Raw genomic sequence first — 46,965 nt, 5'->3', positions numbered from 1 at the left:
GAACATCAAACATATCTTCGAGCCGTTCTTCACCACCAAGATGGACGCCACAGGCGTTGGTTTAGGGCTTTATGTCATTAAACAGCTCATAACTCGCATGGACGGTAATATATCGGTGGAGAGTAAAGAGGGGGAAGGGGCGGTGTTCCATCTGAGATTTAATAAAGCTAAATAGCAAAATTAGAGCAACAGCTTCTCTATAGTTTTTGAGATATTGTTACGATCGAAAGGTTTTACTATATAATCGGAGGCGCCTGCGCTAACAGCCTCCATGGCAGTCTCTACGCTTTTATATCCGCTGGTTACTAGGATTTTAAGTGTGGGTTTCAGATCTTTTAGCTTGCGCATGGCTTCGATCCCGTCCATCCGCGGCATCTTAATATCCATTATGACAGCGTCAACGGAATTTTTCTTCAGGACATCTATTGCCTCATTGCCGTTCGTTGCGAAGAGAAGTCTGTAATCTTTCTCCAATATCAACTTCAGCGATTCCCGTATTCCTTCTTCGTCGTCACAGATCAGGATTGTCTTTTTCATCGGTTCTCCTTAAAATTAAAGCGCCGGGGGAGAGACGACAGAGATGAGGCGCGCCTCGGCTGTGCCGGTGTTTTTGAAGTAGTGGGGAGTGGATGCCTCGAAATATAAAGTGTCGCCCTTCACCAGATCGAATTTTTCCTTGCCGATATTCGCTTCCAATTTACCGTCCAGGACATAGATGAATTTTTCGATACCCATCCTGGTCTCCTCGGGATGGGTGCGGCCACCTTTCGATATCTTGATCATCGTCGGCATCATCTTCTTATTCAATGAATTCGCGGTGAGCAGTTCCGATTTAGCCCTCTTATCATGGATGAAGACGTCGGTTCTGGCGCTGCCGGCCTGCAGGTCCACCTTTTGCGCGGGAGCGACGAGGTCCTTATAGATATCGGGGAGAGATACTTCGAGAGCCCGGCAGATACTGATGTGCGAGGCGAGCGTGCCGGTCATCTTGCCGTTTTCCATGCGGCTTAAAGTGGCCAGGGCGACGCCCGACTTCTCGGAAAGCTCCAGGAGTGTCATCTTCTTTTCTTTACGCAGTTTGTGTACTATTTCGCCGACATTCATATTTTCATTATACCACGATTTTGGCTTTTGTCAAGTTCCGTTGATATTTGGCGAAAACGGCAGGCAAAAAAGAGGACGCATTTTCATAAACGCGCCCTTTTTCTTTTGAAATATACTTAGCTTTGTGTTAGAATTTGACTGATTTTACGACCTTACCTGCCTTAAGACACTTGACGCATACGGTTATTCTTTTGGGAGTACCGTTTACTATCGCGCGGACGTTCTTCAGGTTTGGAAGGAACCTGCGGGCCGTGATGCCGGTGATCTTCAAGCCTACTCCGCCCTTCTGCTTGGACATACCGCGACGGACGATGGTTCTGCCCGCAACAGGTTTTTTGCCGCATACTTCGCATATTTTTGACATTATTTTTACTCCATTTTGGAATGGATGATAACATAGGTTAAGGATAGATGCAAGAGAAAAATAGTTTGGATACACCTGTACGGTATTTTAAGGGGGTCGGCCCAAAGAAGAGCGACGACCTTGCCGCATTAGGGATAAAGACCGCGGAAGACATCCTGTATTATCTTCCTGCCAGATATGAAGACCGTTCAAAGATCGTAAAGATCCGGGACCTGAAGATGGGTGAGGCTCAGGCCATAGAGGGCGAGATAATGACTGCGACGAGCCGGCGCACCAAGAGCGGCCGCTCGATGTTCCAGGCATCAGTGACGGATCGGACAGGCATTATTCACGCCGTATGGTTCAATCAGCCATATCTTAAAGATTATCTGATCAAATCCGCGAAGGTGGTGCTGTACGGTAAAGTCGACAGATACGATAGGGTTCAGATAATGAGCCCCGAATACGAGATATTGAAGGAAGGCGAAGCTGAATCGATTCACATGAGGCGGATAGTGCCTGTATATCCGGCTACCGGTTCGCTCTCTGTGAAGTATCTGCGCGGCCTTGCGTTCCAGGCCGTGATGCGCTATTGCAGATCCCTGGCAGAACGACTTCCTACATATATAATCGCGCGCGAACATCTGGTCGACGTAAGGTTTGCATTCAGGAATATCCACTTCCCGGCGACGTTCGATAATCTCGAGAAGGCGTACAGGCGGATAGTCTTCGAGGAGTTCTTTATGCTGCAGCTCGCGCTTGCCATCAAGAAGGCTGGAACAAAAGAGGCCGTGGGGCTCGGGCATAAGGCTGGCGGGGGACTGATGACAGAGTTTAAAAATTCACTTCCGTTCGAGCTCACAGGGGGGCAAAAGAAAGCGATAGCCGATATCGAGGGCGATATGTCATCCGGAAAGATGATGAACAGGCTCCTGGAGGGCGATGTCGGGAGCGGGAAGACGGTAGTTGCGGCTCATTCCCTGGTCATGACCGTGCAGAACGGTTTCCAGGGGTGCCTGATGGCTCCGACCGAGGTTTTGGCGCGGCAGCATTTTATAGGCTTAAGCGAATTGCTGATGCCTCTCGGTATAAATATCGCGCTTCTGGTGGGCGGGATAGATCCCGAGACTAAAAGCCGGCTCTATTCGGATATCAAAGACGGCACGGTAAATATAGTCGTCGGCACTCATGCTATAATCCAGGAAGCTGTCGAATTTAAAAAGCTGGGCCTCGCCGTAGTGGATGAACAGCACAAGTTCGGTGTGGACCAGAGAGCGATATTGCAGAGTAAAGGATATAAGCCCCACATGCTTGTAATGACCGCGACGCCGATACCGAGGACCCTGGCGCTTACGGTTTACGGCGACCTGGATATTTCTGTGATAAAGGAATTGCCTAAAGGCAGGTCACCGATCGTTACATATTGGGTGAATGAATCGAAGAGGGATAAGGCATATGATTTCATAAGGGAGGAGATTGAAAAAGGCCGCCAGGCGTATGTGGTATGCCCCAAGATCGATGAATCGGATACCGGGCCGAATAATTGGGAACTATTGCCGAAGAATAAAGTGCAAAATGTTACCGAGACATTTGACAGGCTTAAAAATGAGGTATTCGCGGGATATGAGATAGGGCTGTTGCATGGCCGGATGATCCCGAAGGAGAAAGAGAAGGTAATGAAGGACTTTAAGAAGGGCAAGATTAAAGTCCTCGTATCTACAGTGGTTATCGAGGTGGGAATAGATGTGCCTAATGCCACGGTAATGCTTATAGAGAACGCCGAGCGTTTCGGCCTGTCACAACTACACCAGCTGCGCGGAAGGGTCGGCCGCGGGGAGCATGAGAGTTATTGCATATTGCTCGCTGATCCTAAGACCGATGAGGCCTCCGGCAGACTGAAAGCGATCGAAGGAACTCTCGACGGATTTCAGATAGCGGAGGCCGACCTTGAGATCCGCGGCCCGGGCGAGTTCTTCGGGACCCGCCAGCATGGGCTGCCGGAGATAAGGTTCGGCAATATACTGAAGGACTTCGGGATAATGGAGCTCGCGCGAAAAGAGGCGTTCGACCTTGTGAAGAAAGACCCGGCATTGAAAGAAGAACATCATCGATTGCTTAAGATCGCGCTTTTTTCCAGATTCAAGGATAAGATATTATGCGAATAATCGGCGGAGAGTTCAAATCCAGGCTTATTTCGATGCCGAAAGGCGTTGATATGAGGCCGACACAGGATAAGGTGAGGGGGGCCGTCTTCAATATACTGGGCGATATTACCGGAAAACGCGTCCTGGAGCTATTTGCCGGAAGCGGGGCCTTCGGCATAGAGGCCATATCGAGAGGCGCCGGCCATGCGGCCTTTGTGGACAATAACTTCAGGTGTATTGAGGCGATAAAGGAGAACCTCGGGTCCCTTAAAATAGACAATAACCGTTACGATCTAATTAAGGCGGATGCCCTTAAAGTCTTCCCGAAACTATTAGGGCAGGGCGAAAAGTTCGATATTATATTCATGGATCCGCCTTATTACCGGGAGTTGGCCAAAAAGTGCTTGATAAATGCGGACGCTTATGATATATTAGCGCCCATTGGTCTAATAGTGGTAGAGCATTTTAAGAAGGATATTCTTCCGACAGGTTTCCGAACCTTTATTCTCAGCCAGGAGAGAAGGTATGGGGATACTGTTATAACTATATTTAGAAGAGAGTATGCCAAAAGCCAAGATAGCGGTTTATCCGGGGACGTTTGACCCCATTACCTACGGACACATTGACCTCATAAAGAGAGCCTCCAGGATATTCGATAAGGTAATAGTCGCGATAGCCCATAATAAACCTAAGGGGACATTGTTCAATGTCCAGGAACGCGTCGCTATGCTCAAGGACGTCGTGAAAGGCATGGAGAATGTGGTGGTCGATGACTTTGACGGCCTGGTAGTGAATTACGTTAAGAAACAGGGTTCCTGCGTCATGATCAGGGGGCTCAGAATGTTGACCGATTTTGAATACGAATTCCAGATGGCGCTTACCAATAGGAAGCTCGCGGGCGATATCGAGACGATATTTATGATGCCGCATGAAGAATATTCATACGTATCGAGCAAGCTGATAAAAGAGGCGGCGATGCTCGGAGCCGACCTGACGAGTTTCATTCCGAAGGCCTGCGCCGTTGCGCTTAAGAAAAAATTAAAACTGTAAGGAGCATGCTTTGAGTATCATTGATGAGATAAGAAGTAAGGCAGCGAAGAACCCTAGGAGGATAGTCCTCCCGGAGAGCGATGACCCGAGAACGCTCGCGGCGCTCAATTACATCCTGGACAAGAAGATAGCGAAGATAGTATTGATCGGGAAAGAGGATATCAGGTCGAAGATAAAGTCAAAGAATCTGAAGGATGTCGAAATAATAGATCCCGTAAAATATGGAAATATCGAGTCGATAGCGAATGAGTATTACGAATTGAGAAAAGCGAAGGGCATGACCCTCGAGGAGGCCGGCCAGGCCGTAAGAGAGGAATGGGTCCTCTTTGGCGCAATGCTAGTCAGGCGCGACCTCGCCGATGGTTTTGTGGCAGGCGCGAATCATACGACCGCGGATACGGTGCGCGCGGGCCTTAGATGTCTCACAGTCGATAAGGAGCTGGCGGTCGTAGCGGGAGCGTTTCTGATGGAAGTGCCCTCTTCTCCATACGGAGAGAAGGGCGTCTTTATATTCGCGGACTGCGGAGTTAATCCGGAGCCGAACGCCAGACAGCTCGCCGGCATAGGAGTCCTGTCAGCAAGATTATTTGAGCAGCTGGTGAAGAAGACGCCGAGGGTGGCTTTCTTGAGTTACTCGTCGAAAGGCAGCGCCGAGGGCCCGCTAGTGGATAAGATAAAAGAGGCCATCGCGAAGGCTAAGCAATCGGCGCCGGACCTGTCGATAGACGGAGAGCTCCAGGTCGACAGCGCGCTTGTCCCGGAGGTCGCGAAGATAAAATGTCCGGCCAGCGACGTAGCAGGTAGGGCCAACGTATTGATATTCCCGGACCTGAATTCAGGAAATATTTCATATAAGCTCACTCAGAGGCTCGCCAATGCCAGAGCGGTCGGGCCGCTCCTTATGGGATTTACCAAGCCCTGCAGCGATCTGTCGAGGGGCTGCAACGTCGATGATATTATTGACGCCGTGGCTGTTACGGCGGTAAGGGCATAATGTTAATTCTAGTCATAAATTGCGGTAGCTCTTCCGCGAAGTATCAGCTCTTTGATGTTAAGAACCTGCGGTGCATCGCGCGCGGAATGGTGGAGAGGATAGGCAGCCCTCTCGCTAACCTGAGATACCAGAATAACGGTAAGCAGCTCCATAAGAAGGTCGCCTGTCCCGATCATTACGTCGCTATACGCATAATCGTCGATTCTCTCACCTCGCCCGGCCACGGCGTTATAAAGTCCAAGGATCTTATCAACGGCATCGGGCATAGGGTCGTGCACGGCGGTGAAGAGTTTAAACGTTCTACGATGATTACGCCCGGCGTAATAAGGTCGATAGAGAAGTACAGCGAGCTTGCGCCGCTGCATAATCCTCCAGCTCTTTTAGGGATAAAGGCCTGTTTGAAGATATTGAGCGGAGTGCGGCAGGTAGCGGTCTTCGATACATCGTTTCACCAGACTATGCCGCCCGAAGCTTTTCTATACGGCCTGCCGTTCAAGTTTTACAAAAAGTACGGCATAAGGAAATACGGTTTTCACGGCACAAGCCATCGTTTCGTAGCCGACGAGGCCGCAAAAATATTAAAACGTCCTTTGAAAGGTCTGAAGCTGGTCACCTGCCACCTCGGGAACGGCTGCAGCATGGCGGCCGTCAAGAACGGCGAATCCATAGATACCACTATGGGTTTTACACCTTTAGAGGGGCTGGTCATGGGGACGCGGTCGGGAGACCTCGATCCGGCGGTGGTATTCTACCTGATGGAGAAAGAGAAGCTTTCGCCGCACCGCATAAGCGATATTCTGAACAAGGAGAGCGGGCTTCTGGGTATATCGGGTGTGAGCAATGACATGCGCGATATAATGAAAGCCGCCAGAGGCGAGAATAAATCGAAGGGCCTGCCGCGCGCCCGGATGGCGCTGGAGATGTTCATATACAGGATCGAGAAGTATATTGGCGCGTATCAGGCGGCGATGAACGGGCTCGACGCGGTGATATTGACCGCCGGAATAGGTGAGAACAATCCGTGGATCATGAAACGGCTGAAGAAAGATCTTAGGAGGGTGGTTTCTAAGAATACGAAATTTCTTATTATCCCGACCAATGAGGAGCTTTTGATAGCCAGGGATACGTACAACATAATAAAAAGGCCGATGTCAGAGACATCGGCACTTAGCCTGTAATGCGGCTGAATAAACTAGGAGCAAATAAACATGCCGAATCCAAAACGTAAACATTCGAAGGCCAGGCGCGATAAGCGCAGGAGCGCGAACAGCAAGATGTACGCTGTTAACCTGTCGATCTGTTCAAATTGCAAAAAGCCCAGAATGTCGCACAGCGTCTGTCCTTATTGCGGATATTATAAAGGGAAGCCTGTGCTGGTAATCGAGACACTCGAAGAGAAGCAGAAATAAAGAAAATATTTTTAAGATCGGAGGTAGAGACCGATGAAGATAGTAGTCGACGCTATGGGCAGCGAGATGGGAACGTCCGTAGAGGTTGAAGGGGCCATACAGGCGGTAAAAGAGTATGGCCATGACGTTATTCTCGTAGGGGATGAGGCTGTTATAAAAAAAGAGCTCGCTAAATTTCCCGGGGCTGATGGCAAGATATCCGTGATACATGCGCCCGAGAGGATCGAGATGAATGAGCCCGCGGCGCTTTCAGTAAGACGTAAGCGTAAATCTTCGATAGTGGTCGGCCTTGAGCTGCTTAAACGGAACGAGGCGGACGGTTTTGTGAGCGCCGGAAACACAGGCGCTGTGGTTTGCGCGGCGACGCTTTCATTGAGGATGCTGCCCGGTATCGAGAGGCCCGGCATAGCTATAGCTATACCCACTATGGCGGGTGTTTCTGTAATCATCGACGTGGGCGCGAATATTGACCCGAAAGCTCTTCATCTTTTTCAATATGGTATTATGGCGGACGCCTACTGCCGTTACATACTACATAAAGATAATCCCAAGATAGGGCTTCTGAATGTCGGTGAAGAGGAGACCAAAGGAACCGAGTTCATCAAAGAAGCGCATACTCTTCTTAGCGAATCGAAGCTTAATTTCCTCGGCAATATAGAAGGCCGCGATATTTATGTAGGAAACGCCGACATAGTAATATGCGACGGATTTGTGGGCAATGTCATACTTAAGGTGTCGGAAAGTGTTATCGATACATTGGTGAAACTCATTAAAAAAGAGATCAAATCTAACCCGATCGCGATGATAGGCGCGGTGCTGGTAAGCACGGCTTTCAAGGGGCTGAAGAAGAAGATGGACTATGCCGAATACGGCGGAGCTCCGCTTCTGGGTATCGACGGCACTTGTATAATAAGCCACGGCTCATCGACACCGAAAGCTATCAAAAACGCGATCCGCGTGGCCGCTGAATTCAAGGAACAGAATGTCAACAAGCATATAATGGAAGCGTTGGAGAGTTACTAATATGTGTGAACCTAAAAAAGTGGGGATACTGGGATTGGGCAAATATCTGCCCAGCAAGATCCTCACGAATAAGGACCTGGAGAAAATAGTCGACACCACCGATGAATGGATAGTGTCAAGGACCGGCATAAGAGAGAGAAGGATAGCCCGCGCGGATGAAGCCACGAGCGATATGGCTACTATGGCCGCCAGGAGAGCCCTTGAGTCGGCTAAATTAAAGCCGGAGGATATAGACCTCATAATAGTCGCGACCATTACGCCCGATATGTTCTTCCCGGCGACCGCGTGCTTGGTCCAGGAGAAGCTCGGCGCAAGGACGGTCCCGGCGTTCGATATCAGCGTCGCGTGTTCCGGATTTATATACGGCTTCGCGATCGCGAGACAGTTTATAGCTTCAGGCGTTTATAAGCACGCCCTCGTGATAGCGTCTGAAAAGCTGTCATCGATAACGGACTGGACCGACCGCAATACATGCGTTCTCTTCGGAGACGGCGCCGGAGCCGCGGTGCTGGGCCCGGTGGAAGAAGGCGGCATACTTTCGACATATCTCGGCGCCGACGGACATCAGGGTGACCTGATAAAGCTTCCTGCGGGAGGATCCAGGATACCTGCCACAAAAAAGAGCATCGAAGATAAGCTTCATTTTATAAAGATGAACGGTTCGGAGCTTTTTAAACACGCCGTAAGGATAATGGCGGACGCGGCGGCCGAGGCCACGAAGCCCCTTGGGCTAAAGGCCGAAGATATCAATCTCGTCATACCTCACCAGGCGAACATCAGAATACTGCACGCCGCCGCAAGGCGCATGGGTCTCAGCACGGACAAGATATATCTCAACATTGAAAAGTATGGGAACATGTCGGCCGCCTCGAGCGCTGTGGCGCTGGTGGAAGCCGTCGAGGAAGGCAGGATAAAGAAGGGCGACAAGATACTGCTCGACGCGTTCGGCGGAGGGCTTACATGGGGAGCGATAGTAATAGAATGGTAGACACGGCTCTCATATTTCCCGGACAGGGCGCTCAATCCGCAGGGATGGGTAAAGACCTGTATGAGAATTTTGTCCAGGCCAGGGAGGTCTTTGATAAAGCGGACGCTATTCTGAAATTTGATTTGAAGAAACTCTGCTTCGAAGGCCCCCAGGAAGAACTTTCCACTACAAAGAATAGCCAGAGCGCCATATTGACTGCCAGTATAGCCGCCCTGCGGGTATTTGAGGCGTCGCCTCTTTACGCGACCTTCGCGCCAAAATTCAGCATGGGGCTGTCTCTGGGCGAATACACGGCCCTGGTCGCCGCTGGAAGCATATCGTTCGAAGACGCGCTTCTCCTGGTGAGAAAGCGCGGAGAGTTTATGGAGGAGGCCTCCAAAAAGAACCCCGGCAAGATGGCATGCGTGATCGGGATGGACATACATATGGTAGAGGAATTATGCAAAGGGTTCGGTTGCGAGATAGCGAACCTAAACTGCCCGGGGCAGATAGTTATATCCGGGAAGACAAATAATGTAGAGCTATTCGCGAGCATGGCCAAGGATAAGGGGGCCAAGCGCGTTATTATGCTCGATGTCAGCGGGCCGTTCCATTCATCGCTAATGACTACAGCGCGCGACAAATTGAAAGAGTATATAGACAACGTCCGAATCGCCCCGCCCGTTATACCGTTCATAAGTAATGTGGACGCGAAGGTCCAGGCCGATCCTGAAAAGATAAAAGAGAACCTTATCTCGCAGGTCAACTCCAGGACCCTCTGGGAAGAGTCTATGAGGCTCGTGATACGTTCCGGGGTGAAGACCTTTCTCGAGATCGGGCCCGGACAGGTCCTGAAAGGCCTCGCGAAAAAGATCGACCCAAAGCTGGAAGTGAAGAATATAGGGACATCGCAGGATATACAGCAGCCGGTTACGTCAGCATAATTTTCTCAAAACCCCCAAACCATGAAAATCACGTCCCGTACCAGGAATTTGGTCCTCATCGTTATTCTGACTCCCATCATTATACTTCTAGCTGTTTACTTTCTATCTCCGGACTTGTTGAACCTCAGCACTCCGGGCTCCTTCGAATATATCCGCAAAGGCGAAGCTCTCATGGATAAGGGCAAGTATGCCGATGCGATCCGGTATTATGAAAAGGCTTATGAGTCATCGCCTGAAAGCGAAGCTATCAGGAACAGCCTTGTTTACGCATATTCGACCTACGCCGTAAAGATGGCGGAGGTAGAAAAGTATGATAGCGGAATAGAGTATCTTTCGAAGGCATATGGCGTCGTGCAGAGCACTTACACCAGGCAGAATCTTGCGCTGATGTATGCCAAGAGGGCGGTATTTATGACAAGGAGGCCCGATTGGGCCAAGGCCCAGGAAGACCTGGATATGGCCCGCGAGATCGCCGATGATTCCGTCAACTGCCAGAGAAGCCTGGGTATAGCTTTATTTAATGACGCTGTAAATGAATTTAAGGCCGTAAGGAATGATGCGGCGATATTGCTGCTTAAAGAAGCTGTGCTGGTGTACGCGGATAGCCGGATATACGAATTTTTGGGCGATATTTACTATAAGAAGACAGAATTAGAGAAGGCTATTTTCTATTTCGATAAGGCGGCTAAACTCGATCCTGATAATAAAACTCTGGCCGAAAAACGCGAAAAAGCAAACAAGGAAGAGGCTGTATTGGTCGATCAGAGGACAAAGGTACTGCCTTACTTCGATATGAGGTATGATAAGGATCTTCCCGTGAACGCGGACATCATGGCGAAGATATTGGAGAGGGCCTATTTTGACGTGGGTAAGGATCTATCGTATCTTCCTAAAGCCAGGACTGTGGTTTTCTTCTATTCGGAAAAAGACTTCAGGGAGATATTTAAGATGCGCGATCTGGTCAGGGCATTTTATGACGGCAATATACGCATTCCCTTGCCTGTATCTGTATCGGAGGAAAAGGAGATGGTCAGCTATTTATACCATGAATATACCCATGCTATAATATCTGCGAAGACCAATAATAATTGTCCGGTCTGGCTCAGTGAAGGCATTGCCGTATACGAGGAGATTAAGCGGACCAGGCCCGGCGCTGTAATCAATATTCCGGCATACGCGAACAGTAAGCCCGATATTTCGATACAGGCGCTCGACCAGGTTTTCAGGAATCCCGGCGCTAATTCCCGCGAACTGGTATTGTCGTATATACTTGCCTATACGGCCGTTGAATATATAATAGATAATTGGGGGATGAAGGGACTGGACGGCATTCTCGAGGCTATATCCTCCGGCCGGCATGCTGTTAACGCTATAGACGACGAATGCCTGCTAAGCGAGAAAGAGTTCGATAAGAGATGGTCGGATTTTGTAATGAGTAAGTATATAAAAAAACAGGGAGGATAGGAAGATAATGAGTAAATCCATTCAGGGGACGGAGACGGAGAAAAATTTACTTGCGGCATTCGCCGGAGAATCGCAGGCGAGAAACAGATATACCTATTTCGCGAGCGCTGCCAGGAAGGAAGGCTATGAGCAGATAGCCAATATATTTATCGAGACCGCGGAGAACGAGAAAGAGCATGCCAAGGTCTTCTTCAAACATCTCGAGGGTGGCGAAGTAATGATAACCGCGGCCTATCCGGCCGGCTCGATAAAAGATACCCAGGCTAACCTGGAGGCCGCCGCGGCGGGTGAGAATATGGAATGGACCACCTTATATTCAGGCTTTGCAAAGACAGCCAGGAGCGAAGGTTTCCCGGAGATATGTAATTCCTTCGATCAGATATCGAAAGTCGAGAAGTACCATGAGGCGAGATATAGAAAGCTGATAGCTAATATCAGTAAGAAGGAAGTCTTCAGGAAAAAAGGAAATGTTAAGTGGCATTGCACTAATTGCGGATATGTCACAGAAGGCGCCCATGCCCCGGCCAAGTGCCCCGCATGCAAGCATCCGCAGGCATTTTTTGAGCTCTACAGCGAGAACTTCTAACGATAGGAATTGTAATGAGTAGAAAAGGTTTTTACCCGGAAGAGGTGCTGTTTTCTCCTACGACGGATTGCAACCTGTCCTGCGGCCATTGCGATATCCCAAAGAGCAGGAAGACGCTCTCCGCGAAGCATGCGGATAGATTCTTAATTGGATGCAGGAGGGTCGGAGTGAAGAGAGTGGGGTTTACCGGCGGCGAGCCTTTTCTGGCGCTCGATTTTTTATGCGCGCTCACTAAAAGGGCGGTTGGGGAAGGATTCTTATTTGATAGGATAATGACCAATGCCGTATGGTGGCACGACGAAAACGAATTGAAATGCTCTCTCGTCAGATTATTCAATGCCGGATACGACGGTTCGATATGCGTCAGTGTCGACGCGTTTCACAGGCAGAGCATCAGGAAAGTGGTGCGTTTCATAGAGCTTGCCGCCTGTATATGGAGAAGGTCTGATATCGTGTCGATCGCTTACACCTCCGGCGCGAAAGACAGAGAGACAAGAGCGAAATTAAATGTGCTGAATGCATTGGTGAAAAGAAGTGATAGCGGGATATTTCTCAGGACATTTAAGGTGGAGATCGCTCCTGTGGGAAGGGCGTTAAAATTTAGAGACCCATGGGGCGGTAAGTGGTTTAAGGAAGATTATTGCCGGGGGCCCGGTAACGTATTTTTTGTGATGCCGGACGGCGCTGTCAAGCCCTGCTGCGGCTATGCCACGGATAGAAAAGAGCTTTCGATAGGGAATATTAAAAAGGACTCTGCCAAAGATATAATGAAACATCTTAAAGAAAACAGATTTGTAGATGCGGTATTTAGCCGGGGCCTGAGTAAAATACGCGCTAGCCTGGAACGCGCCGGTGTGCGTTTTCCGGGTAAGGCCGACAGCCATTGTCACTTTTGCAATTACATCCTGACTAAAGTTCCGAGGGGTGTCCTCGCCAGGAGTCTCGCGGCGCTTGTCCTTGTGTTTATTTTAATAGCACAACAGGCCTTCGCCGGAGAGTTAAGAAGAGGCAAGGACTACCATGAGATATCGTCCGGCATTGTAAAACAGGTGAAGATACCGAGATGGTACCATGAGGGGCTATTCTATGAGGGTAAATCATTATGGCTGGCTAACGGCGAAAAGGGAGATATATGGGTCATAGACCCCCTCACGGGCCTGGTGACGTCGCGCATGGAGCCCGTGGCGGATTTTCCCGAGGCGCTTATCCGGACGGAAGATGGAACCCTCTTCACTACGGAATGGTATGCTAAAAAGATATACCGTGTAAAACTCGAAGGCGGCCTATTGGTCCCGGAAAGAGAGAGTTTATTCGAACCAGCCCATCCGGCCGGACTTGCCTGGAACGGTAAGAGCTTATTCGTGGTGACATGGACCAGAGGGATGGGGACAAAATTCCATATGATAGAGATGGACAGGGACCTGAAAGTGGTTAACAGTATCCGGATAAAGAATATACAGGAACCGGACCAGCTTGTCTGGGATGGAGAATATCTATGGATCTCGAGCTGGCATGCCAAGACTGTATATAAGGTAGATATCAATAAATGGGAGATTGTCGGATATTTCAAATCGCCGGTCTCAAAGACCACGGGGGTCGCGTGGGATGGTAAATATATGTGGGTGACCGGGACATACGGCGATCTATATCAGATGGAGATCGGCAAATGAAGGAGGCTTTTATGTATTATATAATAGCTTTTGTGGCAGTGGCTGTATTGTTCGTAATCTTTCAGCCGTGCGTGTGCGCTAAAGAGCGAGTTATCGAAAAACTCGAAGTTGCTTCGAGCGCGTTTAAGGAAGGCGAGATGATCCCGAAAAAATATTCAGCGTATGGAGAGAACATCTCGCCGGAGATCAGCTGGCCGAAGCCGCCTATAGGCACTAAGTGCTTTGCGCTCATATGCGAAGATCCCGACGCCCCTATCGGCATATGGACCCACTGGGTAGTTTTCAATATTCCCGGTAAATCGCGGGGGCTGAAAGAGAGTATCCCGCCGCATGAAGCGCTTGATGACGGAACGATACAGGGCCTGAATGATTCCAAGAGGATCGGTTATGACGGGCCCCGCCCGCCATTCGGTAACCATAGGTATTACTTTAAGGTATATGCGTTAGACACCCGCCTCAATCTCGGCGCGAGAGTTACCAGGGACGAGCTCCTGGAGGCCATGAAAGGGAATATCCTGGCCGAGGGCTCCGTCATGGGCCGCTACGCGAAGTAACATTTCGTTGCATAAAATAATAGTTGACAAATTTTCGGGCTTGAGTATAATCATACCTTGTTAGCACTCTTTTTGGTTGAGTGCTAATAACGGGTTTAGAAGAGGGTGTAAATATTAACAGGAGGGGGGAGAATAAATATGAAGATACAGCCATTGGCGGACAGAATAATGGTGGAAGTCCTCGAAGCTCAAGAGGTGACGAAGGGGGGCATTGTCCTTCCTGACTCGGCGCAGGAGAAGCCGCAGGAGGCGAAGGTGATCGCGGTCGGAAAAGGCAAAGTTACGACCGAGGGCAAAGTGGTGACTCCGGAAGTGAAGCCGGGCGACAAGGTCCTGTTCGGAAAATATTCCGGGACAGAGATAAAGGTTGACGGAAAAGAGTACCTTATTCTGAAAGAAGAAGATATTTTAGCTATAGTAAAATAGGAGGCGGTAAAATGGCAAAGCAACTACTATATAGCGAGGAAGCTCGCAGGGCGATCCTGAGAGGCGTTGAGCAGCTCGCCAGGGCAGTGAAGGTGACGCTCGGTCCCAAGGGGCGCAATGTGGTGCTGGACAAGAAGTTCGGCGCGCCGACCATAACTAAGGACGGCGTAACCGTAGCAAAAGAGATCGAGCTTAAGGACCCGTATGAGAATATGGGCGCGGAGCTAGTTAAAGAGGTCGCGTCAAAGACCTCCGATATAGCCGGTGACGGCACGACCACAGCGACGCTATTGGCCGAATCCATATTCAGAGAGGGTATGAAGAACGTGACCGCCGGCGCGAACCCGATGGCATTGAAGCGCGGCATAGAAAAGGCAGTGGAGAGAGTTGTGGAGGAGCTTGGTAAGCTTGCTAAGCCGATCAACGTTAAGGATAAGAAGGAAGTGTCTCAGGTCGCTTCGATCGCGGCAAATAACGACCACGAGATCGGGGATCTGATAGCCGATGCGATGACTAAAGTCGGAAAAGACGGTGTCATCACCGTAGAGGAAGGCAAAGCTTCAAAGACAGAGCTTGAACTTGTAGAAGGCATGGAATTCGACCAGGGATATCTTTCACCGTACTTCGTGACGGACGCGGAGAAGATGGAAGTTTCACTGGAAGATCCCTATATACTGATCCATGAGAAGAAGATATCGAGCATGAAGGATATAATCCCTCTCCTGGAAAAAGTAGCCAGGGCCGGAAAGCCGCTCCTCATCATCTCTGAAGAGACTGAAGGGGAAGTGTTGGCGACGCTGGTTGTGAATAAGATCAGGGGCACATTACAGTGCGCCGCGGTCAAGGCGCCAGGCTACGGAGACAGAAGAAAGGCTATGCTCGAGGATATCGCGGTTCTTACCGGAGGTAAGGCCATAACCGAAGACCTCGGGATAAAACTTGAGAACGTGTAGATCGAGGAGCTCGGCAGAGCGAAGAGAATAAGGATAGATAAGGATAACACCACGGTCGTTGAAGGCGCCGGCAAGACTGCCGATATACAGGCCAGGATAAGCCAGATAAAGAAGCAGATCGAGGATACTGATTCTGATTATGACAAAGAGAAGCTGCAAGAGCGCCTGGCTAAGTTGGCCGGCGGAGTAGCGGTAATCAATGTCGGAGCGGCAACGGAGACCGAGATGAAGGAGAGAAAAGCCAGAGTTGAGGATGCTCTCCACGCAACAAGGGCTGCGGTCGAGGAAGGTATCGTGCCGGGCGGCGGAGTAGCGCTGCTCAGGTGTGTCGATGTGCTCGATAAGGTGAAAGCTTCAGGCGATGAACAGATCGGCGTGAATATCATAAGGAGAGCTCTCGAAGAGCCTATCCGGACGATAGCCAATAACGCCGGCATGGAAGGATCGGTAGTATTGCAGAAGGTGAAAGAGATGAAGACCAACGAAGGATATGACGCCGATAAGAATGCTTACGGCGACATGATGGCGGCCGGTATCATCGATCCGAAGAAGGTTACTCGTTCGGCTCTGCAGAATGCCGCGTCTATCGCGTCATTGATGATCACGACCGAGGCGATCGTGACCGATATCCCCGAGGAGGAGAAAGCACCCGCAGGTATGCCGGGCGGAATGCCCCCGGGCGGTATGGGCGGGATGTATTAAAGGGTAATCAGTTGTTAGCTGTGGTTGTTATTGATAGAGATGGCCCTGAGAGAACTCAGGGCCATCTCTATTTAACATCGAAAATATATGCTTCCCATAACAATATCTTTATGAGATAATATTATAAAGGAAGGATTGAAAATGAAAAAGATATTGATAATCGATGACGAAGCGGAATTTTGCAGAGTGGTTAAGCAAAATCTGGAAATGAAGGGCGATTATCGTGTAGAGGTTGCTACGGACGGCAAAGGCGGAATAGACGCTGCATTGCGGAATAAGCCCGATTTGATACTGCTCGATATCATCATGCCCGGGATGGGAGGATTCGACGTTCTGCGAGAACTGAAAAGTAAAAAAGAGACCACCTCGATACCGGTTATTATGCTTACGGCGGTAGATAGCGAGGAAGCTAAAGAAAAAGCTCTCGGCCTGTATGACGAGGAATATATAGTAAAACCTGTTCTGCTCGGCGACCTGGACTCAAAGATCAAGGCGGTATTATCGCGCAGGTTTTAGGCTTTGGTTTTAAGCATTGACAAACGGCATTAAATTTTATATTATCTTAACTAAAATAATTACGGAGAAATAGATGGCACAGTTCTATATAGGCGTTGACAGAAAAGTCAGGCGTTGCTACGGCTTTAACGAGATCGCTTTGGTGCCCGGCAGGGTCACCATAAATCCCGAAGAGGTCGATACCACGCTGGTGCTAGGTGGAAAAAAATATCGTGTGCCGATACTTGCCGCGGCTATGGACGGTGTTGTCGATGTTAAGTTTGCCATTGCCATGGGAAAGCTCGGAGGCATCGCCGTGTTGAACCTAGAGGGCGTGCAGACGAGGTACGATAACCCCGAAGAGGTCCTTGAGAAGATCGCGAGCGCCACCCCGGAGGAAGCGACAAATCTCGTGCAGGGCATATATCTGGAGCCTATCAAGGAGAAGCTCATTTCGCGAAGGATCGAAGAGATAAAGAAGGGCGGCGCCGAAGCAGTGGTGAGCGCTATACCCCAGAGAGCCGAGCGTTTTGCCGCGATTGCCGAGGAGTCCGGAGCGGGCGCTTTCGTCGTGCAGTCCACAGTTACCACGGTAAAGCATATCTCGAAGTCCTATAAGGTCCTCGATTTCAAGAAATTTTGCAAATCTACCAAGCTTCCTGTTATTATCGGTAACTGCGTCGGATACGAAGTCGCGCTGGAGCTTATGGGGACCGGCTGCAGCGGGCTCCTGGTAGGCATTGGCCCTGGCGCCGCTTGTACCACCAGAGGCGTCCTCGGTATCGGAGTTCCTCAGGTTACGGCAACGATAGATTGCGCGGCCGCAAGGGACGCTTACTACAAAAAGACGAAGAAGTATGTTCCAATAATAACCGACGGCGGCATGTCAACGGGCGGCGATATATGCAAGGCGTTCGCATGCGGCGCGGATGCTGTGATGGTCGGTTCCGCTTTCGCCAGATCCAAAGAGGCCCCTGGAAAAGGATTTCACTGGGGAATGGCTACGCCGCACGCTAACCTGCCCAGAGGCACGAGGGTCAGGGTCGGCGTCATGGGGTCGCTCGAAGAGATATTGTACGGCCCGGCGAAGGTTGACGACGGATCGCAGAATCTGATGGGAGCTCTCCAGACATCCATGGGCAATGTAGGCGCGAAGAACATCAAAGAGATGCAGAAGACGGAAATCATTATCGCGCCGGCGATCCAGACAGAAGGAAAAGTATTCCAGGCCGCTCAGCGGGTTGGAATGGGAAAATAGATAGATCAAAATGCAGGTCCGAGCTTTATTCCGATGACTCACTCCGATTTTGTCCACCTTCACCTCCACACACAGTATAGTCTGCTGGACGGCGCATGCCAGCTTGAGACCCTTATAGCGAAATTAAAAGAATACCGCATGGGCGCCTGCGCCATAACCGACCACGGCAATATGTTTGGCGCTATAGAGTTCTACGACCTCGCTATGAAGAACGGTATAAAGCCCATCATAGGAAGCGAGGTATATATAGCGCCCGATTCCAGGTTCGAGAAATCGAGCCGCGGCATCCAGGACGCATCGTATCACCTTATATTGCTTGCGAAAAATGAGACGGGATACAAGAACCTCATGAAGCTCGTCTCCTGCGGATTCCTCGAAGGCTTTTATTACCGTCCCAGAATAGATAAAGAGATATTAGCCGAGTATTCTAAGGGGCTCATCTGCACCTCCGCCTGCCTTAAGGGCGAAATACCGCATCTGATCAATACTGGACGCATAGACCAGGCCAGAAAAGTTGTCGACGAATACAAGTCAATTTTCGGAAAAGATAATTTTTACCTGGAGATCCAGGATAACCTCATACCCGAGCAGGATAAGGTCAATGAGGAGATCATAAAGATCGCGAAAGATATGGATATAGGGCTTGTCGCGACAAATGACGTTCATTACATCGAAAAAGAACACGCCAGGGCTCACGAGGTCCTTCTCTGCATACAGACGCAGACGACGATGGATGATCCTAACAGGATGAAGTTCCAGACCGAGGAGTTCTATTTTAAATCCAAAGAAGAGATGAGCCGCACCATAGCGGGCATAGCTCCGGAAGCCATAAGAAATACGATGGTCATCGCCGAAAAGTGCAATCTCGAACTCGATTTCAAGAAGCACCATCTTCCGAATTATCATGTGCCCGAGGGCTATACGAGGGAAGGGTACCTGAGGGAACTCGTCGATGAAGGGCTTAAGAAGAGATATCCGGAAGGGGATGCTGTTGTCAAGGCCCGAGTCGATCATGAATTGAAGGTCATAGAGAAGTTCGGCTATCCCAGCTACTTCCTGATCGCCTGGGACTTTGTTAACTACGCCAAGCAGAATGGTATTCCCGTGGGCCCGGGGAGAGGAAGCGCGGCGGGAAGCGTGGTGAGTTATGCCCTCGGCATCACAAATATTGACCCCCTCAAATATGATCTCTTATTTGAGAGGTTCCTGAATCCCGAGAGGATCAGCCTGCCCGATATAGACATAGATTTCTGCTACGAGCGCCGCGCTGAAGTCATAGACTATGTTGTGAAGAAGTATTCAAAGGAGAACGTCGCTCAGATAATAACATTCGGAACGATGATGGCCAGGGCAGCCATAAGAGATACAGGCAGGGCCCTGGGTATCGCTTATGCCGACGTCGATAAGATCGCTAAGCTCGTCCCGACGGAACTGGGCATTACGCTGGCTCAGGCGATGGAGCAGGAACCGGAGTTAAAAACTCTGTATAAGAACGATCCGAAAATAACCGAGCTCATCGATGTGTCGATGGTGCTCGAGGGCTTGACGCGCCATGCCTCAACGCATGCCGCAGGCATAGTTATAAGCGAACAGCCGCTGGTGAACTACGTCCCGCTCTATAAGATCCAGGAAGGCCAGATCACGACAGCCTATCCGATGACCTCTCTTGAGAAGATAGGCCTCCTTAAGATGGATATGTTGGGGCTTCGCACGCTCACTGTGCTAAGCGAAACGGTGAAGATAATAAAGCGGACGCAAAATATTGACCTTGATCTGGATAGTATTTCGATAGAGGACAAAAAGACTTACAAGCTCCTCGCCAATGCCGAGTCGAACGGAGTCTTTCAGCTGGAAAGTTCCGGCATGAGAGATCTATTGAAGAAGCTCAATCCTGAGAAATTCGAGGATATCATAGCGCTCCTGGCGCTATTCAGGCCCGGCCCGATAGGATCGGGAATGCTCGACGATTTCATGAAGCGTAAGCATGGAGAGATGAAGTTCCACTACGACCATAAATTGCTGGAGCCGATACTGAAAGAGACTTACGGAGTCATTCTCTATCAGGAACAGGCCATGAGGATAGCGAATAACCTCGCCGGATTCTCGCTTGCTCAGGCCGATAACTTAAGGCGGGCTATGGCGAAGAAGACGCCCGAGGTTATGGCCGAGATGAGGAACTTGTTCGTAGCCGGCTGTCTCAAAAACAATATCGATAAACGCAGCGCCGACAAGATATTCGACCAGATCGCGTTCTTCGCGGGCTATGGGTTCAATAAGTCTCACTCTACCGCATACGCCCTGATAAGCTACAGGACCGCTTATCTTAAGGCCAATTTTCCGGTCGAGTTCATGACGGCGCTTCTGACCAGTGAAAAGGACAATCTCGATAAGATCGCCCAGTATATCGGCGAGGCGCATAAGATGGGTATAAAGATATTGCCGCCGGATATAAACGAGAGCTACTCAAATTTCACAGTAGTCAGCGGCTCTATAAGGTTCGGTCTGGCCGCGATCAAGAATGTCGGAGCGGGAGCGATAGAGTCCATAATCGAGACCAGGAAAAAACATGATAAGTTCAAGACCATCTATGATTTTACGGAAAAGGTGGACTCACGACTCGTTAACAGAAAGGTCATAGAGAGCCTGATCAAATGCGGTGCGATGGACTCATTGGGTCTGTTCAGATCGCAGTTGTCGGCCATGATAGATAAGGCCCTCGATGTTGCCGGCGGGATACAGAAGGACAGGATGAACGGGCAGCTCTCGTTCTTCGACAGGTTCGAGGATGAGGAGAGCTTCAAGAAGACGTTCCAGGAGATACCGAATATTCCGGAGTGGCCCGAGAGCCAGCTTCTTACGTATGAAAAGGAGATGCTGGGGCTATATATCACCAAGCATCCTCTGGCGAGATTCGAGAACGTGATCCGCACATATTCGACATGCGCTACCACGGACCTGCGGGGCCGCAAGGATGGCGATGAGGTTCTGCTCGGAGGTATAATATCGAAGACCAAATTCACGGTCACGAAGCGCACCGGAGAGAAGATGGCGATAGTGACGCTGGAGGACCTTGACGGGTCGGTGGAGGCCCTGATATTCCCGGCCACATTTGCAAAGGCTTCGGCATTGGTAAAGCTGGACGCGGTATTATTCATGAAAGGGCGCCTTAGTCTGAGGGAAGAGGAGCCAAAGCTCATAGTCAATGAAATATCCGCCCTCGAATCCGTGAAGATGAAGTATACCAAGGCCATAAGCATAGAGCTTCTCACCGCGGGCCTTGAGATGGGCGCATTGGATAAGCTGAAAAAAGTCCTCTCCAGATACCCGGGAGCCGTGCCCGCCTATCTTAAATTTGTCAAACCGGACGGCACTAAGGCCGTCGTGACGATGGGCAATAATTTCCTTATAGAGCCTCACGAAGGGCTCGTGCGCGATATCGAAAAGATATTCGGCCAGGACGTCGTCAACTTTCGGACGTAAATTTTTGGTCGTCCCCAGTCAGGCGGTTACCTTGGTGGCCGCCTTCCGCTTGTCGCGAATTTACATTAGGCATGTAAATTCGCTGTGGTGAAAATGCGATGATAAAGCCTATATCGCCTTAAAGTATCGCATTTTCACGACAGTCGCTCCAGGCGGGCCACCAAAGTAAACGCCGGACTGAGATGTTTCTAGGATATTTTCGCCATTAGATAGTTGTAAAAATCTGCCCTTGACAATATTTTGCGGCAATGTTACCATAACTCGTTGAAAAATAGGATGTTATGATAGATAAAAAGACAGAAGCCGATATAAAGGCGCTCAAGAGTTTTCTGGAATTCTGGACGAAATTTCGTTCCATATATGACGAAACCCTGTCCAAGGATATTATATCTGACGAAGATGAGGGCAAGTTTCTTGGGGTAAGGGACGTGATAAAATCCAAATATACGGTATTGAGCAATAGCCTGGACTTTAAGTATGTGCCGCGCTCCCGGCTGACGGATCCGGTGGAAGGGGTCCTCGCGATAAAAGGCATAAGGCTGATGTCCGAGAAGAACCTTAAAAAATTGAATGAGGACTGGAGAGATTCGTACGTTTTTCTGAATAGTATCAGCGAACGTCTTAAGAACAAACGGAAACGATTGGAAGATTTTAATCCTATAGCCGTATTTTTCAAAAGATTCTTTGAACATAAGGGCGGATTGTCGCGCAAAGGCTGATGTCGGAGACATCAGCACTTAGCCTGTAATATGGCTTAATAAACTTGGAGAGCCGAAATGACAAAAAAAGAGATAGTGCTGAAGATATCGGAAGAGACGAATATTAAGCAGATCGATGTGAAGGTGGTGGTGCAGAGAATGCTCGATCACATAGTCGCGGCTCTTGCGAACGGCGAGACGGTGGAACTGAGGAATTTTGGGGTCTTCAAAGTGAAATCGAGAAGGTCGAGGATAGGAAGGAACCCGAAAACAGGCGCGGTGGTGCCGATACCGGAGAGAAAGGTCGTATCCTTTAAGGTCGGCATGGTTATGAAGAAGAAGGTTAAGTAGTTAATAGCTATCGGGAGGATGTAAAATTGGAATACAAGTCCGTGCGAGGGATGGAGGATATGCTGCCTCAGGATGCGTGGATCTGGCACGATATAGAGGCCGCGGCCCGTCGGGAGTTTGAGTCCTCAGGATATTCCGAGATACGAACGCCGATATTGGAGGATACCTCTGTCTTCGTGCGCGGCATCGGCGAGACCACCGATATAGTTACGAAGGAGATGTTTACTTTCCCGGACAGGAAAGAGCGCTCTCTCACGATGAGACCCGAAGGTACCGCGCCCATAGTCAGGGCCTACATTGAACATGCTCTCCTGCGCGAGGCGTCGATCAGCAGGCTATATTATATAGGCCCGATGTTCAGGGCCGAGCGCCCGCAAAAAGGGCGCTTGAGGCAATTCTTCCAGATAGGCGCCGAAGTGATAGGTTCGAATTCCCCTTTTGCCGACATAGAAGCCATAGCGCAGATCAATAATTTGATGAAGAGGTTTGCCCTAAAAGGCTTTAATATAAAATTGAATACGCTCGGTTGTAAAGCCGATAAGGCCAAATTCGCGCAGAACCTTAAGAACTACCTGAGCGGTAAGAGCTCGCAGCTCTGCGACGACTGCAGGTCAAGGATGGAAAAGAATGTGCTCAGGGTGCTCGATTGTAAAAATCCGGGGTGCAAAGAGATTGTGAAGGATGCCCCGAACGTCATCGAGAGCCTCTGCGACGGTTGCAGGGGGCATTTTGAAAAAGTTAAAGGCAACCTTACGGCGCTCGGAATAAAATTTGAGGAAACTAAGAATCTCGTCAGGGGGCTGGATTACTATACGGGGACCGTCTTCGAGATCACGCATCCGTCTTTGGGCGGTCAGGACGCGATAGGCGCCGGCGGAAGATACGACAATCTGGTGAAGGATATGGGCGGGGCGGACGTCGGCGCGGTAGGCTATGCTCTCGGTATCGAAAGGATGATCATAGCGCTAAAGGCCGAAGGCCGGAGCCCGGAACCCGGGAATATAATATATATAGCGACGATGGGAGACGCGGCAAAGCTAGAGGGAATAAAGATCGCGCAAAAGCTTAGGGATGGAGTGGGTCGGGAAAATATAACGGTGCTTACGGACATCGGCGAGACATCTTTAAAATCGCAGCTCCGGAGCGCGGATAAGAATAAAGCAAAGATCGTTATTATGATAGGGGAGGATGAATTGAAACAGGGCAAAGCGACTGTAAAAGACATGAGCGGTAAGGAGCCTCAGGCGATGGTCAGCATGGGTTCTATTGTCGAGGAAGTGAGAAAGGCTTTATGTTAAGGACGCATACCTGCGGCGAGCTTAAAGCTAAGAACATAGGTGAGACTTCTACGCTTTGCGGCTGGGTCGGCGCAAGACGCGATCATGGCAACCTGATATTTATAGATATCCGTGACGGATACGGTCTGACTCAGGTGGTTTTTAATCCTAAGCTTAATGCGGAACTGCACAAAAAATCGGAAGAGCTGAGGTCCGAATTCGTTATAAGGGTGAGCGGCAAGATCGAGAGAAGGCCCGCCGGCACGGAGAACCCGAAGCTTCCGACGGGCCAGATCGAGCTAGCCGCCGAATCACTCGAGATCCTGAATAAGGCGAACACTACGCCGTTCGAGATAACGGATGACGCATCCGTCACTGAAGAGAGCCGGTTGAAATACAGATATCTGGATCTGAGGCGCGGCCCTATGCAGAGGAACCTCAGGCTCAGACATAAGGTCTGTAAATCCGCGCGCGACTATTTTGACGAAAGAAATTTTGTAGAAGTGGAGACCCCGATACTTACCAAATCCACGCCTGAGGGCGCAAGGGACTATCTGGTGCCCTCGAGAGTGAACCCGGGCATGTTCTACGCGCTGCCCCAGTCGCCGCAGTTATTTAAACAGATACTAATGGTCGCCTCGTTCGATCGCTATTTTCAGATAGCAAAGTGTTTTCGGGACGAGGACTTGAGGGCCGACAGGCAGCCTGAATTCACCCAGTTCGATATAGAGATGTCATTTGTCACGGAAGATGACGTCTATGAGCTCTCGGAAGGGTTGATGAAAAAACTCTTTAAAGACGCGATAGGCATCGAGCTGAAGACCCCGTTTCCGAGGCTGAAATACGCGGATTCTATCGCAAGATACGGCTGCGACAAGCCCGATATAAGGTTTGGGCTCGAGCTGGTCGAGATAACGGATATAGTTAAAGATTGCCAGTTCAAGATATTCCGGGATGTTGCGGGTAAACTTGGTAAGGTCATTGCCATAAACGCCAAAGGATGCGCTTCATATTCCCGCTCTCAGGTGGATGAATTGATAGAATTTGTAAAAGAGTATGGCGCGAAAGGGCTCGCAAACTTCAAATGTGAAGCGTCAGGCCTCGTATCCCAGATCGATAAGTTCTTCTCGAAAGAAGAGCTGGAAGCTATAAGGATTGCGCTCAATGCTTCCGACGGCGACATGATATTCATCGTTGCCGATAAGAAGAAGATCGCATACGATGCAATGTCGAATCTGCGCAAGCTTCTTGGCAAGCGGCTGGGGCTTATAGACGAGAAGAGGTTCGAGTTCCTATGGGTCACTGACTTCCCGCTTTTTCAGTATAGCGAGGAAGACAAAAGATGGGTATCCGAGCACCACCCATTCACATCGGTCCACCCGGATGATATGAGACTGCTCGAAAAGGGCGAGTCGCTGGATAAAGTGAGATCGCGCTCGTACGATCTCGTCATCAACGGCACCGAGATAGGTTCCGGCAGTATAAGGATACATGACAGGCAGATGCAGGAACTGATATTCAAAACGATAGGTATCGATGAAGACGAGGCGAATTTAAGGTTCGGCTTCCTTCTCGACGCGTTCAAATACGGCGCTCCGCCTCACGGCGGCGTGGCGTTCGGCCTTGACCGCCTGATGACATTATTTGTCGGCTGCGATTCGATACGGGATGTTATAGCTTTCCCGAAGACGCAGAAGGCCTTCTGTCCGATGACGAACGCCCCTTCCGGCGTTGATGAGAAGCAGCTCAACGAACTTAATATCAAGATAAAGAGATAAGGAGCGCTCCTTAAAACGCGAATGCCAAGGTCAAACAAGATAATGGTAGTAAATCTCCATAAGTCGTATAATCTAAACAAACGGTATGCGCGAGACCTGGCAGCGGAAATATTAAAGATAATCAATAAGGACCGTCTGGTGGAGCTGGAGCTGATTTTTCTGGATGATAAATCCATCAGGAAATTCAATAGAAAATATAAATTCGAGGACAGGGCGACAGACGTATTGAGTTTTAAGATCGATAGAAAAGATTTCGGGCAGAAAGCCTTTCTGGGCGAGATAATGATATCCCTGGATACGGCTCTTGAAAATTCAAAGCTCTATGGCACTGGCTTTGCTGATGAGATCGTGCTCTACATTATACATGGCGTACTGCACCTGTTCGGCTATGATGACGGTACGGCCGTAGACAGCCGCAGGATGGATAGAAAACAGAACCGGATATTGGATAAATTATGCAGCTGCAAAAATTTATCGAAAGTTTTAACGCCGCAGTAGAAGGCTTCATATACGTCCTTAAGACGGAGCGCAATATGAGGACGCATTTCCTGACGGCGCTCCTTTTCCTTCTTCTTGGGATATACCTCAGTTTCTCGGCCGGCGAGATAATGATACTGGCCATAACGATAACGCTGGTGCTCTTCGCCGAGATGATAAATACCGCTATCGAACTTACCGTGGATATGATAAAGAAAGAATTTCATCCGATCGTGCGCATAATAAAGGATGTCTCCTCTGGCGCGGTGCTGCTCACGGCGATAAATGCTACGATCGTCGGTTATATTCTTTTCTATAAGAAGATTCCATTCAGCGTAGGTACGCAGCTTATCAACGTCAGGACCGCCCCGTGGCATATAACTTTTATAGCGCTGATACTCGTATTCGGCGCGAGCATACTGGGAAAGATCATATTTCATAAAGGCACTCCTCTGCGCGGCGGCATGCCGTCGGGGCATTCCGCGATCGCTTTCGCCATATGGACTATCATAGCTTTCTTCACCAATAACTCCATCGTCATAATACTGTCGTTCCTGATGGCGTTCCTCATAGCGCGCCACAGAGTGAAAGACGCCGTTCATACCGTGTGGGAAGTGATAGCGGGCGCTGTGCTCGGGATCCTTCTCGCGACATTAGTGTTCCAGATATTCCGCTGATACGATGCCGATACAAAAGAGCGACGGGATCTTGCTGCGCCGTCAGGACCTGAGAGAGACCAGCATACTGCTGACTTTTTATACCAGGGACTTTGGCAAGATAAAAGGGATAGTCCGCGGCGTCAGAGGGCCGAGAGCGTCTTTTGGCGGCGGGGCCTTCGAGCTATTCGCGCTTGACGAGATAGTGTTCTATGAGAGAAAGGGAGGCGAGATATTTACCATATCTCAGTGCGACCTTTTAAATTATTTCAACCCTATCAGGATGTCGCTCGAGAAACTTTCCTATGCCGCATATATGATAGAGCTTTTGGATTCGGTCACGAGTCTCTCGGATAAAAACAGTGAGGTCTTCGACCTAACCCTAAATAGCATAACTCTTCTCGAGGGCATTTCGAGCTACAGGCGCGCCGCGCGGATATTTGAGATAAAACTCCTGAGCTTGCTCGGGCTCATGCCCAATCTGGATGAGTGCGCGAACTGCGGCAAGAAAGCCGGCCCCAATCCCAGATTCAGCCTCCAGCACGGAGGGCTCATATGTAAGGAATGCCTCTCTACCGACAGGATGGCGGTATCGATACTGCCCGGCACGGTGAAATTCATGGAGCACATACGATCGTCATCATTCGAGAGAGCGGCCATGGTGAAGGTCTCCGCCGAGGTGGGTAAAGAGCTCGAGAGGCTGCTCCGCCGATACCTCGATTACCATATAGAGCGCCGCCTGAAGACCGTCCAGTTTATCAAAGAGATCGAGTAGATTTTTCGTATGAGCTTTTCGCTTGATTTTAGGTATGGCGTGTGTTAGGATAACGCAATTCGCAGTTATTACCGATTGATATTATTACAGGATATATTACTAAATATGCAGCAACCCGAACCGAAAGAACCCCAATCCGACATGATGGATAAGATCGTCTCTCTATGCAAGAGGAGGGGTTTTATCTTTCAGTCCAGCGAGATCTACGGCGGCCTGGCGGCGACATGGGACTACGGCCCGCTTGGCGCAGAACTCAAGCGCAATCTCAAAGAGGCCTGGTGGCGGTCGAACGTCTATGAACGCGATGATATCGACGGCCTGGACTGCGCTATCCTGATGAGGCCGGAAACCTGGATGGCATCGGGCCACGTATCGAATTTCGAAGACACTCTCGTGGATTGTAAATCCTGCAGGAAGCGCTTTAAGGTAGAGCATGTGACCGGCAAAAAATGCCCGGAGTGCGACGGGGAGCTCACTGAACCGCGCCAGTTCAATATGATGCTCAAAACCCACCTTGGCCCGATAGAAGACGCGGCAAGCCTGACATATCTAAGGCCTGAGACCGCTCAGGGCATCTTCGTTAACTTCAAGAACGTCGTCGATTCGATGAGGCGTAAAGTCCCTTTCGGCATAGCGCAGATGGGGAAGTCCTTCCGCAATGAAGTCACCACGAAGAGTTTTACGTTCCGTTCGCGCGAATTCGAGCAGATGGAGATAGAATTTTTCGTGAAACCCGGCACAGACGAAGAGTGGTATTCTAAATGGGTTGACGAGCGTTTTAACTGGTATGTGAAGTTCGGCCTCAAAAAAGAAAATCTGAGAATGCGCCAGCATGAAAAAAATGAGCTGGCGCACTACGCGAAGGCCTGCACCGATATCGAGTATCAGTTCCCGTTCGGCTGGTCCGAACTTGAGGGCATAGCCAATAGGACCGATTTTGACCTTAGGCAGCATAGCCGTCTCAGCGGCAAAGATATCGAATATTTCGATGATGTAACTAATGAGCGGTATGTTCCGTATGTTATCGAGCCGTCAGGCGGCATCGACCGTTCGATACTCGCGTTTCTTTTTGACGCTTATCGCGAGGAGAAGGTCAGGGATGAAAAGCGTGTCGTACTGGGCTTGCATAAAAGCCTCGCGCCATTGAAAGCGGCGGTGCTGCCGCTTCTGCGGAACCGGCCGGATATAGTCGAGCTAGCCCATAAGATCACAGACGATCTTAAGAGAGACTTGAAAGTCAGGTACGACGATACAGCTTCGATCGGCAGGCTTTACCGAAGGCAGGATGAGGTGGGGACACCTTACTGCATTACGGTCGATGTTGACAGCCTCGCAGACAAGAAAGTCACTATACGCGACCGTGATACGATGAAGCAGGATAGGATTGACGTCGCTGGCGTGAAAAAATATTTAATAGAGAGACTGAAAGGGTAAATATCATGAAAGCTTCTAGCGGTTCTTCGGCGGACGCTGTGTTGGCGTTTCGGCGTGAGGAGTTGGGTTCGGAAAAAGTTATCAAGAGTACGAAAGGAGCACGAGTAACAATGGGCAGTAAGTCGAGGTCTAATAAGTATGTCTATTTCTTCGGTGGCGGGAAGGCCGACGGCAATGAATCGATGAAGAATCTTCTGGGAGGAAAGGGCGCAAATCTCGCCGAGATGGCGGGGCACCCTAGCTTAAAGCTTCCGGTTCCGCCCGGATTTACGGTCACCACAGACGTTTGCACGTATTTCCTGAAGAACAATAAGAGCTATCCCAAGGGCCTGTCAGATCAGGTCGAGAAGGCTATGGCCTCTGTCGAAAAGATCATGGGCAAGAAATTCGGAGATCCAATCAATCCTCTTCTAGTTTCAGTGCGTTCCGGCGCTCGTAAGTCGATGCCGGGAATGATGGAGACGGTTTTAAATGTGGGTTTGAATGAGAAGACGATCCCCGGATTGATCAAACAGACCGGTAATGAGCGCTTCGTATATGACGCATACCGCAGGCTCATCATGATGTACTCCGACGTCGTTATGGAAAAGGCTGCCGGCATCGAGCCTAAAGGCGGCAAGGGTATCAGGAAAACGCTCGATGAGAAACTGGGAAAACTGAAACATTCCAAAGGATATAAGTCCGACACAGATCTTACTGTAAGTGACCTGAAGGCGCTGGTAGTGGATTTTAAAAACACGGTTAAGGAAGTCCTTGGCAAGCCTTTCCCGGATGATGCGAAGGAACAGCTCTGGGGCGGGATAGGCGCTGTATTCGCGAGCTGGAACGGTAAGCGGGCTTTCGAGTACCGCAGGATCGAACGAATACCGGATGAGTGGGGGACTGCGGTCACTGTGCAGTCGATGGTATTCGGCAATATGGGAGAAGACAGCGCTACGGGTGTTGCCTTCAGTCGTAACCCCGGCAGCGGCGAAGCTCAGTTTTACGGCGAGTATCTGGTGAACGCGCAGGGCGAGGATGTTGTGGCAGGCATACGTACGCCGGCTCCTCTTAACCAGTATTCTAAGAACGACCAGAGCAAGCAATTTACGACTCTGGAGAAGCTGATGCCGGCTCTGTATAAAGAATTGGATTCGATCCGTAAGCGGCTCGAGAAGCATTATAAAGATATGCAGGATATAGAGTTCACGATCGAGAGAGGCACACTTTACATGCTGCAGTGCCGTATCGGAAAACGTAACGGCGTCGCCGCTGTTCGCATGGCGGTGGACATGTATAAAGAGAAGCTGATAGACGCCAAGACGGCAGTTATGCGCGTAGCGCCTAACCAGCTGGTAGAGCTGCTCCTGCCTATGATCGATCCAAAAGCGGAAATGGCTGCAGGCTCTATAGCTAAGGGTCTTCCTGCGGGTCCGGGCGGCGCAGTAGGCCGAGCGGTATTCACATCCCACGAGGCCGTTGAATGGGCTGCTAGAGGCGAGAAGGTGATTCTCGTCCGTGAGGAGACTTCTCCCGAAGATGTCGATGGTATGCATAAGGCGCAGGCGATATTGACATTAAAGGGCGGAATGACTTCACACGCCGCTCTCGTAGCCCGCGGCTGGGGCAAGTGCTGCATCGTCGGCTGCACGGATTTTGATATCGCGGATGATAATAAATCGCTCACAACCAAGAAGGGCATCGTTATTAAGGAAGGTGACTGGCTGAGCTTGAATGGGACAACGGGCCTTGTCTATCAGGGTAAGCTTTCCCTGGTGGATGTGGACGTGGATCATAATAAGTCGTATACGGAGCTCATGAAACTGGTCGATAAGTTCAGAGTTCTAAAAGTTCGCACTAACGCGGATACTCCTAAAGATGCCGCTCAGGCTGTAAAATTCGGCGCCGAAGGCATAGGTCTCTTCAGGACCGAGCATATGTTCTACGGCGAGGGCTCCGATAAGCCTCTCTTCCTCTTACGCAAGATGATCATGTCTAAGACGAAGGCTGAGAGAATAAAGGCCCTCGAGGAGCTCTTCCCGTTCGTGAAGAGCGACATGAAGGCTACTCTCGAGGCGATGAAAGGGTATCCTGTCACTATAAGGCTGCTCGATCCTCCGCTGCATGAGTTCGTTCCTCACAGCGAAGACAAACTGCAGGCGCTTGCTAAAGATCTCGGAGTGGATATGGGGGAGCTTCATAAACGCGCGGAAAGCTTGAGTGAAAATAACCCGATGTTAGGACATCGCGGCGTTCGCCTCGGGATCACATACCCCGAGATCACGGAAATGCAGGTGCGCGCAATCCTGGAAGCGACTGCGGAGCTTATTAAATCCGGCAAGAAGACGGTTGCGGAGATAATGATACCCGTCACATGCGCGAAGAGCGAGCTCGATAATCAAAAAGTTCTCGTGGATAAAGTGTATAAAGAGGTATGCGCAAAGTTCGGAATGAAGGATATACCGTTTATGTACGGTACGATGATAGAGATACCGCGCGCGGCGCTCCAGGCCGGCAAGATGGCCGAGACGGCTGAGTTCTTCTCGTTCGGTACCAACGATCTGACGCAGATGACCTTCGGTTTCAGCCGCGACGATATCGGAAGTTTCCTGCCGGATTATATTGCCGCAAAGATATTGCCTGCGGATCCGTTCCAGACCATCGACCAGGACGGCGTGGGTGAGCTTATCGCGATGGCCATAAACCGCGGCCGCGCGACCCGCAAACACCTGAAAGTAGGTATCTGCGGTGAGCATGGCGGAGACGCGGAGAGCGTCAAGTTCTGCCATCGCGTTGGCATGAACTATGTCAGCTGTTCACCATTCAGGGTCCCGATATCCCGCCTTGCGGCAGCGCAGGCGGCTGTAGAGGGAAAGAAGAAATAGTCAAACCAATAGGAAATAGGACGAGTGCACTATGGATGCCATAAGGCTCTATCTTAAAGATATAAAGAAGCTCGCATTGCTCTCTCCTGAAGAAGAGATATCTCTTGCCATAAAAATCAAGAAGGGTGATAAGAAAGCGCGCGGTAAGATGATCCAGGCTAATCTGCGGCTTGTCATCAGCATTGCTAAGAAGTATTCTCATCTCGGTGTTTCGATGATGGACCTGATAGAAGAGGGCAACCTGGGCCTCATTAAGGCAGTGGAGAAGTTCAATCCCAAAAAGGGGTACAGGTTTTCCACTTACGGAGCTTGGTGGATACGTCAGTATGTTTCAAGGGCCATAGCGAATCAGGGAAAGACCGTAAGGATGCCGGTCTATGTCATCGAGCTATTGATGCGCTATAAGAAGGTGACGGAAACTCTCACCACCTCTCTAAACAGGAAACCGAAGCTGAATGAGATTGCCAAGCGCATGAAGCTTCCGATGAAGAGAGTGAAACAGCTCAGCAAGATGGTGACCGGGACCACAAGCCTCAATACCCCCGTAGGCGAAGAAGGCTCGACGGAATTCATGGACCTGATAGAAGACGAGAATATGCCGACAGCCGCTGACGGGCTCTCCACCTTTTTCACCAAGGAGCGCATAAAAGTGCTTCTCGCCAGGATGTCGAAGAGGGAGCAGAAGATACTGAGCCTCAGGTTTGGATTGAAGGACGGGATCGGGCATACGCTTAGAGACACTGCAAAACATTTCGGAATAACCAGAGAAAGAGTGCGTCAGATAGAATCGGTGGCAATGCGTAAAATGCGCGAGCATATGATCGAACAGGAAAACGAGGCGATCGCGAAACAGAGATAGGAGGACATTTTTATGAACGACCTGAAATCATATATCAGAGATATACCAAATTTTCCGAAACAGGGGATAATATTCAAAGACATCACCACTCTTCTAAAGAACGGCAAGTCGTTCAGGGAAACCGTTGATCGTTTCGCGGGCGAGCTCAAAGATAAGAAGATAGATATCATTCTTGGCATCGAAGCGCGCGGTTTTATTTTCGGCGCGGCTTTAGCGTATAAGCTGGGAGTTGGAATTGCCCCGATTCGCAAGAAAGGAAAACTCCCCCACAAAACTCATTCCGTTACTTACGATCTCGAATACGGCAAGGATACTATTGAAATACATCAGGATGCGTTCGAAAAAGGCGCAAGAGTCCTGATAATAGATGACCTATTGGCGACAGGCGGCACATGTCGCGCCGTGATAGACCTCGTAGAGAAGATGGGCGGTAAAATTGAGGCCATAGCGTTCCTGATAGAGCTCACAGCTCTTAAAGGCCGCGAGAAGTTAAAAGGATATCCCATCGTCTCCTTAATAAAAGACGAATACTGCTAAGTCCGATTTAATTCCAACCACTAACAAATCCGCACGTCGAAGTCTCACGGTTATATTTTAAAAATGTTAAGATATAAAATATTAGGTTTTTGTGTATTGACAACTTTCTGAAAATGTTATATCTTAACCGACAGTAGATATACAAAAGTCAGTTTAAAAAATGAAATTAAAAAAGGAGAGAAAATGTTTAGAAAAATCACAGCTTTAATTCTCGTCCCGCTGTTTTTATTGTCAAATATAAGTTTCGCGGACTCTATTAAAATTGAGAAAGCGACGCTTGCCCCTGCGTCTATTCTTGAACTTCTTTCTGATCCGACGTTCGCGGCGGAGCTGGGAAAAGTTTCACAAATCGGAGGATCTGCAGAATTTCGAATGGAAGATTTTGCCACCAAATGGATAGAGACATTTGCGGCTCTTTTAGTCAAAAAATATATAGAGAAAGCCGGTATTAAAGCAGAAGAGTTTTCGAGTAGGCGTGAACAAATAGAAAAAGAGGTTATCGGACAGATCCGTGCTTTAGTGGCGACAGGTAAAATTCCGGACGGACTGTTAACTGAGCGATTAGCGGCTGCAGTAAAAAGAGAACTTAACCCTGGTGCTTTGGCAGGATTCACAGGAAAAGATCTTCCGCGCGATGTGGATGGCATAAACGTTAGGGATCTTTTTGATAGGACCATAGCGAAACTTGTTTCTGACGTAAAGCCTGTACTCGTAAAAGATTTAATTAGCTCAAGAAGGCAAGTATGGTTTTCTGACGAAGAGTCCAGAATACCGGAAATTAAGATATTCCCCATTAAAAACTTAGTTGCTGAGTTTAAAGAATTGTTCCGCGCGGAACTGAAGGCAAAAGGATATGATGAGCCGACAAGGGAAAAGATCATCAATGAATATGCTCTCGAAGTTATATCGCATCCAGGAATAGCCAGAGAATCCATTTATATAGATTCTCTCTACTATAATATCCTGACCAACGCCAAAATTTACGAAAATTGGGAAGAGCTGATGATTCAGCTAATTAAGCACGAGTATGTGCATATAGCCGATCGTAATGTTTCAGAGGAAGAAGCGCATAAGAGAGCGCCGATTGATGACGTAGTGGAGGCATTAAAGAAGAGGACTATACTGATAGCCCAGTCAGGCGGCGATTGTGCCGGATTAAACGCGGTTGTTGCCGCGGCTACAGAGGAGCTTACCGCGAAAGGATATATCCCGATGGGGGTAAGGGAAGGTTTCGCCGGGATGACGTCCGATAAATTTAACGAAAATTATAGAATACAACTTGATGTTAAACAAGCGGAGAGAATCAGGGAGCGGCCTTCGACCGAACTATTTTCGTCGAGAGAAGCACCCTTTAAGGCGGTTGACTGGTATAGGGCGCTTATCGCTTCAATTAAAGATGAGGACCCCCGCCTTTCCAATGCTCACAAATCCGCTTTAGAGAATATCATAATGAAGATTTCAGACTGGAATGCTTTGGAAAGATCTGAGACGGAAGCTTTAGATGACATGAGGGATCTCTTACTGAGAAGAAGTTCGTCCATATCTGATAAGAGCCTGAAGAAATCAAAAGATAAAGAAAAGGACATCAAGAAGACTTTTGATAAGTTCGTTAATTTTATGAAAAATCTTGATGCACACGGCGGGTTAATAGTTACCGGCGGCGATGACCATTGCAGGATTGCGTTAAAAGCCGCGGAATTCGGTAAGATGGCCGTTGCTGTTCCGAAGAGCATAGATAATGATGCTATGACGCAGATGTTAGGATTTTATAAGACCGCCAAGCATTTTCGCGGAAGGTTCTTGCTCGGCGCTATAACTGGCCAGAACGAAAAGAAAGTCTTTGTCGCGGAGATTATGGGAAGGAATGCCGGATGGCTTGCCCTGGCCGCGGGGGATAGGGCCGGAAGGGTGCCTGAAAAAGTCTTAATGACACTTGGTAAAGGAGATATAAGGGCCGGTAAGAAGAAGGCGGAATTTATAAACAACACTGTGATAACGATAGTTCCCGAAAAGACCGTGTCGATACTCGCTATCCTTAAAAGGGTGCAGGAAATTTATGAAAAACACGGTGTTATTAATATGTCTGTCTCCGAAGGATATAAGGTTGATCCGAAAGATCCGCTTCTTGCGGAACTGCGCAGCAAGAATCCGTTAATCGATGACGTGTGGAAATCGGTGGATGCCGGTAAGATAGAGACAGATACTCACGGTCATCCGAAGCTTGAAGGCGCGACTGATTTCATCGTTGCCATTTTAACAACTCGTTGGGAAAACGCAGATGCGAAGAAGTATGATACTATAAAATTGAAGCCAGACCAAGTAAAGCATGTTATTTTAGGATATACAGGTAGGGGGTTGAAGCCGGGCGACTATGATCTTCAGATGGGCGATAAGCTTACCCGTATGGCGGTTCAGCTTATTGAGGAAGGCAAATCCGGCTGGATGGCGACATATCCGGATAAGGGTCTTCATCCTTATGAGGTCCAGCCTTTAGCCAGACCGGTGAGCGAAGTCCTTGATGGCCGAAGCGGGAAAAAATATCCGAAAGATTTACATACCCTGGGGCAAGGTGATGAGCTTAGATATATTAGAAACGATCTGGCTGTACGTGGGTTTAGAATATTATCGAACGCGGAGTTGGCAAGCCGAGGTGTGTTGTTTGAAACGATTGTTCAAAAAATAGTCAAAAAAGAGGGAATAGCGGTAGCTGAGGAAACCAAAGAAGCTATTGGGTATCCTCTTAAAGATTTTGAACCTCGCCCAGAAGAGACCGTATTAGATTTTTTCACTGCTGTAAAACTTCTGCGTGAAGATTTGATCAGTTCAAGTATTTCTGCTTACACGCACAGGAGAAGTTCGATTTTTGAGGTCCCTGATAATAATGGTCTTTTAACGTTGGCGCTATCTGATAAATATCCGGCCAACTATGATGACTGGGATGATGTAGATAAGTCCAGCTGGGAAAAGCTGAGGCCAGGAATAATGGCGCTTGTCCCGGGCCAGGAGAAGCCTATTAAAGAGATAGTGGAGGAGGCCGTAAGGATAAAAAAAGAGAATGGCCTGGTCTTTATCGTTGTCGGTAGCGGCTATAAGTTCTCCATGAGGGATGAAGGTTTTGCGGATTTAATACGCGGCGATGCCTATTTATCCGCGAAGTTTGGAACCTTCGCTAAAAATATTAAAAGTGCCGAATACGGCGGGGCCCCGCAGGCGACGGTAAATTATATTTCACACTATATCCGGGCGGCTCTCATGAAATACGCGCCTAAGGAATTTTCATCTAAGAGCTCCGCGAATTGCAATCTCCTCGGGCAGATGTATACCGTTGTCGAACCTGACCAGGAAACAGCTATGCAGATTGTGGCGAATCCGACAATCAGGGAAGTTAAACAGGCAACAGAAGAAACCGCTAATCATCTTTTCTTTGGAGATAGCCGCCCTGTAGGTATTAGCAATATGATAGTTATTGTAAATAAAAAGATAGCGAATTTTGGCACTGGGAGTGGCAGCACAACGGAGATATTGAAAAAACAATATCACATTATGAAACAGTCTCTCGTAAAGATGTTTCAGCATGGGGATGACAAAGGTGTTATTGAAGTAGATAGCGAAGCTGATTTAGAGTTTGCGGTCGATGACTATTTAAGCCTCGGGTATAAAGTGATAGTGCTTGATAACGGCAAGTTAACAGCTGATATCAAACAGGATAAGAACCTCCGCATAGTTTCATTTAAACAACTGAACAAAGTGGATCTAGAGGCAGTGCCATTTATAAATTTGAATGCGATGGCGATGATGGGCGTGGGTATGTTTAATAAAGATTACCGCCTTTTCGCGCTCGCTTACAAAAACTTTACCGGAGAAGAGCCGCCGGCAAGGATAGCGAGCGAATTTGAGAATAATTTACTTTGGTTTGTTTCAATTATGCCGCGCATGATCAGGCTGACAGGCAAGCTAGTGGATGAGAATATTATTAAGCGTTTATTTGCTGCCGCCGCATAATAGTTAGTTTTGTAGACTCGGAATATAAAAAGCCGCCGTTAACATGAGTTTAACGGCGGCTTTTTTGTGTCTAAAATCTGATTGACCATACAAAAAATTGGTGTTATGATTATCGATATTTTATATGGAAAGCGCGGGAGTAGTTCAATGGTAGAACACGAGCCTTCCAAGCTCGATACGTGGGTCCGATTCCCATCTCCCGCTCCATTCTAGTAAATCTGCTTAATTCAAACTGCAGTATTATATTATTAAATACGAATAGGAGGAATACCATATGGTCCAGTCAGTCGAAGCGATAAACGAGAAAGTAAAAAAGGAAAGCGTGTTTGTATCGAAGCTCATCGAAGAGATCGAAACCGTGATAGTGGGGCAGAGATATCTGATAGAAAGGCTCCTGGTTGGCATCCTCGCGAACGGCCACATACTGATCGAAGGCGTGCCTGGCCTGGCAAAGACATTGTCAGTTAAAGTGTTAGCTGAATCGATAGAGACTAAATTCCAGAGGCTGCAGTTTACGCCTGATCTTCTTCCGGCAGATCTTCTTGGGACATTGATATACAATCAAAAAGACGGGGATTTCAAGATAAAGAAGGGCCCGATATTCGCGAATATAATACTCGCCGATGAAATAAACCGCGCGCCCGCCAAAGTCCAGAGTGCGCTTCTGGAGGCAATGCAGGAGCGCCAGGTCACTATAGGCGATACCACATACAAGCTGGACGAGCCGTTCATGGTCCTTGCGACCCAGAATCCTATTGAGCATGAGGGCACATATCCTCTCCCTGAGGCCCAGGTGGACCGTTTCATGCTCAAGCTCAACGTCGAATATCCTACCAAAGAAGAAGAGTATAAGATAATGAAGAGGATGGCCATGACCGATAAGAAGATATCGGTAAAACCGGTCGTTGGGCCGCAGGATATCGTAAGGGCCAGAAAGATAGTTGATGAGGTATATATCGATGAACGTATTGAGAGGTACATAATCGACATCGTATTCGCCACCAGGGATCCGGGGGCCTATAGACTGAACGAGCTGAAATCACTGATACAGTACGGAGCGTCTCCCAGGGCGAGCATCAATCTGGCCATCGCGGCGAAGGCTTATGCGTTCCTGCAGGGCAGAGGCTATGTGGTGCCGCAGGATGTGAAGACGATAGGCCTCGATGTGCTAAGGCATCGCGTTATAGTCAGCTATGAGGCTGAGGCTGAGGATAAGACTTCGGTCGATGTGGTAAAGCGCATATTTGATGAAGTGAAAGTTCCCTAGGGAAGAGAAGAATGCTCCCAAAAGAAGTAATCCAAAAGATACGCCGTATACACGTAACGACATCACGCCTGGTCACTGATTTTTTGTCGGGTTCGTATGAGAGCGTCTTCAAGGGCCGCGGCATGGAATTCGATGAGGTGCGGGAATACCAGCCGGGAGATGAGATACGCTCGATCGACTGGAACGTCACCGCCAGAATGGGCCGCCCGTTCATAAAGAAATTCGTGGAGGAGAGACAGCTCACCGTAATGATACTGCTGGACGCGTCGGCCTCCTCGTATTTCGGGACCTCAAAAAGGCTTAAGAGCGAGATCGCCGCCGAGATATCGGCGGTCCTTGCGTTCGCGGCGGTAAAGCATAACGACCGCGTCGGGCTCATAATATTTACGGACAAGATAGAGAAATTTATTCCCCCGAGAAAAGGGCAGCAGCACGTCTTGCGCGTTATCAGGGAAGCCCTCTATTTTAAGCCGAAGGGTAAAGGCACCGATATAGAGGACGCCTTAAAATACCTGGACAGCGTCACCACGCGTCGTGCCGTCACGTTCATAATTTCGGACTTCTTCGCCAAGGACTTCAAGAAGCCGCTCTCGGTAGCCAATAAAAGGCATGACTGTGTCGCCATAACCATCACGGACCCGCGCGAGATGGAACTGCCTAAAACGGGCATTATAGAGCTCACGGATGCTGAGACGGGAGCGTTTTTTCTTGTAGATACGTCCAGCGCCAAGGTCAGGCGGACTTACTCCGAAAAGTCGGCGCGAAAGATCGATGAACGCACCCGGATGTTCGGATCTATAGGCGTCGATCACATTGACATTCGCACTGATAAGCCATATATAGATGAATTGATAAAGTTCTTTAAGATGAGAAGACATAGAATATGATTTTCGGGAATAAATGAGAAATAGTAATTTTATACTACAGTTAGTTATCTGCGTCATGGTCCTTGCCGCTTGCGTGGCCGAGGCGGGAGATGATATAGCCTTGCGCGCATATATAAACCGCAATCAAATTACGATCGGCGACAGGATCAAGTTCACGATAGAAATAACCGCTTCCCGCGGGACCCAGATACAGATGCCTGCTTTCAAGAATAATATCATCGGTGTTTTTGAGATCAAGGATTCCGCCGGTAAGATGACCGGAGGCTTATTCGGTAAAAAGACATTTCACAGCTGGTATTATATTACAGCTTATTCCGTAGGCAAAAAAGAGATCCCCGCGCTTGATATAAAATATAAGACAGCGTCCGCTAAGGATTGGGCGGTTAAAAAAACAGGCGCTTTATCGGTAGATGTCAGGAGCGTTCTGCCGAAAGAGTTTCCCGCCGATATCAAAGACATAAAAGGCCCTGTGAGCTTTTTTGAGATAAATTGGTTTCTTACGGGCGGGCTATTGGCCGGCCTGATCATCCTTATAACCCTCCTCGTAATAATTAAAAAGGCGAGAGAGACCAAGCCGTTAAGGCTTCCTCATGAGACCGCTCTCGAGGAGCTGGAGGCCATACGCTCGCAACTGATCAACTCCGGCGATATTAAAGAATATTTTGTCGGAGTCTCCGATTGCGTCAGGCGTTACATAGAGCGGGCATTTAATTTAAAGGCTCCCGAGATGACTTCGGAAGAGTTCCTTAATTCACTGCGTGATTCCAACGCGTTAACAATGACGCATAAAGAGCTGTTGAGAGGGTTCATGAACGCCTGCGACCTGGTAAAATTCGCGAAATATAAACCGACCGGCGAAGAGACGGAGAAAGTTTACGTGACGGCTAAAAACTTTATCGAAGAGACTAAGGAAGTAAAATAGATGTTCGCGTTCAAGGATCCATGGGTATTGCTTTTAGTGCCGCTGGTCCTGCTGATGGGCTTACTCGCCAGGATGAGGCGAAAGGATTCCACATTCGTCTTTTCTTCCAAGGATCTGCTGGAAGGTATCAAGCCCACTTTTCGGCTTCGTTTCAGTAAATATCTGATTCTCTTCAGGGCGGGAGCCATAATACTTTTTATATTCGCTCTCGCGAGGCCGCAGGCTGTCCTCGAAGGGTCCAAGACGGTTTCCGAAGGCGTTGACATAGTGCTGGACCTCGATACTTCAACAAGCATGCTTGCGGAAGATTTCAGGATCGGCCCGAACAGGGTGAATCGTTTTGATGTTGTCAAAGACGTCGTTAAGGAATTTATCCGGAAACGTAAAGACGACAGGATCGCACTGGTTGCGTTTGCCGCCCGCGCGTATACGGTCTGTCCGCTCACCAGCGACTATTCATGGCTCAATGAGAACCTGGACAGGGTTCGCATCGGCATGATAGAGGATGCGACCGCGATAGGTTCGGCTATAGCGACATCGGTCAACCGGTTGCGGACCTCTAAGACCAAGAGCAAGGTTATAATACTTCTGACAGATGGTGTTAATAACGCCGGAACTATATCACCCTTAGTTGCCGCTGAGGCTGCCAAGGCATTGAAGATAAAGGTCTATGCCATATGCGTCGGATCGAAGGGGCTGGTGCCGTATCCGTTAAAGGACATGTACGGCAGGACGGTGTATAAAAATATTCCGATAGAGATGGATGAGGAAATACTGAAGAAGATCGCCAGCCTGACAGGCGCCAAATACTATTTAGCCAGCGACACGGAAACCCTGCGTAAGATATACGATGATATCAATAAGCTGGAAAGGTCAAATATAGAGCACTTCGGTTACAGGGAGTACGAGGAGCTGTTCTATTTCTTCCTGATCCCGGGGCTTATCATGCTAGCGCTGGAGATATTCCTTACTAATACATTCTTTATGAGGATCCCGTAAGATGGAATTCGCTAACCGTCAATATGTTGCCTTGATATATGCCTCAGCGGCTGCGCTAGCGGTCTTCTATGTCTGGGCAATGATACGGCGGCGCTTACTCATAGAACGCTTTGCCGACAAGCGCCTCGTAAATAGTATCGCGCCTACAGCGAGCACCATAATGAGGATACTGAAATGCATAGTCATAAGCGCCGCCGTAGTCCTCGCGCTTATAGCGCTTGCCCGGCCGCAATGGGGGTTTGTCTGGGAAGAGACCAAGAGGTCCGGCATAGATATGCTGATAGCCATCGACGTTTCGAAGAGTATGCTTGCCACCGATGTGAAACCGAACAGGCTCGAACGGTCAAAATTTGCGGTAAAAGACCTGGTTAAAAAACTTAATGGCGACCGCATAGGCCTTATCGCTTTCGCCGGGACATCATTTCTCCAGTGCCCTCTCACGATAGATTATAACGGGTTCCTGCTTGCCCTCGACGATCTCGGTATCGGCACGATACCACGCGGCGGCACTTCTATTACGAGCGCCATAAGGGAATCCATGAATATCTTCAAAGGGCCGGATAAAAAATATAAGATTCTGGTCATTATCACAGACGGGGACGATCTGGAAGGCGATGCTCTTAAAGCCGCGAAAGAGGCGAGCGACCTCGGCATCAAAATATATTGCGTCGGCGTAGGGAGCCAGGAGGGAGATATCATCCCTGTAATAAATGAGAAGGGGGAAAGGGGCTATGTAGAAGATCGTTCGGGTCAGGTGGTGAAGTCGGTCCTCAATGAAGACCTCCTTAAGAAGATAGCCATATCCACCGGCGGTAATTATGTCCATGCGACACAGGCGGAATTCGGGCTTGTTCTTCTATATGATAAGAGCATATCGAAGCTTGAGAAGAGGGACATAGAGGCAAAGATGAGAAAACACGCTCAGGAGAGGTTCCAGTATTTTCTGGCCTTTGCCGTATTGCTTCTATTGCTGGAGCCGATTCTGCCCGATCGAAAGATGGCGGCAAGATGAGAAGATTAAAATTATTGCTGTTTTTACTGGTATTTTGGACGGCCTTTCCGACGGCATCTTTCGCATCGGAAAAAGATGATGTTAAAAAAGGAAACATATTATATAATAACGGTGATTACGCCGGCGCCGCGAAGCTATACGAAAAAGCCGCTCTGGAAAAGTCGTCCAGCGGCATCCCCGATCTCAACCGTGGCGCGGCATTATATAAAAACGGCGCGTATCCTAAAGCTATCGAGGTTTTCAACAAGTCGATAGCTTCAGGGCGAGCCGGACTTATCCGTGCCGCGGACTATAACATAGGGAACTCGACGTATAAGACAGGCGCGTTAAAAGACAAAGCGGATAAAGAGAAGAAGGACATTAAGAAGACCGCCGAAGTTTACGCTACGGCCCTTCAGTATTATAAGCGCGCTATAGATCTGAATCCGGGCGATAAAGACGCTAAATTCAATTACGAATTTGTATCGAAGAAACTGGAAGAGCTTAAGCCCCTGTTTCAGATAAAGCAGGAAGAAGAGAAGAAGAAACAGCAGGAACAGAATAAGCAGGATAAGAAGGATCAAAAAGACAAGGATCAGCAGAATCAAAACCAGCAGCAGAAAGATCAGAATAAAGAGCAGAATCAGGACCAGCAACAGCAGAATCAAGATCAGCAACAACAGGATCAGCAAGATAAACAGCAAAAAGAAGAAGACAAGAAGAAGGACCAGAATCAGCAAAATCAGGACCAGCAGCAGAATAAGGACCAGCAAAGTCAGCAGGATAAAGATAAAGAAAAAGCCGGCCAACAAGGTGGTGGAGGCCAGTCTCAGGAGAATAAAGAGCAGCAGAATAAGTCCGAAGGCGAGCAGGGCGGTGGCGAGGGTGCGGAACAGAAAGAGAAGAAGCCTGAAAGTGCCGAAGGACAGGATAAGTCTGCGGCTGATCAAAAGAAAGAAAAGGAAGAAGGGAAGAAGGGCGAAGAAGGTAAAGAACAAGGCGCAGCGCCTGGGCAGGAAGAGAAAAAACCCGAAGAGAAGCAAGGTGAGGAGCAGGAAAAGCAAGCTGCCGGCGCGGGCGAAGAAGAGAAGGGCAAGGAAGCTCAAGGGGAACAGGGTTCCGAAGAAGCCAAGAAGCCCGAAGAGAAACAGGGCGGATTAGCAGCTTATCAAGGCGCCGGAAAAGAAGCTGAACCCGGCGAGATGACAGAACAAGAGGCTAAGATGCTCCTCGAGGGATATAAAGGCGAAGAGGCTACCGGTCGCACGATCAAGATGCGCCAGAAGCCTATTAACATGTCAGAACCGGCGAGGGACTGGTAAAGCGTAGGCGAAAATATCGTATGGAAGATGCCCCAGGAGAGATCTTCAGGCAGCGGAACTTCTGCGGGAAGCCTGGAGCGACTTTCGTAAAATCTTGATACTTCTAGGCGATATACCAGGACAATGAAACTGCACAACAGCTTTTTACCTATAGGCAGGTTCATTGGCCATCAAGATTTTACAACAGCGAATTTACATGCCTAATGTAAATTCGCGACAAGCGGAAGGCTTACCGCAGAAGTTTCGATGTTGTAGGAAAACGGATGAATATGAAACGATATATAAAAATATTAACATTGGCTTATCTCATCGTAAGCATTATTGCGCCTCGAGCGCATGCTGCGGAGAAGAAGTTTGAAGTCAGCCTAGACAGGAACCGTGTAGCCATAGGCGAAAAGGCGCAGCTCGGGCTGGCTTTCTACGGAACTCAGTCGATGCCGGCACCGGACCTCGGCAACATCGATGGCCTTGACATAAAATATATCGGACCCTCCACTATGATGACGGTTATAAATGGCCAAGTCTCAAGTTCTATTACGCATATGTATTATGTCCAGCCTCTCAAGCTCGGCAAATTTCAGCTCGGGCCGTTTACGTTTAAGTATAAGGGCGATGACTATGCGTCCAATATGGTGTCGCTCGAGGCCGTCGAAGAAAGGGTTGCGCCTATGGCGCAGGCATCAGGGGCTAATATGCTGCAACAGATGAATATGGGGGATAGGATATACCTTACGCTTTTTGTCGATAAACCGGCGGCCTACGTCAATGAGCTTATACCGGTTACGGTTAAACTCTACGTGAACAGGCTGAATGTGAGCGATATACAGCTGCCTACATTCGATCAGGAAGGCTTCTCTAAGGTTGAATTTAAAGAACCGAAACAATACCGCGAGCGCGTTGCCGGGATGCTTTTTGACGTCCTCGAATTCAAGACCAGTATCTTCGGCACAAAGCCCGGCGACTATCGTTTGGGGCCCGCCAAAATAAAATGCAGCGTGATGGTTCCCAGAGCCGCTTCGCGCGGGCCTATGGCCGATGACTTTTTCCCGAATGATCCCTACGGCGGATCCATGTTCGACGATTTCTTCACCCGCTTTGAGCGTTATCCTCTTGAACTCAAATCACAGGACGCCCAGATAGTTGTTTCGCCGATCCCTGAACAGGCCCGCCCCTCCGGCTTTACGGGTGCCGTCGGCGATTATCAATTTATCTTTACCGCAAGCCCGACCAAGATCAAAATCGGAGATCCGATAACCGTGCGCATGGATATAAACGGCACCGGCAACTTCAACACCGTGCTTATGCCCAATTTCGATAATACCTCCGGATTTAAAACATACGAGCCTCAGGTGAAGACGGAAGATAACCACAAGAGTTTTACACAGGTGCTGATCCCCGAAACGGATACGGTCACACAGGTGCCGAGGGCCGCATTCTCTTACTTCGACATAAATGCCAGAGAATTTAAGACCATAACCCAGGGCCCCATACCATTGCAGGTCGAAAAAGGCAAGGAAGAAGCGCCTTCGCAGGTGATCGGGCCTACGCCGGGCGTGCAGCCTCCCGCGCCGGCTAAAGAAGCGGACCTTGGCAGGGATATCATATACATAAAAGAGTCTCCCGGTATATGGTTTAAAAAAGGAAAAGTTTATTATAAGACCGGCGCCTTCTTCACTATAATATCCGCGCCGCTTATGTTTTTGATAGCGTATTATGTGGTGCAGCGGAGGCGGACACGCCTTAAGAGCGATACCGCATACTCCGGACGTATTATGGCATTCAGATCGTCGAAAAAGGGCCTTAAGGATTTGAGCCGCCAGTTGAAGACGGAGGACCCAAAGATCTTTTACGAGACTTTATTCAATACCCTTCAAAACTATTTAGGCTACCGGCTGCATATCCCTCCGGCGGGTGTTACCGCCAATACAGCAGTCGAATGCCTTGTTTCGAAAGAGATAGACCCGGCGATAGTCAGTAAGGTGAAGAGGCTTTTCGAGGCCTGTGATACGGCGCGTTTTGCTTTCCTGCATGTAGGCGACATGAAGATGAGGGATGATAAAAAGGAGCTCGAGGATATCCTGAAGTACTTTGAGCGCAAAAAATTATGAAAAGACCTGGCATTATATTAGCGTCGGTGCTCGCAGTTTTAATAACAGCCGCATCGTATGCCGAAGAGAAGAAAGCAGATCCCTATCAGCTCTTTTATACGGCGAATCATAACTACGAGTCACGGGATTATCTGAAAGCGGTGGAAGGATATGTAGCCATACTGGAGTCGGGGTTGGAGAGCGGTAACCTCTACTACAATATCGGCAATGGTTTCCTTAAGATGGGGAGTCTCGGACATGCCATACTTTGTTACGAAAGAGCTAAGAGGCTGATCCCTCACGACAGTGATCTCAAGGCAAATCTGTCCTATGCGCGTTCATTGGTAGAGAGCGCGAATACCGAAACGCAGGGAAATTTTATCTTAAATGCGCTCGACGCTATATTCGGGCTCTACAGTTTACGGGCGATTATTTTTTCCGCCACTATCCTATACCTCCTTTTGCTTTTGCTCATCGGTTTATTTATCGCCAAGCCGTTCTTCGCGAGACGGTTCCGCGCGGTTTTAGTTTTAGTCGTCGCTCTATTTATTCTAAATCTATCGGCAGTCGCGGCCAGGTACTTTGATGAGAGAATACTAAAACACGGGATAGTGGTGCAGAAGGAAGTGGAGTGTAAATACGAGCCCATAGAAAAGTCTACGACGTATTATACTCTGCATGAAGGCAGGGAAGTTCTCATATTAAATACCAGAAACGGGTGGCGGCAGGTAAGGAGACCGGACGGGAAAATCAGCTGGGTCAAAAAAGAAGCTGTCGAAGAAATTTAATTCCGATTTTTTTAAATAAATACTTGACATAAATAGCTCTTCTGTTATAATAATCAGACTTAATTTTCGAACTACAATCATAATGGTATGAAGGCCTGAAGAGTTTTAGGGCAGAGACAACTCTGAGGAAGAGTTTACTGTGCCCGGTTACGTCGTAAAAACAGCCGCTGGCGTTAAAGCTAAAGCGGCTGCAGTAGCTCAGTCGGTAGAGCACGTCCTTGGTAAGGACGAGGTCATCGGTTCAAGCCCGATCTGCAGCTCCATAGTTTATAGATAGGAGGAACGTTATGGCAAAAGAAGCATTCGTAAGATCCAAGCCGCACGTGAACATCGGTACGATCGGTCACATCGATCATGGCAAGACCACCCTTACAGCATCGATCCTAGCTACTCTGGCTCAGAAGGGCAAGGCGACGGTGAAGAGCTAT

General features: G+C 49.0%; 41 protein-coding genes, 2 tRNA genes and 1 pseudogene. 41 read left to right on the top strand and 3 right to left on the bottom strand.

Features of this window, described 5'->3' with window-relative positions:
• Nucleotides 1–180: 180 nt before the first annotated feature.
• The 3 genes from NTY76_00220 to rpmB all read right to left on the bottom strand — a co-directional run bounded on the left by NTY76_00220 (nucleotide 181) and on the right by rpmB (nucleotide 1,468).
• Nucleotides 181–537 (bottom strand): response regulator, encoded by a 357-nt coding sequence (locus NTY76_00220; GenBank protein MCX5677523.1) that lies wholly within the window; start codon nucleotides 535–537, stop codon nucleotides 181–183.
• 15 nt (nucleotides 538–552) lie between these two features.
• A complete protein-coding gene (locus NTY76_00215; GenBank protein MCX5677522.1) occupies nucleotides 553–1,104 on the bottom strand; it encodes an XRE family transcriptional regulator in 552 nt (183 codons plus the stop codon).
• Between the two features lie 127 nt (nucleotides 1,105–1,231).
• Entirely contained in the window at nucleotides 1,232–1,468 is a 237-nt protein-coding gene (gene rpmB, locus NTY76_00210; GenBank protein MCX5677521.1) for a 50S ribosomal protein L28, read from the bottom strand.
• Between the two features lie 47 nt (nucleotides 1,469–1,515).
• Between rpmB and recG the strand changes: the two genes are divergently transcribed.
• The 41 genes and pseudogenes from recG to NTY76_00005 form a co-directional block, all read left to right on the top strand.
• Nucleotides 1,516–3,612: an ATP-dependent DNA helicase RecG gene (gene recG, locus NTY76_00205; protein MCX5677520.1), complete on the top strand. Its 2,097-nt coding sequence runs from the start codon at nucleotides 1,516–1,518 to the stop codon at nucleotides 3,610–3,612.
• Entirely contained in the window at nucleotides 3,603–4,193 is a 591-nt protein-coding gene (rsmD, locus tag NTY76_00200) for a 16S rRNA (guanine(966)-N(2))-methyltransferase RsmD (GenBank protein ID MCX5677519.1), read from the top strand. Before recG ends, rsmD begins: the two co-directional genes overlap by 10 nt.
• Complete coding sequence (coaD, locus tag NTY76_00195; GenBank protein MCX5677518.1) at nucleotides 4,153–4,641, top strand: pantetheine-phosphate adenylyltransferase; 489 nt, start codon at nucleotides 4,153–4,155, stop codon at nucleotides 4,639–4,641. Before rsmD ends, coaD begins: the two co-directional genes overlap by 41 nt.
• Nucleotides 4,642–4,651: 10 nt before the next feature.
• A complete protein-coding gene (gene pta / locus NTY76_00190) occupies nucleotides 4,652–5,635 on the top strand; it encodes a phosphate acetyltransferase (GenBank protein MCX5677517.1) in 984 nt (327 codons plus the stop codon).
• A complete protein-coding gene (locus tag NTY76_00185) occupies nucleotides 5,635–6,813 on the top strand; it encodes an acetate kinase (protein MCX5677516.1) in 1,179 nt (392 codons plus the stop codon). Before pta ends, NTY76_00185 begins: the two co-directional genes overlap by 1 nt.
• Before the next feature lie 30 nt (nucleotides 6,814–6,843).
• Entirely contained in the window at nucleotides 6,844–7,044 is a 201-nt protein-coding gene (gene rpmF, locus NTY76_00180) for a 50S ribosomal protein L32 (protein ID MCX5677515.1), read from the top strand.
• 33 nt (nucleotides 7,045–7,077) lie between these two features.
• The gene (gene plsX / locus NTY76_00175) at nucleotides 7,078–8,067 is read left to right on the top strand and encodes a phosphate acyltransferase PlsX (protein MCX5677514.1); all 990 of its coding nucleotides are present in this window, start codon (nucleotides 7,078–7,080) and stop codon (nucleotides 8,065–8,067) included.
• A gap of 1 nt (nucleotide 8,068) precedes the next feature.
• Complete coding sequence (locus NTY76_00170; GenBank protein ID MCX5677513.1) at nucleotides 8,069–9,055, top strand: ketoacyl-ACP synthase III; 987 nt, start codon at nucleotides 8,069–8,071, stop codon at nucleotides 9,053–9,055.
• A complete protein-coding gene (gene fabD, locus NTY76_00165; protein MCX5677512.1) occupies nucleotides 9,049–9,978 on the top strand; it encodes an ACP S-malonyltransferase in 930 nt (309 codons plus the stop codon). The genes NTY76_00170 and fabD overlap by 7 nt, the downstream gene beginning before the upstream one ends.
• A gap of 21 nt (nucleotides 9,979–9,999) precedes the next feature.
• Complete coding sequence (locus NTY76_00160; GenBank protein ID MCX5677511.1) at nucleotides 10,000–11,442, top strand: tetratricopeptide repeat protein; 1,443 nt, start codon at nucleotides 10,000–10,002, stop codon at nucleotides 11,440–11,442.
• Between the two features lie 7 nt (nucleotides 11,443–11,449).
• Nucleotides 11,450–12,028 carry a rubrerythrin family protein gene (locus NTY76_00155; GenBank protein MCX5677510.1) on the top strand — a complete coding sequence of 193 codons (579 nt, stop codon included), beginning with the start codon at nucleotides 11,450–11,452 and terminating at the stop codon, nucleotides 12,026–12,028.
• A gap of 14 nt (nucleotides 12,029–12,042) precedes the next feature.
• A complete protein-coding gene (locus NTY76_00150; GenBank protein MCX5677509.1) occupies nucleotides 12,043–13,698 on the top strand; it encodes an SPASM domain-containing protein in 1,656 nt (551 codons plus the stop codon).
• A gap of 11 nt (nucleotides 13,699–13,709) precedes the next feature.
• On the top strand, nucleotides 13,710–14,252 hold the full coding sequence (locus tag NTY76_00145; GenBank protein MCX5677508.1) for a YbhB/YbcL family Raf kinase inhibitor-like protein: 543 nt from the start codon (nucleotides 13,710–13,712) through the stop codon (nucleotides 14,250–14,252).
• A 138-nt stretch (nucleotides 14,253–14,390) separates the two neighbouring features.
• On the top strand, nucleotides 14,391–14,678 hold the full coding sequence (gene groES / locus NTY76_00140; protein ID MCX5677507.1) for a co-chaperone GroES: 288 nt from the start codon (nucleotides 14,391–14,393) through the stop codon (nucleotides 14,676–14,678).
• An 11-nt stretch (nucleotides 14,679–14,689) separates the two neighbouring features.
• Nucleotides 14,690–16,333: pseudogene (gene groL / locus NTY76_00135) on the top strand (chaperonin GroEL).
• A 141-nt stretch (nucleotides 16,334–16,474) separates the two neighbouring features.
• On the top strand, nucleotides 16,475–16,849 hold the full coding sequence (locus NTY76_00130; GenBank protein ID MCX5677506.1) for a response regulator: 375 nt from the start codon (nucleotides 16,475–16,477) through the stop codon (nucleotides 16,847–16,849).
• A gap of 73 nt (nucleotides 16,850–16,922) precedes the next feature.
• On the top strand, nucleotides 16,923–18,086 hold the full coding sequence (locus NTY76_00125; GenBank protein ID MCX5677505.1) for a GuaB3 family IMP dehydrogenase-related protein: 1,164 nt from the start codon (nucleotides 16,923–16,925) through the stop codon (nucleotides 18,084–18,086).
• A gap of 33 nt (nucleotides 18,087–18,119) precedes the next feature.
• Nucleotides 18,120–21,566 (top strand): DNA polymerase III subunit alpha, encoded by a 3,447-nt coding sequence (locus NTY76_00120; protein ID MCX5677504.1) that lies wholly within the window; start codon nucleotides 18,120–18,122, stop codon nucleotides 21,564–21,566.
• Nucleotides 21,567–21,847: 281 nt separating this feature from the next.
• Entirely contained in the window at nucleotides 21,848–22,285 is a 438-nt protein-coding gene (locus tag NTY76_00115) for a hypothetical protein (protein ID MCX5677503.1), read from the top strand.
• A 57-nt stretch (nucleotides 22,286–22,342) separates the two neighbouring features.
• Nucleotides 22,343–22,615 (top strand): integration host factor subunit beta, encoded by a 273-nt coding sequence (locus NTY76_00110; protein MCX5677502.1) that lies wholly within the window; start codon nucleotides 22,343–22,345, stop codon nucleotides 22,613–22,615.
• 26 nt (nucleotides 22,616–22,641) lie between these two features.
• On the top strand, nucleotides 22,642–23,913 hold the full coding sequence (gene hisS / locus NTY76_00105) for a histidine--tRNA ligase (protein MCX5677501.1): 1,272 nt from the start codon (nucleotides 22,642–22,644) through the stop codon (nucleotides 23,911–23,913).
• Nucleotides 23,907–25,670: an aspartate--tRNA ligase gene (gene aspS, locus NTY76_00100; GenBank protein MCX5677500.1), complete on the top strand. Its 1,764-nt coding sequence runs from the start codon at nucleotides 23,907–23,909 to the stop codon at nucleotides 25,668–25,670. Before hisS ends, aspS begins: the two co-directional genes overlap by 7 nt.
• Nucleotides 25,671–25,691: 21 nt before the next feature.
• Nucleotides 25,692–26,168 (top strand): rRNA maturation RNase YbeY, encoded by a 477-nt coding sequence (ybeY, locus tag NTY76_00095; GenBank protein MCX5677499.1) that lies wholly within the window; start codon nucleotides 25,692–25,694, stop codon nucleotides 26,166–26,168.
• Entirely contained in the window at nucleotides 26,126–26,824 is a 699-nt protein-coding gene (locus NTY76_00090; GenBank protein MCX5677498.1) for a diacylglycerol kinase, read from the top strand. Before ybeY ends, NTY76_00090 begins: the two co-directional genes overlap by 43 nt.
• Nucleotides 26,825–26,828: 4 nt before the next feature.
• Nucleotides 26,829–27,578, top strand: a complete 750-nt coding sequence (gene recO / locus NTY76_00085; protein ID MCX5677497.1) for a DNA repair protein RecO — start codon at nucleotides 26,829–26,831, stop codon at nucleotides 27,576–27,578.
• A 105-nt stretch (nucleotides 27,579–27,683) separates the two neighbouring features.
• Nucleotides 27,684–29,012 (top strand): glycine--tRNA ligase, encoded by a 1,329-nt coding sequence (locus NTY76_00080; GenBank protein ID MCX5677496.1) that lies wholly within the window; start codon nucleotides 27,684–27,686, stop codon nucleotides 29,010–29,012.
• Nucleotides 29,013–29,122: 110 nt separating this feature from the next.
• Nucleotides 29,123–31,876, top strand: a complete 2,754-nt coding sequence (ppdK, locus tag NTY76_00075) for a pyruvate, phosphate dikinase (GenBank protein ID MCX5677495.1) — start codon at nucleotides 29,123–29,125, stop codon at nucleotides 31,874–31,876.
• A 31-nt stretch (nucleotides 31,877–31,907) separates the two neighbouring features.
• A complete protein-coding gene (locus NTY76_00070; protein MCX5677494.1) occupies nucleotides 31,908–32,735 on the top strand; it encodes a sigma-70 family RNA polymerase sigma factor in 828 nt (275 codons plus the stop codon).
• A gap of 12 nt (nucleotides 32,736–32,747) precedes the next feature.
• A complete protein-coding gene (locus tag NTY76_00065) occupies nucleotides 32,748–33,272 on the top strand; it encodes an adenine phosphoribosyltransferase (GenBank protein ID MCX5677493.1) in 525 nt (174 codons plus the stop codon).
• A 183-nt stretch (nucleotides 33,273–33,455) separates the two neighbouring features.
• On the top strand, nucleotides 33,456–37,274 hold the full coding sequence (locus NTY76_00060; GenBank protein ID MCX5677492.1) for a 6-phosphofructokinase: 3,819 nt from the start codon (nucleotides 33,456–33,458) through the stop codon (nucleotides 37,272–37,274).
• Nucleotides 37,275–37,407: 133 nt separating this feature from the next.
• Nucleotides 37,408–37,481, top strand: a tRNA-Gly gene (locus NTY76_00055).
• A 67-nt stretch (nucleotides 37,482–37,548) separates the two neighbouring features.
• On the top strand, nucleotides 37,549–38,541 hold the full coding sequence (locus NTY76_00050) for a MoxR family ATPase (protein MCX5677491.1): 993 nt from the start codon (nucleotides 37,549–37,551) through the stop codon (nucleotides 38,539–38,541).
• A gap of 11 nt (nucleotides 38,542–38,552) precedes the next feature.
• Entirely contained in the window at nucleotides 38,553–39,428 is an 876-nt protein-coding gene (locus tag NTY76_00045) for a DUF58 domain-containing protein (protein MCX5677490.1), read from the top strand.
• 13 nt (nucleotides 39,429–39,441) lie between these two features.
• Complete coding sequence (locus NTY76_00040; GenBank protein ID MCX5677489.1) at nucleotides 39,442–40,350, top strand: hypothetical protein; 909 nt, start codon at nucleotides 39,442–39,444, stop codon at nucleotides 40,348–40,350.
• Entirely contained in the window at nucleotides 40,351–41,349 is a 999-nt protein-coding gene (locus NTY76_00035; GenBank protein ID MCX5677488.1) for a VWA domain-containing protein, read from the top strand.
• Nucleotide 41,350: 1 nt separating this feature from the next.
• Nucleotides 41,351–42,361 (top strand): VWA domain-containing protein, encoded by a 1,011-nt coding sequence (locus NTY76_00030; protein MCX5677487.1) that lies wholly within the window; start codon nucleotides 41,351–41,353, stop codon nucleotides 42,359–42,361.
• Nucleotides 42,358–43,662 (top strand): tetratricopeptide repeat protein, encoded by a 1,305-nt coding sequence (locus tag NTY76_00025; GenBank protein MCX5677486.1) that lies wholly within the window; start codon nucleotides 42,358–42,360, stop codon nucleotides 43,660–43,662. The genes NTY76_00030 and NTY76_00025 overlap by 4 nt, the downstream gene beginning before the upstream one ends.
• 269 nt (nucleotides 43,663–43,931) lie before the next feature.
• The gene (locus tag NTY76_00020; GenBank protein MCX5677485.1) at nucleotides 43,932–45,770 is read left to right on the top strand and encodes a BatD family protein; all 1,839 of its coding nucleotides are present in this window, start codon (nucleotides 43,932–43,934) and stop codon (nucleotides 45,768–45,770) included.
• Nucleotides 45,767–46,537 carry a tetratricopeptide repeat protein gene (locus NTY76_00015; protein MCX5677484.1) on the top strand — a complete coding sequence of 257 codons (771 nt, stop codon included), beginning with the start codon at nucleotides 45,767–45,769 and terminating at the stop codon, nucleotides 46,535–46,537. Before NTY76_00020 ends, NTY76_00015 begins: the two co-directional genes overlap by 4 nt.
• A 187-nt stretch (nucleotides 46,538–46,724) precedes the next feature.
• Nucleotides 46,725–46,800: transfer RNA gene (locus NTY76_00010), tRNA-Thr, on the top strand.
• 24 nt (nucleotides 46,801–46,824) lie between these two features.
• Nucleotides 46,825–46,965, top strand: a 141-nt coding sequence (locus tag NTY76_00005) for a GTP-binding protein (protein MCX5677483.1), incomplete at its 3' end; no start/stop codon positions are given.

Source organism: Candidatus Omnitrophota bacterium, from assembly GCA_026387175.1.
Lineage (GTDB): Bacteria > Omnitrophota > Gorgyraeia > 2-01-FULL-45-10 > 2-01-FULL-45-10 > CAIMPC01.
This window is presented reverse-complemented; position numbering and strand designations above follow the sequence as displayed.

Bases quoted from the DNA above. Each gene is read 5' to 3' on its own strand.
- rpmF (MCX5677515.1), top strand. From the start codon at position 6,844: ATGCCGAATCCAAAACGTAAACATTCGAAGGCCAGGCGCGATAAGCGC.
- coaD (MCX5677518.1), top strand. From the start codon at position 4,153: ATGCCAAAAGCCAAGATAGCGGTTTATCCGGGGACGTTTGACCCCATT.
- NTY76_00160 (MCX5677511.1), top strand. From the start codon at position 10,000: ATGAAAATCACGTCCCGTACCAGGAATTTGGTCCTCATCGTTATTCTG.
- NTY76_00045 (MCX5677490.1), top strand. From the start codon at position 38,553: ATGCTCCCAAAAGAAGTAATCCAAAAGATACGCCGTATACACGTAACG.
- NTY76_00125 (MCX5677505.1), top strand. From the start codon at position 16,923: ATGGCACAGTTCTATATAGGCGTTGACAGAAAAGTCAGGCGTTGCTAC.
- NTY76_00185 (MCX5677516.1), top strand. From the start codon at position 5,635: ATGTTAATTCTAGTCATAAATTGCGGTAGCTCTTCCGCGAAGTATCAG.
- NTY76_00155 (MCX5677510.1), top strand. From the start codon at position 11,450: ATGAGTAAATCCATTCAGGGGACGGAGACGGAGAAAAATTTACTTGCG.
- NTY76_00110 (MCX5677502.1), top strand. From the start codon at position 22,343: ATGACAAAAAAAGAGATAGTGCTGAAGATATCGGAAGAGACGAATATT.
- NTY76_00120 (MCX5677504.1), top strand. From the start codon at position 18,120: ATGACTCACTCCGATTTTGTCCACCTTCACCTCCACACACAGTATAGT.
- fabD (MCX5677512.1), top strand. From the start codon at position 9,049: ATGGTAGACACGGCTCTCATATTTCCCGGACAGGGCGCTCAATCCGCA.
- groES (MCX5677507.1), top strand. From the start codon at position 14,391: ATGAAGATACAGCCATTGGCGGACAGAATAATGGTGGAAGTCCTCGAA.
- NTY76_00220 (MCX5677523.1), bottom strand. From the start codon at position 537: ATGAAAAAGACAATCCTGATCTGTGACGACGAAGAAGGAATACGGGAA.
- NTY76_00035 (MCX5677488.1), top strand. From the start codon at position 40,351: ATGTTCGCGTTCAAGGATCCATGGGTATTGCTTTTAGTGCCGCTGGTC.
- NTY76_00130 (MCX5677506.1), top strand. From the start codon at position 16,475: ATGAAAAAGATATTGATAATCGATGACGAAGCGGAATTTTGCAGAGTG.
- NTY76_00060 (MCX5677492.1), top strand. From the start codon at position 33,456: ATGTTTAGAAAAATCACAGCTTTAATTCTCGTCCCGCTGTTTTTATTG.
- NTY76_00050 (MCX5677491.1), top strand. From the start codon at position 37,549: ATGGTCCAGTCAGTCGAAGCGATAAACGAGAAAGTAAAAAAGGAAAGC.
- NTY76_00070 (MCX5677494.1), top strand. From the start codon at position 31,908: ATGGATGCCATAAGGCTCTATCTTAAAGATATAAAGAAGCTCGCATTG.
- NTY76_00020 (MCX5677485.1), top strand. From the start codon at position 43,932: ATGAAACGATATATAAAAATATTAACATTGGCTTATCTCATCGTAAGC.
- NTY76_00090 (MCX5677498.1), top strand. From the start codon at position 26,126: ATGCAGCTGCAAAAATTTATCGAAAGTTTTAACGCCGCAGTAGAAGGC.
- NTY76_00115 (MCX5677503.1), top strand. From the start codon at position 21,848: ATGATAGATAAAAAGACAGAAGCCGATATAAAGGCGCTCAAGAGTTTT.
- NTY76_00145 (MCX5677508.1), top strand. From the start codon at position 13,710: ATGTATTATATAATAGCTTTTGTGGCAGTGGCTGTATTGTTCGTAATC.
- NTY76_00065 (MCX5677493.1), top strand. From the start codon at position 32,748: ATGAACGACCTGAAATCATATATCAGAGATATACCAAATTTTCCGAAA.
- NTY76_00150 (MCX5677509.1), top strand. From the start codon at position 12,043: ATGAGTAGAAAAGGTTTTTACCCGGAAGAGGTGCTGTTTTCTCCTACG.
- NTY76_00030 (MCX5677487.1), top strand. From the start codon at position 41,351: ATGGAATTCGCTAACCGTCAATATGTTGCCTTGATATATGCCTCAGCG.
- NTY76_00215 (MCX5677522.1), bottom strand. From the start codon at position 1,104: ATGAATGTCGGCGAAATAGTACACAAACTGCGTAAAGAAAAGAAGATG.
- recG (MCX5677520.1), top strand. From the start codon at position 1,516: ATGCAAGAGAAAAATAGTTTGGATACACCTGTACGGTATTTTAAGGGG.
- NTY76_00015 (MCX5677484.1), top strand. From the start codon at position 45,767: ATGAAAAGACCTGGCATTATATTAGCGTCGGTGCTCGCAGTTTTAATA.
- ppdK (MCX5677495.1), top strand. From the start codon at position 29,123: ATGGGCAGTAAGTCGAGGTCTAATAAGTATGTCTATTTCTTCGGTGGC.
- NTY76_00025 (MCX5677486.1), top strand. From the start codon at position 42,358: ATGAGAAGATTAAAATTATTGCTGTTTTTACTGGTATTTTGGACGGCC.
- recO (MCX5677497.1), top strand. From the start codon at position 26,829: ATGCCGATACAAAAGAGCGACGGGATCTTGCTGCGCCGTCAGGACCTG.
- aspS (MCX5677500.1), top strand. From the start codon at position 23,907: ATGTTAAGGACGCATACCTGCGGCGAGCTTAAAGCTAAGAACATAGGT.
- NTY76_00040 (MCX5677489.1), top strand. From the start codon at position 39,442: ATGAGAAATAGTAATTTTATACTACAGTTAGTTATCTGCGTCATGGTC.
- rsmD (MCX5677519.1), top strand. From the start codon at position 3,603: ATGCGAATAATCGGCGGAGAGTTCAAATCCAGGCTTATTTCGATGCCG.
- rpmB (MCX5677521.1), bottom strand. From the start codon at position 1,468: ATGTCAAAAATATGCGAAGTATGCGGCAAAAAACCTGTTGCGGGCAGA.
- NTY76_00080 (MCX5677496.1), top strand. From the start codon at position 27,684: ATGCAGCAACCCGAACCGAAAGAACCCCAATCCGACATGATGGATAAG.
- NTY76_00170 (MCX5677513.1), top strand. From the start codon at position 8,069: ATGTGTGAACCTAAAAAAGTGGGGATACTGGGATTGGGCAAATATCTG.
- ybeY (MCX5677499.1), top strand. From the start codon at position 25,692: ATGCCAAGGTCAAACAAGATAATGGTAGTAAATCTCCATAAGTCGTAT.
- plsX (MCX5677514.1), top strand. From the start codon at position 7,078: ATGAAGATAGTAGTCGACGCTATGGGCAGCGAGATGGGAACGTCCGTA.